Raw genomic sequence first — 43,715 nt, 5'->3', positions numbered from 1 at the left:
CGGCAAAGTCGCCGCAGGCCAAAGCGGACCCGACCGCCAACGCAAGAACATGACCTCCATCGGCCTCACCGACCACCAGATCGACACCATGTTCTGGGACAACCCCCGCGCAGCCATCCAACACACCGTCACCAACCGCTGAATCGAGGCGAGGCCGGATTCCGACGCGCCGACGCGGAGGAATCCGTCCGTCACGAAGAGGAGGGGAGATGCCGCCGATCGACGCCGAGCTCGAGACCGTCCTCGGCGCGGCCCAGCGCGCCGTGGACGCGACCGACACGATCCTCAGGCGGCTTCACCGGGAGCCGCGCGAGGTGTCGGTGAAGTCCGACGGCTCGCTGCTCACCCGCGCCGACCTCGCCGTGGAGGACGCGATCCGCGGCGAGCTGGCCCGCCACGCGCCGGGCACCGAGGTCTTCGGCGAGGAGCGTTCCGGCCCGGAGGGGGTACGCGCGCTGCTCGCCGGCGAGGTCGACGGGTGGCTGGTGGACCCGATCGACCACACCCGGCACTTCGCCCGCGCCGACCCGGAGTTCGGCACACTCCTGGCCTACCTCCGCGAGGGCGAACCGGTCGTCGGTGTCGTCTCCGCGCCGCTCCTGGGCCTCCGTGCCTGGGCGCGGCGCGGGGGTGGTGCCTTCGTCAACGGGCAAGCCGTGCGGGTCAGCGACCGGCACGACCTCGCCTGGGCCGAGGTCGCCTTCGCGGGCTTCGCCGAATGGACCGCGGGCGCTCCCCACCGCAACCTGCAGGCGGTGCTTGCCCGCTCGTCGTACCCCCACGGCACCCGGGGCGGCTTCCTCCAGCATCTGCGCGTCGCCGACGGCAGCGTGGACGTGGCGATCGAACCGTGGGGCGAGGCCTGGGACCTGCTCCCGGGCGCCTTGATCGTGGCCGAGGCGGGCGGACGCGCCACGGCTCTCGACGGCGGCCCGTCGGGGGCCGCCTCCGACGGCGGCTTCGTGGTCAGCAACGGCCCCCTCCACGACGAGGTGCTGGAGCTGCTGTGTGCCGGGGTGCCGGCGGCCGGGGGGAAGCTCCCGGGATGAACGCGCTGACGAGCGGTACCGCGCGCGGGGACCACCGCACGGAGCCGAGGGCTGCCGCGGTACGCCCGGCATCGCGCCGGGACCACCGTACGGAGGTGACGCATGACCGCTGAGCCGTCCGCGTCCCGTACCGCCCCAGGCGACGAGCTCTCGCTGCGCCGCTCCTGGGAGGGTGCCGAGGCGTCCCGGATCGCCCTGGCCCACCTGCGGTCCGGCACGGAACTGACCTTCGGCGAGGTGGAGGCGAGGGTGTCGTCGGCCACGCGCGAGATGCTCGGGCAGGCCGCCGCTCATGGTCTTCGGCGCCCGGTCGTCGTGCGCGAGGCCGACGACGAGATCGCCACGCTGGTCGGCGTCCTGGCGGCGGCACGGGCGGGCGCGGGGCTCTGCCTGGTGCGGGCCGGCACCTGGTCGGCGTCGTCGGAGCGGCTGTGCGCGCGGCTCGTCGCCGCCGGGTTCGACGGCGTCCTGCACGGGGGAACGCTCGCCGCGCGGGGTGAGCCCGCTCCGGACGACACGGCCGGGTGGCGTCTGCTCCTGCACAGCGGGGGGACGACGGGCCGCCCCAAACTGATCGGCCTCGACCTCTCCCCCGCCGCCCTCGCGGGGATGCTCCGCCTGTACCGGCTGGCCGGCTGGCGTGCGGGGCTGAACCAGCTGGTCATGCTGCCCCTGCACCACGCGGCGGGCCTGATCCCCGCCCTGGCCGGACTCCTCGACGGTCACCGCCTCACCGTGACGGGCAGGCCCTTCGACTCCGACGAGGTCCTGGAGGTCATCGGCTCGCAGTCCGTCGAGTGGTTCTGCACCACGCCCACGCACCTGCGCCTGCTGGCGTCGGCCGACCGGTTCGCCTTGGCCGCCCTGGACAGCCTGCACGGCGTCCTGCACACGGCGGCCCCCTGCGACCACGAGACGAAGCGACGGTGGATCGACCGCGTCGGGCGGACCCGGGTGCACGAGTTCTACTCCTCCACCGAACAGGTCGGCCTCACGTTCTGCTCCGGGCGGGAGTGGACGGAGCGTCCCGGCACCGTCGGGAAGGGCTACCTCACCCGTATCAGCGTGCGTGACCGCGAAGGCAGGCCGGTCCCGGCCGGCACCGTGGGCGAGGTGTACATGCGGAGCCTGTCGCACGCGCGCAACACCGCGCCGGGTGTCCGGCGGACGAGCGACGGCTACGGCTCGGTCGGCGACAGGGGGTATCTCGACAGCGCGGGGTACCTGTTCCTCGTGGGGAGGGACGGAGACATGTTCACCGTGGGGGGCGAGAACGTGTATCCCGCCGAGCTGGAGAGCGCGATCCTCGCGTTCCCGGGAGTGCGGGACGTGATGGTGCGGGCGCGTCCTCACTCCGTGCTCGGCAGCATCGCCGAGGCGCTCGTCATCGCGGACGAACCGACGAAGTCCACGGCCTCCGCCATCAAGGCGCACTGCCGCAGGACGCTGCCGCCGGCGTCCCGGCCCCATGTGCTCTCGTTCGTCAGCGCCCTCCCCCGTAACGACATCGGCAAGTTGAAGAGATTGAGTGACGATGACCACTGATGCAATAGCGCCCACCGATCTGGCCGCGTTCGTCGAGTCCCTTCCCGACGTCGCCGCGTGCTCCGTCGCCTTCGCGCAGGACCGCTGGATCGTGGCGATCCGCTCCGGCGGAGCGGTCAGCGCCGTCGAGTACCGGAACCTCACGTGGGAGCACCTCGGCCGGGGGACACCGGCTCCGGTGATCGTCATGGAGGATCCGTCGACCGTCGGCGAGCCGACGATGGAGCTGGTGGAGCGGGCTGCGGCGGAGAGCCGCTCGGTCTACACGGCCGCGCGGGACGACGTCGAGGAGCACGTCTGCCGGATCGTCGCCGCGGCGACCGAGAACGCCGTCGTGGGCGTGGACGACGACCTCTTCGACCTCGGAGCCGACTCGCTGGTCCTGATCGAGGTCTCGACCTCGGTCTTCGAGACGTACGGCGTGCAGCTCGAGATGCAGGAGGTGTTCGAAGCCGGCACCCCGGCGCAGGTGGCGCGGCTGATCAAGGACCGGATGGCGGACTGATGTGGCTCCTGGGAGGCGAGCGTGACTCCGTGGCGGTCGTCGCCGAGGGCGAGGCGATCACCTACGGCGAGCTCGGGCGTCTGGTGGACGACTTCGCCGCGAGGTACCTCGGGCAGGAGGGCGCTCTCGTCGCCGTCATGGCCGAGCAGAACCTCCGCACGATCGTCGCGTACCTCGCCTCGTTCGTCACGCCGACCACGGTCCTCCTGGTCGACCCGCAGAGCGGGCCGGACGCCGTGGACCGCGCCGTCGCGGCCTATGAGCCCCAGCTCGTGGTCGGTCCCCCGTCGCTGAAGCAGGACCTCTACGGCGAGGCCGAGCCGTGCCACTGGGTGCGCCGGGGAGGCGGGGCGTCGGGCACGGCGCACACCAGGCTGGTCCTGCTCACCTCGGGTTCGATGGACGCGCCCAAGGGCGTGGCGCTGGGCGAGCCGGGCCTGCGGGCCAACGCCACCGGCATCATCGACCGGCTCGCACTGGACAGCCGCAGCCGCGCCATCACGAGCCTGCCGCTGCACTACGCCTACGGCCTGTCGGTGCTGCACTCCCATCTGGCGGCCGGCGGCAGCCTCGTGGTGACGAAGGAGCGGCCCACGTCACGGAGGTTCTGGGGCGCCCTGTCGACCGGCGGCGTCACCCATCTCGCCGGCGTCTCCTTCATGTACGAGCTGTTGCAGGATCGATTCACCACCCACTGGCCGGAGTCGCTGCGCCAGCTGACGCACTCCGGCGGGCGGCTGAAGCCCGAGGTCCAGCGCCGCTATCTCGACCTGGCGCTGGAGCACGGGGCGCAGTTCTTCCTCATGTACGGACAGACCGAGCTGATGACACGCGTCTCGGCGTTCGACCTGACCCGCAGGCCGGACAAGGTCGGCTCCGTCGGCGTACCGCTCGACGGGATCGAGGTGGCCTGCGACGAGGGCGAGCTGGTGGTCAGGAGCCCCAGTGTGATGCAGGGGTACGTCGACTCGGCCGTCGCGCTCCGCGGCCTGGAGCGCCGCCCCCCGTCGCGGGGGTTCCACCGGACGGGCGACCTGGCGACCGTGGACGACGACGGGTTCATCTGGATCACGGGCCGCAAGACCCGGATGGTGAAGCAGTTCGGCAAGCGCGTCAGCCTGGACGAGATCGAGACGTACCTCCGGCGCGAGGGGGACGTGGCGGTCATCGGCACGGACGCGGAGATCGTCATCTGCGTGGCCGGCGGCCAGGACGATCCGGACGGCCTCGTCGCGCGGACCGCGCGGGCGGCCGGCCTGCCGGCGGCCTCGATGTCGGTCGAGCCGGTGCCCGGCATCCCGAGGACGAGCCGGGGGAAGGTCGACTACCCCGCCCTGACCTCGCTCGTCGCGGCCCGGCGCGCGAGCGCCGGACGACCGGACCGAGACGCCCGAAAGGACCCGGCGTGAACCTCATCGACGGCAGCCGTCTGCCCGCCACGGTCTCGGAGCGCCTCATCGTGCGGCGGGCGGGCGAGACCCTCCACGACGAGCAGGTGGGCGCGAAGGACGAGACGTTCTCGCTGCTGTGCGTCAGCAAGCCGGTCTTCGCCCTCGCCGCGCTGAACTTCCTGTTCGGCCGTACCGACCTCGCTCTGGACGATCCGGTGCGGCCCCTGCTGCCGGACGCGTTCGGGCCGCGGTTCGACACGGTCCGGATCCGCGACCTGCTGACCCACTCCAGCGGCATCACCCGGGACGCCACGCCGGGCCGGTGGTCCGAGGCGCGCTTCCAGCGGTGGATCGCCGGCTCTCCCGTGGACCCCGCGCGCACGCCCGCGTACTCCGTGATGACGGGCTGGTACGTACTCGCGCTCGCCCTGGAACGCGCCTCGGGCATGGACAGGGCCGCGTTCGCGAAGCGCTACGCCTTCGAGCCCTTCGGCGCCCGCCTGGGCTTCGGCCCCCCGGCACCCGGCGAAGCGCCTCCGCTGCCGATCATGAACGGGGAGACGGGCGACCGCGAGCCCGATCTGTGGTGGGCCGACGCACCCGACGTCATGGCCTGCGCGTGGCCCGGCTCCGGCTTCCGCGGCACGGCGGAGGACCTGATGCGGATCTTCGGGGTCGTCGCCTCCCGCAGGGAACGGGAGTCGCTGCCCGAGCCGCTGCGCCGCGCCGTGGAACACCTGGAGCGGCCGGTCGGCGGGGGCCTGTCGACGGACGGCGAGGGCAAGCACGCCTTCGACTACTCGCACGGGGCACTCGTGGGATGGCGCTGGCTCGGTCAGGAACCGGGGCGGGAGGGCTTCGGCTCCGACTCCGGCACCGGGTCCTTCGTCCTCGCGGACACCCGCCGCGAACTGTCGGTGGTGTACGTCAGCAATCTCGTACGGGAGCCGGTGCAGAGCCTCTTGCGCCGCCGCCGTCTGGTGAGACGCATCTACGACCTTGTCGACGACGAACACTGAGCGGGGCGTTCCGTGCCGGGCCCGGCACGGAACGCGGGAGCGGTCGTGGCGAGCGGCCCACGAGCACACAGCAACGCAGGACACGAGGCGGGGAGACCGGGTGGACAGCAAGCGAACGGGCCTCACATGGGGGCAGGCGGCCATGGTCGAGATGTTCCACCATCGTGGGCTGGACCCCGCCCACTGGCCGTTGAGCATCGTCTTCGACGAGCAGGAGGCGCACACCGACCGCGACGGCGTCCTGGCGGCGCTGCGCGCTCTGGCCGACCGGCACGACGTCCTGACCTCGGTGTTCGAGTCCGCGGACGACACACTCGACCACGCCGACCCCGACACGTTCCCCCGGCAGATCGTGCGCCCGGGGGAAGACGTGCGCCCGCTGACGATCGAGGTCGACTCGACCGACGCTCCGCTCACCAGCGAGGGTGTCCTGGGGCTCACCCAGAGCGAGTTCGTGCGCCGGGGCCAGGCCTTCGTCCCCCTCCTGATCAACCGCGGCGGCCGGTGGCTGGGAGGCGCGGTCGTCTCGCACCTCGCGGTGGACGGCAGCGGGCTGGAACTGCTGCGGGACGAATACCGCGCGTTCCTCACCGGCTCCGCCCCGCGCGGGCGGGCGGCGCGGATCGCCGAGGTGCTCGACGCCGAGCGGTCGCCTGCGTTCGCGCAGGCGGAGAAGGAGAACCTGGCGATCGTGCAGCGCATCCTCGCCGAGGCCCCGGAGGCCAATCTGCGGAAGGACCCGACCGAGGCCGCCACCTTCGGGGTCGTGGAGTCCTCCGGACACGCACGCACGCTCGGGAGGCTCAGGTCCCTGCTGCGCGTCAGCAAGCCCGGCATCTCGCTCATCGTCTACGCGATCCTGCTCGGCGCCGATCTGTCGACACGCCGGGTCGTGATCCGGTCCCAGCACCGCCGGCCGTCGCCCGTGCCGGGCACCGTGAGCGTCGTGGCGAACTCCCCCTTCGCCTTCAGCTCCGTCTCCGTCGACCCGGACCTGAGCTTCCGGGACCTGGTGGCACGGGAGTACGCGGCGGTCGTCGAGGGCTACCGTGCCTCCCTCTTCTCCCCCTACGGATACGAACAGGTCAAGCGCGTCGTCGCGCGGGAACGGGACCTGGAGGAGCTGGACGGCCTGCCGGAGTTCAACTACCTGCTGAAGGGCGGGCCCGCCCGGGTGAGGGACGGTGTGCTCGCGGCGAGTTCGGTGGAGCGCTCGTGGTGCGAGATCGTCGACGGCGTCCAGCCGTACTCGCGCGGCAATCTCAGCATCTTCGAGGAGGCCGACCACGACGTCCTGCAGCTGTTCGGCACCCGGTGGCGGGAGTCGACCGACGCGTTCGAGGTGGTCCGCACCTTCAACCGGTTCTGTGCCGTGGCCGCCACGGACGTCGACCAGCGGGTCGGCGACATCCTCGACCGCGCGAAGGACCTGTACCGCTCCCGTCCGATCGCGGCGGCCCTTCCCTAGCCGCGCGTACCCCCGTCCCCCTACGCGTCCTCCGAAGCGACCCGCGATGCATCGACGTGAACGGCGCCGCGTGGTGTCCCACTCTGCCTGACCTCATTCGCCCCTCAGGGAGGAACCTCCATGCGAAGCAGGTCCCACCTGCTCAACAGCGCGACGGCGGAGCGCTACCACCGTGACGTCGCCCTCGCCACCGACCGCATCGCGCGCAAACTCGCCACCGTGGACAGCCCGTTCACCGGAGTGTCCCCTCGCGATCTCGCGCCCCTGGTCGACGGTGTCGATCTGGACACCCCGCTCGGCGACACGGCGGCGGCCCTCGACGAGCTGGAGCAGGTCTATCTGCGCGACGCGGTCTGGTTCCACCACCCGCGCTATCTGGCGCACCTCAACTGCCCCTTGGTACTGCCGGCCGTGGTCGGCGAGGCCGTGATGGCCGCCGTCAACTCCTCCATGGACACCTGGGACCAGTCGGCCGGCGGCACCCTGATGGAGCGGCGGCTCATCGACTGGACCGCCCGGCGCGTCGGGCTCGGGACCGGCGCCGACGGCATCTTCACCTCGGGCGGTTCGCAGTCCAACCTGCACGCGCTGCTGCTCGCCCGCGAGGAGGCGCTGCGGCTGGCCGCGAAGAGAGCCCACGCGACGGGCGGCGACGGCGACCCCGGCTCCGTCCGCAACGCCGTGCTGCCCACCTTGCGCGTCCTGGCCTCCGAGATCAGCCACTTCTCCATCGACAAGTCCGCGCGGATCCTCGGCCTGGCCCCGGACGCGGTCGTCCCGGTGCCCGTCGACGCCACCACCCGCCGTATGAGCGTGGACGCCCTCTCCAAGGCCCTGGACCGCTGCGCCCGGCGGGGGGAGACGGTGATGGCGGTGGTCGCGACGGCCGGAACCACCGACTTCGGCAGCATCGACCCGCTCCCCCGGATCGCCGAGCTGTGCGAGCGGCACGGCACCTGGATGCACGTGGACGCGGCCTACGGCTGCGGTCTGCTGGTCTCCCCCACCCGCCGTCACCTGCTGAACGGCATCGAGCGGGCCGACTCGGTCACCGTCGACTACCACAAGTCGTTCTTCCAGCCCGTCTCCTCCTCCGCCGTCCTGGTACGCGACCGCGCGGTGCTCAGCCACTCCACCTACTACGCCGACTATCTGAACCCCCGGCGGATGGCCGAGAACGCCATACCCAACCAGGTGGACAAGTCCCTCCAGACCACCCGCCGCTTCGACGCGCTGAAGCTGTGGATGACGCTGCGCGTGATGGGGCCCGACGCGGTCGGCGAGCTCTTCGACGAGGTCGTCGACCGTGCCTTCGAGGGCTGGAAGCTCCTGGAGGCCGACCCCCGCTTCGAGGTCGCCGTCCGTCCCGAGCTGTCCACGCTCGTCTTCCGCCACCGGCCCGCGCCCGGCACCCCGGCCGCCCTCGCGGACGCCGCGACCCTGTACGCCCGCGAGATGCTCGCGGCGAACGGCGAAGCGCTGATCGCCTCCACCGTCGCCGACGGACGGCACTGGCTCAAGTTCACCCTGCTCAACCCCATGACCTCGTCGGAGGACATCTCCGCCGTCCTCGATCTGATCGCCACGTACGCCGAGCGGCACCTGGCCGCGGCCGCCCCCGCGGCGCTCGGCACATGACAGCGCACCCGACGACACCACCGGAGAACGAGACCGTGCCCATGCCGCAAGAGGACGATCACATCCACGACTTCGCCGCCATCGGCATCGGCCCCTTCAACCTGGGTCTCGCCGCGCTGACCGAGCCGGTGTCCGGCACGGTGCCGGGCGCTGACGGGGTCTTCCTCGACGAGCGGGAGCACTTCGACTGGCACCCCGGCATGCTGCTGGAGTACTCCACGCTCCAGGTGCCCTTCCTCGCCGACCTCGTCACCCTCGCCGACCCCACCTCGCCCTACTCCTTCCTCGCCTATCTCAAGGAGTCGGGCCGTCTGTACTCCTTCTACATCCGCGAGAGCTTCTTCCCCCTGCGCAGCGAGTTCCGCGACTACTGCCGCTGGGCGACGCGGAAGCTCGCGCACCGGCTGCGCTTCGGCCACCGTGTCACGCGCGTCGACCACGACGAGTCCGCGGGTGTCTACACGATCCGCGCCGAGACGCCCGACCGGTCCGTGATCCTCCGCGCCCGCAAGCTGGTGCTGGGCACCGGCACGACGCCGTACCTCCCCGAAGCCGTGCACGGCCTGGACGGCAAGCATCATCTGCACACCAACGACTACCTGCTCAGGAAGGCCGAGCTCCAGGAGCGGCGGTCCATCACCATCATCGGGAGCGGGCAGAGCGCGGCGGAGATCTACCAGGACCTTCTGCAGGACATCGACACGCAGGGCTACGAGCTGAACTGGATCACCCGCTCGCCGCGCTACTTCCCCCTCGAATACACCAAGCTGACCCTGGAGATGACCTCGCCGGAGTACGTCGACTACTTCCACGGTCTCCCGCCCGGCACCCGCGACGCGCTGAACGCGTCCCAGAAGAACCTCTACAAGGGCATCGACGCCGACCTCGTCAACGACATCTTCGACCTGCTCTACGCCAAGCGGCGCCGCGGTCCCGTGCCCACCCGGCTGCTCACCAACACGGTGCTGACCGGGGCGGAGCACACCGGCGAGGCCTACACGCTCCGGCTGCGGCAGGAGGAGCAGCAGCGCGACTTCTCCCTGGACACCGAGGCCCTGGTCCTGGCCACCGGGTACCGCTACCGGCAGCCCGGCTTCCTGGAGCCCCTGCGCGAGCGCATCGCCTGGGACGGCAGCGGCCGCTACGACGTCTCCCGCAACTACGCCATCGACAAGGCCCGTTCGGAGATATTCGTCCAGAACGCCGAGCTGCACACCCACGGCTTCGTGACCCCCGACCTGGGCATGGCCGCGTACCGCAACTCGTGCATCATCCGGGAACTGACCGGCCGGGAGGTCTATCCCGTGGAACGCACGATCGCGTTCCAGGAGTTCGGCGTCCCCGCACCGTCCGACACGTGAGCGCGGGCGGGGCCGCCCGCTCCGGCGCGGCCCCCGCGCCCGCCGGACGCCGCCGTCAGCGCAGCAGCGCCCCGCGCAGGGTGATCCCGTGCCGTGTGCGCAGCCGCCGCAGCTCCCACATCGCCACGACGGTGACGGACACCGGGGCCCCGAGGAGGAAGGCCAGCCGGGCCCCGAGCGGCACCGTGGCATAGGCGTCCCGGAAGACGTCGAAGAGCGCGACCTCCCAGACGAGGAGCGTGGCGAGCAGCGGCGGGACCGTCTCGTGCAGGTCCGCGGTCCGGAAGACGTGGACGAGCGACTGGGCGATGCCGTAGAGGGCGAAGGGGGCGAGCCACAGCAGGAAGGCGCCCAGGGCGAAGAGCAGCACCACCCGCCACGCGGACGCGGTCCAGTCGGTGTTCTCGTCCACGTAGCCGAGCCCGGTGATCAGGCGTGGCACGGCGAGTGTGACGAAGAGGGCCCCGAGCGCCCCGGCGGGCTTGGCCGCGCGGCGCAGGAAGAGGCGCCGGTGGGGCGGGCGGGCCGCCGCGATGAAGACGGCGACGGCGACGGGGAAGGTCACCGCCAGCGTGATGAGGGTGGTACGGATCTGTCCGAAGCGGTCGTCCACCACGGCGTCGGCGTCCGGCGCCAGCCGGTAGGACAGCAGCATCCAGGTGATGGCGACCAGTCCGATGACCGTCCGGACGACCTGGACCCGCTTCACCGCCGGATCGTGCACCCGGTCGGGCCGGGACGGCGTGAAGACCGCCTGCGCGACGGCGATCGGGTTGAAGAGGCGCCCGAAGGTCAGCGGGCGCGAAGGGGCGGGCGGGTAGTGCCCCGGTGGCGGTGGCGGCCATCCCGGGACCGGCGGCCGCCCCGCTCCGTACCGGTTCCATGACCCCTGGCCGTTGCCCCCGCCGCCGCTCATCCCCGTGTCCTCCGTGTCGCCGTGCCGCGTCACGAGGAGGATAGGCGGGTCGCGCTCCGCGTGACAGCGGCTCGGCGCCCGGGAGGCGCCGGGTGCGTCAGGCGGGCAGCGTGCGCAGCAACTCCGCCGCCGGGCCGACGGGTTCGGCGCGGGTGCGGACGAGTTCGGTGCGGTGGACGAGCCGGGGCGCGATCAGGGGGACGGCGACGGCGCCCGGGATACCCCCGGCGACGGACGCGGGCAGCAGCGCCAGACCGTGTCCGGCGGCGGCGAGCGCGCCGAGCGTGTGGACGTCGGTCCCCTCGTGGCGTACGGCGGTCCGGAACCCCTGACCGGCGGGCCCGCCGTGCGCGGCCCGCAGCCGGTCCGGCGGGAACCCGGCGTCGGGGGCGTCGATCCAGCGCGCGTCGACGAGGTCGGCGAGGCGCAGTCCGGCACGGCGGGCCAGCGGGTGCCCGGTGGGCAGGAGGACGGCCACCGGCTCCTCGCGCACGCGCACGGCGGTGAGCGGGGTGGTGTCGGGCAGCCTCAAGGGGTCGCTGGGGGCGGCGAGTCCGTCGACCAGGCCGATGTCGGCCTCGCCGGTGGCGACGGCCGCGGGCACGGCGTCGCGGGGCAGGGTCCGCACGGTGACGCCCGTGGCGGGCAGGGCGGCGAGGGCACGCGGGTGCGCGGCGAGCGGGGAGACGGCGACGGTCAGCGCCTCACCGGGGCGCCCGCTGAGGCGCGTGACGTCGGCGCGGGCCGCGTCGAGCCGCAGCAGCAGCGGCCCGGCGTGTTCGAGGAGACGTTCGCCGGCCGGGGTCGGGACGACGGGGCGGCGGCCGAGGAGGGGGAGGCCGAGGTCGTGCTCCAGGGCGGCGATGTGCTGGGAGACGGCGGACTGGGTGTAGCCCAGCTCGCGCGCGGCCCCGGAGAAGGAGGCGAGCCGGGCGACGGTGACGTACGTACGCAGGAGGTGCGGGTCCATGGCCATCAGTGTTCACGATGGAGTGTGCACGGATCATCGTTGGACGTGAACGGCCCGGGGCGACCAGCATGGCCGGCATGACGAGAACCCCTCGGATCGCCCTGGTCGGCGACCGCTCACCGCAGGTGATGTCCCACGCCCGCGTACCGGCGCTGCTCGACGCGCTGGCCGAGCGCGACGGTCTGCTCCTCGACGCGTACTGGATCCCCACGGCGGACGCGGTGGCCCCGGACGCGGTACGGGGCTTCGACGCGGTGTGGGTGCTGCCGGGCAGTCCGTACACGAGCGAGGCGGGCGCGCTGGCGGCGATCCGCACCGCCCGGGAGGACGGCGTCCCGTTCCTCGGGACGTGCGGCGGCTTCCAGCACGCGCTCCTGGAATACGCCCGCGGCGTCTGCGGGCTGACGCGTCTCGCGCACGCCGAGAACGACCCGGAGGCGGACGCCGACGACCTGCTGATCGCCCCGATGGCATGCTCGCTCGTGGGACACGAGGGGCTGGTGCGGGTGACGCCGGGGTCACTTGCGGAGTCGGTGCTCGGCGCCGAGCGGACGACGGAGCGGTACCACTGCTCCTACGGTCCGGACGGCCGGCATCTGGGAACCCTGCGCGCGCACGGGCTGCGGTTCACGGGCGAGGACGAGCGGGGCGGGGTACGGATCGCCGAGCTGCCCGGCCATCCCTTCTTCATGGCGACGCTCTTCCAGCCGGAGCTGGCGGGGGACGGGACGCGCCCGCACCCGATCGTCCGCGCGCTGGCGCGGGCGGCGACGGAGCACCGGGCGGGCTGAGCACGGTGACGCGCGGCGGCCGGTCTCAGCCCATCCGCACGACGAGGTGCGCGCGGTCGCGCCCCCGGGCCACGAGACGGGCGTTGGACTCGTCGGACTCCCTCACCCACCGTTCGGCCTCGGCCGGTTCCTTGCCGAAGCGGACGTGGCGCCGGACGAGCCGGGGCACGCGCCGCCGGTCGTCCAGATCGAGGTACCACGCCTCGTCGAGGAGCGGCAGGACTGCGGCCCACGGGCCCTCGTCATGGAGCAGGTAGTTCCCCTCCGTCACGACGAGCGGTACGTCCGGGGCGACCGGTACCGACCCGGCGACGGGCTCGTCCAGGGCGCGGTCGAAGGCGGGGGCGTAGACGACGGTGCCGGGTTCGGGGGCGCGCAGGCGGGCCAGCAGAGCGGTGTACCCGGCGGCGTCGAACGTGTCCGGCGCCCCCTTGCGCCCCGCCCGGCCGAGCCGGTCCAGCTCACCCCGCGCCAGGTGGAAGCCGTCCATGGGCACGAGCACCGCGCGCCCGTCGAGCCGGTCGACGAGCCGGGCGGCGAGGGTGGACTTCCCGGCTCCGGGCGCCCCGGCGAGACCCAGGATGCGCCGCCGCCCGGGGACGGCGAGGAGCCGTGCGCGAGCGGTGAGGCCGGCGAGCTGCTGGTCGTCCATGCGGGGCATTCTCGCACCACGTGGCGAGGAGGCGGTCATACGTATAACGTTGCCCTCATGTCCTCCATCGCACTCGTCACCCTCGTCGTCCGCGACTACGACGAGGCCCTCGCGTTCTACATCGACGCCCTCGGCTTCGACCTGGTCGAGGACACCGGCCGGGGCGACGGCAGCCGCTGGGTCGTCGTGCGCCCGGCGGGGAGCCCCGCCGGCACGGGCCTGCTGCTCGCGCGCGCGGCCGACGGCGACCAGGAGTCCCGCGTGGGCGCCCAGACCGGCGGGCGGGTGGGCTTCTTCCTGCACACCGACGACTTCGCGCGCGACCACGCCCGGATGACGGCGGCCGGGGTGCGCTTCCTGGAGGAGCCGCGCCACGAGCCGTACGGCTCCGTCGCGGTCTTCGAGGACCTGTACGGCAACCGCTGGGACCTGCTCCAGCCCGCCGCCTGAGCGGGACGCCCAAGGCCGGCGGCTCAGCCGAGGTCGAGCTCGGCACGCACCGTCTTGCCCACCGGCACGCGATCCAGGATCTCCCAGCGCGAGGCCAGCGCCTCCACGATCAGCAGTCCCCGCCCACCGTCGGCGAGCGGCACCACCGCCCCGGTCTCCGGCTCCCCGGGCGCCGTAGGCCGGCACTCGGTGCGCGGGTCCGCGACGTCGACGCGGAGCAGCAGCCTTGGCGTGTACGAGAGCGTCAGCTCGAAGTCCCGCCCGGGCACCCGCCCGTGGGTGACGGCGTTCGCCGCGAGCTCGGCGACGAGGAGGGCCGCGGTGTCGGAGGTGTCCGTGCCGTGCGGGACGCCCCACCGGTCGAGCTGGTGCAGGGCGAGCCGCCGGGCGAGCCGGGCGCCGCGCGGCGTGGAGCTGAAGCGCTGGGTGAACACACGTACGGTGACGGGCTCTTGCCGGGTCAGGGGGGAGGTCATGGGGCCAGAGTGGCCAGGCCAGGAGCGCTCCACCAGGTCGACGGCTCGTACGCTGAGTGAGCGTACGGGTTCGGAGGGTGGACAGTACCGGTCACGGCCCGTGAGCATGGTCCCGTCGGGTGAGGGGCACGGGAGGTGTACGGGATGACGGACGGGTACCCGAGTGGTGGAGAGCCCGAGGCGTCGGACAGCTTGAAGGCGTTCGGGGAGGTGGTCAAGACCTTCCGCAGGCGGGCGCGGCTCACGCAGGAGGAGTTCGCGCCGCGCGTCGGGTATTCGGTGCCGACGGTCGCCTCGATCGAGCAGGGCCGCCGCTTCCCCCCGGCCGACTTCGTGGAGCGGGCGGAGGACGTGCTGGACGCGTTCGGGGTCCTGCGGGCGGCGGCGAAGCACCTGTCAAGGCAACCGGGTCTTGCCAGTTGGTTCCGGCAGTGGGCGAAGCTGGAGGCGGAGGCCCTCAGCCTCTACACGTACGAGAACCGGCTGGTACCGGGGCTCCTCCAGACGAAGGCGTACGCGCACGAGCTGTTCGCCGGCCAACGCCCGCCGCTCGGGAACGAACAGATCGAGGCCCAGCTGGTCGCCCGGCTCGAACGGAAGCGGTTACTGACCGAGCGGCCGAACACGGCCTACAGCTTCATCATCGAACAGCACGTCCTCGAACGCCCCACAGGGGGCGTCGAGGTGTCGCGGGAGCAGCTCGACCACCTCATCTCCCTCGCCGAGTGCCGGAACATCGAGGTGCAGGTCTTGCCGAGGTCGCTCGGCCATCACGCGGGTCTTGGAGGCCCCATGCAGCTCCTGGAGACGCCGGACAACCGGTGGTTCGGCTACTGCGAGGGACAGGAGAGCGGCCAGTTCATCTCCGACCGCAAGGTGGTCAGCATCCTCCAGATGCGGTATGCCAGGATGCGGTCACAGGCTCTTACCCTGGAAGACTCCCGGAGCCTGTTGCGGCGGATGCGAGGAGCCTGATGAGCAGCACAGAACTGGCCTGGTTCAAGAGCAGTTACAGCAGCAGTGGCAGCGGCGACTGTGTCGAAGTCGCGCTCTCCTGGCGCAAGTCCAGCTACAGCAGCGGTGGCGACGACGACTGCGTCGAGGTCGCCTCCTGCCCCACCACCGTCCACGTCCGCGACTCCAAGAACCCCCAGGGCCCCCAGCTCGCCCTGGCCCCCACCGCATGGGCCGCGTTCCTCCCGCACGCGGCCCACGCCTGAGTCACCCCGGCGGGGCGGGGTGAGCGGTAGGACGCTCAGTGCCCGCCCCGCCGCCCCCAGCTCTGCGCCTCGCGTATGTCGGTCACTCCGGCCGGGGTCACACCGTCCGACGGCGTGCTGTGCGGTTCCAGGTGCTTGAGCTGCGCCCGCCACGGGCCGTCCGCCATCTCCAGCTGGACGACGAGCGGGCCCTCGGGGAGCGGCACGGTATCCCGCCTCTTGCCGATCTCGTTGACGACGTTCTCGTCCGACGGGAGGGCTGTGGGGTCGTCGTGGTGCGCGAGTTCGTAGAGGTTGACGATGAGGTTGTCGTCACCGCGGTAGTGGAGGACGAGATCGGCGGTCCCTCCGGTGTGGAGGAGGACGTCGGGTCCTCTCGACTCCAGCTGCCGCTCCGTCAGGAGCGCCGCGGCGGCGAGCGGAAGCACCCGCAGCTCCCAGGGCCCGTCGGCCTTCAGCTGCAACCGCAGTCGCCCGCTCTTGGGGACGTGGGCGAGCACGCGGCCCCGGTAGTCGTCCTCGGTGCTGTTGACGAGGGTGTCACCCTCCTTGTTGAACCGGGTGAGGGGCCACAGGCCGGTGTATCCGTCACCCCGGACGGCGAGATCGACGATGACCGGCCCGGGCGGCAGCCCGTCCACCGTGATCACGTCGTTGTCCCGCCCGGTCTGCGTGTACGGCGCGAAGACGGCCCCGTAGGTCCAGGGGGCGGGCCCCGGAGCAGCGCCCGGAGCGGGAGCAGGTGGCTGGAAGGGCACCGGCGGCGGCGCAGGAGGCTGGTACGCGACCGGAGCCGGAGCCGGCGGGTGGAACGGCGTGGGAGCCGGAACCGGTGGCTGGTACGCGACGGGCGGCGGGGCAACCGGTGGCTGGTACGCGACCGGAGCCGGAGTCGGCGGGTGGAACGCCGTGGGAGCCGGAGTCGGAGCCGGCGGCAGGAACGGCACCGGCGCCGGGACAGGGGGCGCCTCCGCCACGTCCACGCCGTGGTCCGTCGCCAGGCCGGCGAGGCCGTTCACGTACCCCTGCCCCACCGCCCGGAACTTCCATCCGCCCGCCCGCCGGTACAGCTCGGCCAGCACCATCGCCGTCTCCCCGCCGGCGTCGCTGACGTCGTACCGCGCCACCGGCGTACCGTCCGGCGCGAACGCCTCCACGGACAGGCCGTCCACGTCCCGCAGGGAGCCGCGCTCGGTCGACGCGACGACGAGGACGCGGACGATCCCCTCCTCCACGACGGGCAGGGCGGCCTCCAGCCACCCGGTACCGTTCTCGTCCCCGAGCAGCCGTACGGCGCCCGAGGGATGGAGCGGTGCTCCGTGGAACACGACGTCCCCGTCCCCCCGGACGCGTCCCCGCTCCGTCAGCAGAAGTGCCGTGACGTCCACCCCGTCCCGTACGGCGATGCGCAGTGGCACCGTCGGCACGAAGGCGTTGGCCCCTTTGATCATTTCCCCTCCCCAGGGTCGATCACCGATCGATCCTCCGGATCCTCACTCCTGGCACACCGGTCGGGCAAGCGGGCGCGGCCGGTCACCGCAGGCGATCCGGAATCGTCACCGCATGACCGAACTGCCTTGTCCACGGGGGAGAACGCCATGGAAGCCGAGCTGGTGGCTCTGGCCTCTTCGGGGGCCACGACGCTGGTCGCGCTCAGGGTCACGGACGGATGGGAGCGGGCGCGCGAGCGGTTCGGCACCCCGCTCCGGAGCGTCGCGGCCCACGGGTACTGCGGCGCCCACGAGGCGGGCTACCTGGAGGGGTACTACCTGATGCCGAACGCCTACCGGACCCGCAACGCGGTGATCGGGGTGAGCAACGCCCCGGGCGCGGCCGTCGTCCCGGACATGTTCTCTCCGCCCGACGTCGTCGAAGGCGGTGCCCTGCCGGGCGGGCCGGCCGGCTGAACGGCTCGCCCGCCCGGGCCGGACCGGCCCGGGCGGTTACGAAGGCCCGCGCGCGGGGGACGCCCGCGCGAGGAGTGCCCTCAGCCCTCGTCCGACTGCGGCGTCAGACGCAGGGAGATCGAGTTGATGCAGTAGCGCTGGTCCGTGGGGGTGGCGTAGCCCTCGCCCTCGAAGACGTGGCCCAGGTGCGAGCCGCAGCGGGAGCAGCGCACCTCGGTGCGGAGCATCCCGTGCGAGCGGTCCTCGATCAGCTCGACGGCGTCGGAGTCCTTCGGGTCGTAGAAGGACGGCCAGCCGCAGTGCGACTCGAACTTCTCCGTGGAGGTGAACAGCTCCGCTCCGCACGCCCGGCAGGAGTAGACGCCCTTGGTCGTGGTGTCGGTGTACTCACCCCGGAAGGCCGGCTCGGTGCCGGCCTGGCGGAGTACCTGGTACTCCGCCGGGGTCAGCTCCGCCCGCCACTGCTCGTCCGGCTTCTCGACGTCGTACGACATCAGCTCACTCCCTCTGCTACTTCGCCAGGTGGGCGAGGATCAGCGGGCCCAGGTCCGTGACGTCGCCCGCGCCCATGGTCAGAACGAGATCGCCGGGCTTGGCCATTCCCGCGATCACCGTGGGGACGGCGTCCTTGTCGTGGACGGCCGTCACGTCGGCGCCCGCCGTGCGGGCGGCGGTGATGATCAGGTCGCTGGTGACGCCGGGGAGGGGGTCCTCGCGGGCCGGGTAGATGTCGAGCACGACCGAGGCGTCGGCGAGGGCGAGGGCGTCGCCCATCTCCTTGCCCAGCTCCTGGGTGCGGGAGAAGAGGTGCGGCTGGAAGACGACCAGCAGGCGCGCGCCCCCGGCGGCGCCGCGCATGGCCTCCAGGTCGGCGGTCATCTCGGTGGGGTGGTGCGCGTACGAGTCGATGACCTGCACGCCGGCCGCCTCGCCCTTGAGCTGGAGGCGGCGGCCGACGCCGGTGTACGCGGTGAGGGCCTGGGCCAGCTCGGCGGGGTCGATGCCGACGCGGGCGCCGGCGGCGAGGGCCGCGGCGGCGTTGTGGGCGTAGTGGCGGCCGGGGACCGAGACGGTGAAGGTGTGCTCGGCTCCGTCGAGGACGACGACGACCTCGCTGGTCATGCCGTTCGGGGTGATCGAGCGGATCCACACGTCGGAGGTCTCGGACTCGCCGACGGTGACGACGTCCAGGCCCTCGCGGTCCGCGACCCGGGCCGCCAGTTCGCGGGCGCCGGAGTGCTCGCCGACGACCAGGGTGCCGCCGGGGCGGATCTTGGCGGTGAACGCTTCGAAGGACTCGTAGATCTCGTCCATGGAGGCGTAGTTCGCGTGGTGGTCCAGTTCGACGTTGAGGACGATCGCGACCTCGGGGTCGTACTTCTGGAAGCTGCGGTCGCTCTCGTCGGCCTCGGCGACGAAGACCTGCCCGGCGCCGTGGCGCGCGTTGGTGCCGGGGCCGGCGAGGTCGCCCCCGATGGCGTACGAGGGGTCGAGGCCCAGGTCGGTCAGGGCGACGGCCAGCATCGAGGTGGTCGTGGTCTTGCCGTGCGTGCCGGCGACCGCGATCGCGCGCAGGCCGTCCATGAGGGAGGCGAGGGCGTCGGAGCGGTGGACGACGGGGATGCCGAGTTCGGCGGCGCGGACCAGCTCGGGGTTGTCGGCGCGGATGGCGCTGGAGACGACGACGGCGGAGGCGTCGTCGGCGAGGTGGGCGGCGGCGTGGCCGATGTGGACGGTGACGCCGAGGGCTCGCAGCGCCTCGGCGGTCGCGGACTCCTTGGCGTCGCTGCCGGCGACCTTCGCGCCGCGCTGGGCGAGGATCTTCGCGATGCCCGACATTCCGGCACCGCCGATGCCGATGAAGTGCGGCCGTTCCATGGTGGCTGGGACGGCGGCGGCGGCAGGGATGGCGGATGCCATGCGGATCTCTCCCCGGAGTGCGGCGTACAGGAGGTCCCCAGCCTAGTGGCTCGCGGCGCACACCCCGGGCGCCGCACACCGCGGGCCCCGCGCGCCGGGCGGGAACGGAGCGGAGCGGCCCGTTCGGCGCGGGCCGCGGCCCGTCCGGCGGGGTCCTGACCCCGGCCGGCCCGCCACCGGAGGGCCCGGCGAGAGCGGGACGGCCCGGCGCGCGGGGCCCGGACGGTCCGCGGGCGGGCCGCCCGGACCACGGCCGGCCCTCGGCCCCGGCTCCCGCCGGCCGTCACCCCGCCTCCGGCTCCTCGCTGTGCGCGAAGAGCTTCAGGACCGGCACGCCGACCTTGTGGCGGGCTCGTGAGGCCCAGTCCCGGTGGAAGAACTCCTCCACGTAGTGCGGGGCGGTCAGCACGATCACCTCGTCGGCGTCGGCCTCCTCGACCACGGACTTCATCATGGTCAGCGGATGGTCCTCGACCACCTGGCCGACCGCCTCGCAGCCGGCGGCGCGGAGCGCCTGGAGGGAGTACTCCAGGGCGACCTCCGCGGGGCGTCGCGCCTCCTTGCCCTCCGGTTCGTCGCCCTCGCGGGCGGCCTCCTTCAGTTCGCCCATCGCGACGTCGTCGATGGCGCGCAGCAGGACATCGGCCTGGTCACCGCGCGGCTGCATCAGCACGATGAAGGAAACCCCCTCGTCGCCGTGCAGGGTGGTGACGAACTCCACGTCGACCGACGTCAGGGGCTTCTCGATCATCAAAACGCTTGTGAACACCTCAGGAGCCCTTCTGCGGAAACCATCCTTCCCCGTGCCCACACGGGGTCTGCGAGAGTAAGTGTGCCCAGCGGCGGCTAACCGGAACGGCAAATTCCGCTTCATGTCAGATCCGACGGTAGCGGGTGAAGAGGAACCCGGCCTCCTCCAGTACCGACGCCACGGCGAAGCGCTTCGGAACGGCCACCGGCGGGCCGCCGGCGATCCGCTGGGCGTCCCCCGCCGTCATCGTCGGCGAGACCGTCAGACACAGTTCGTCGAGCGCGTCCGCCGCCACGAACTGGCCGAGCAGCCGGGGGCCGCCCTCGGTCAGCTGCCGCCGCAGACCGCGCTCCGCGAGCGCCGCGACCGCCCGGGCCGGGTCCACGCCCGGACCGTCGCCCGCGACCACCACCTCCGCGCCCGCCTTCCCGGCCTCGTTCACCCGCTCGGGGTCCGCCGCCGCTCCGGTCAGGACCAGCGTCGGCACCAGCGGCCGGGTGAAGAGCGGAAGCGAGAAGTCCAGGTCCAGCGAGGCGCTGACCACCGCGATCACCGGGGCGGGCCCCTGCCCGGCGGCGGCCCGGCGGGCGGCGAAGGCCTCCCGCGCCCGGGCCGGGCGGTACCCCTCCAGACGTACTGTCTCCGCCCCCACGACGATCACGTCGGCGAGGGCCCGGAGCGTGCCGAAGATCCGCATGTCGGTGTCGGAGGAGAGGGGCTGGGAGCGGCCGTCGTGCTGCCCCGCGCCGTCGAGGGAGGAGACCATGTTGGCGCGCAGCCACGCGCCGTCACCCTCCGGGTACGGGTAGGCGTCGGCCAGCTCGTCGAGGGACCACTCCCGGTCCCCGGCCGCCGCATCGGCTGCTGTCATGTCCGTCACAGGGAACAGGCGTCGCATCCCCGCAGTCTGACACGGCGCTTAGAGTGGGGAACTGTGTCGACCCGTGCCATTACCGAAGCGGCTTCCACGGAAGCGGCCCCCCTCTCGCTCTGCGCCCGAGAGCCGCGTGTCCCCGCCGACCGGCTCGTGGCGGAGATGGTGCCGCCGCCGCGGTTCGACTCCGTGCGCTTCGACACGTACATACCGGACCCGAACCAGCCGAGCCAGACCGAGGCGGTCCGGGTCCTGAGCGGCTTCGCCGAGGGGCTCGGCGGTGCCCACGCCTCCGGCGCCGGCAAGCGGCCGGCCCTCAGCCGCTGGTTCGCCAGGAAGCCCGCCGCTCCGGCCGGGCCGCGCGGGGTCTATCTCGACGGCGGGTACGGCGTCGGCAAGACCCACCTGCTCGCCTCCCTCTGGCACGCCACCCCCGCCGAGCCCGGGCTCAAGGCGTTCGGCACCTTCGTCGAGCTGACCAACCTCGTCGGCGCGCTCGGCTTCCAGCAGACCGTGACGACCCTGAGCGGGCACCGGCTGCTGTGCATCGACGAATTCGAACTCGACGACCCGGGCGACACCGTGCTCGTCTCCTCCCTGCTCAGCAGGCTCGTCGAGGCGGGTGTGGCGCTGGCCGCCACCTCCAACACCCTGCCGGGCAAGCTCGGCGAGGGCCGGTTCGCCGCGGCCGACTTCCTGCGCGAGATCCAGGGGCTCTCCGCCCACTTCAGGCCGCTGCGGATCGACGGCGAGGACTACCGCCACCGCGGACTGCCGGAGGCGCCGGCCCCGTTCTCCGACGAGCAGGTCGCCCGAGCGGCGTACGCGACGCCGGGCGCCTCGCTCGACGACTTCCCCCATCTGCTCGACCACCTGGCCAAGGTGCACCCCAGCCGCTACGGCGCCCTCACGGACGACGTGACCGCGGTCTGCCTGACCGACGTGCGGCCGGTCCCGGACCAGTCGACCGCGCTCCGGCTCGTCGTCCTGGCCGACCGGCTGTACGACCGCGAGGTCCCGGTGCTCGCCTCCGGGCTCCCCTTCGACCGGCTGTTCAGTGACGAGATGTTGAAGGGCGGGTACCGGAAGAAGTACTTCCGGGCGATCTCCCGGCTCACCGCCCTGGCGCGGGACGCGAAGGGCTTGGTGGGGCAGTAGGTTGGGGGCCATACCCGATCGAAAGGGATTCATCATGGCCGCTACCCGCACCGCTCACGCCGTCTGGGAGGGTGACCTCCTCAAGGGCTCGGGCGTCGTCTCGCTCGACTCCTCCGGCATCGGCTCGTACCCCGTGTCCTGGCCGGCCCGCACCGAGGAGCCGAACGGCAAGACCAGCCCGGAAGAGCTGATCGCCGCCGCGCACTCCTCCTGCTTCAACATGGCGTTCTCCAACATCCTGGCCAAGGCGGGCAACGCGCCCACCCGCCTGGAGACCAAGGCCGACGTCACCTTCGTGCCCGGCCAGGGCATCACGGGCAGCCACCTCACCGTCCGCGGCGAGGTTCCCGGCCTGGACGCGGACGAGTTCCGGTCCCTGGCCGAGGACGCCAAGAAGAACTGCCCGGTGAGCCAGGCGCTCGCGGGGACGACGATCACGCTGACCGCCGAACTCGCCTGACCCTCCCGCCACATGAGGCCGTGTCGGCCCGCATGGTTCACGTGTCACCACAGCGCGTGATACACACATGCGGGTCGCACGTCACCATCTGTCCTGTCCGCCAACAGGAAGTTGCCGCCTCATGTCCGCAACACGACGTCAGATCCTGTCCCGTACCGGGGCGTCCGTCGCGGGGATCGCCTTCACCGGCGCCCTCTCCGAGCTCTTCGCCGGGAGCGCGGCCGCGAGCAGCGGTGGCGGGTACGGCCCGCTCGTCGCCGACCCGGCCGGACTGCTCGACCTTCCCGAGGGCTTCCGCTACAAGGTCCTCTCCCGGGAGGGCGACCCGCTCCGCTCGGGCGAGGGCCCGGTCCCGAGCAACCACGACGGCATGGGCGCCTTCGCCGGCCGCCGCGGACGCGTGCACCTGGTCCGCAACCACGAGAACCGGGCGACCGGCCGCATCGGCGTCCCCACCGTCCCGGGCCTGACCTACGACCCCGCCGCCAAGGGCGGCTGCACGGCGCTGGAACTGGACGCCCGGAACGACGTCCTCGGCGAGCGCGTCGCGATCGCCGGCACCGCCGTCAACTGCGCGGGAGGCCCGACTCCTTGGGGCACCTGGCTCACCTGCGAGGAGACCGAGGACAAGGCCGGCACCGCCGGCTACACCAAGGACCACGGATACATCTTCGAGGTCGACGGCGCCGACCCGCACCGGACGGGAGCCGTCCCGCTCACCGCGATGGGGCGCTTCCAGCACGAGGCGATCGCCGTCGATCCGCGCAGCGGCATCGTGTACGAGACCGAGGACGCCTTCCAGCACCCCTTCGGCCTCTTCTACCGCTTCCTGCCCCACAAGCCGCTGGGCGGCACCGGTTCGCTGCGCGCCGGCGGCACGCTCCAGGCGATGCGGGTGCCCGGCGTCCCCGACCTCTCGGTGATCCAGGAGACGGGCGCGTGCTTCGACGGCGTCGAGTGGGTGCCCGTACCGGACCCGCAGGCGGCGGAGACCCCGATCCGCCTCCAGGACTTCGGCGCGAAGGGCATCACGCACGCGCAGAAGCTGGAGGGGTGCTACTGGGGCGGGCGGGCGGTCTACTTCGTCTCCAGCTTCGCCCGCGCCACCGACGGCTCGGGGGCCACCCACTTCGGCCAGGTGTGGAAGTACGAGCCGCACCGCCGCCGGCTCACCCTCGTGGTCGTCTTCGGCCCGAGCACCGACATCCGGCTGCCGGGCGAGTCACCGGACAACATCTGCCTGGCACCGGGCGGCGGCCTGATGGTCTGCGAGGACGGCGACGGCGCGCAGCACGTGTACGGCCTCACCCGGAAGGGCGAGGTCTACGCGATGGCGCGCGGAGCCCGGAACATCGGCACGCCCGAGGCCCCGGAGTGGGGCGAGTTCGCGGGCGTCACGTTCTCTCCGGACGGCCGGACGATGTACGTCAACTGCTACACCCCCGGGACGACGTTCGCGGTGCGCGGCCCGTGGCGCTGAGGCCCTGAGGGGACGCGCCGCCCGGAGGCCGGCGCTCGCGGGGCGGTCGGTTCCGCCGGATGATCGGGGGAAGGCGGAGGCGAGGGGCGGACGGGAAGGGGCGCGGGTGCCGAAGAAGGCGAAGGCCACGGAGAAGACCGGGACGCCGACGCACGCGGCGTCGAGGAAGGGCACGCGGAGGACGGGGACGTCGGGCGGCCCGGCTCCGGCTCCCGCGCGCGCGGCGCGCCTGCGGGACCTGTTGCGGGTGCCCGTCGGCGAGCCGGTGGACCTCTCGGCGTACGACACCTCGCGCCATCCGTCGGCCGGGCCCGCGGACAAGGCGGCCGGCTCGCGGGCCACCGCCCTGATGGCGCCCGAGCTGGCCGAGCTCCAGGAACGCCTGTACGCGGCGAGCACGGCCGGCGACCGCCGCCGGCTGCTGCTCGTCCTGCAGGGCATGGACACCAGCGGGAAGGGCGGCACGATCAAGCACGTGATCGGCGGCTTCAACCCTTCCGGCTGCCGCGTCCGGGCCTTCAAGGCGCCCACCGCGGAGGAGCGCAGCCATCCCTTCCTCTGGCGGATCGAACGCGCGCTGCCGCTGCCGGGCGAGATCGGGATCTTCGACCGTTCGCACTACGAGGACGTGCTCGTCGCGCGGGTCCGCGAGCTGGCCCCCCGCCGGGAGCTGAGCCACCGCTACGGCCGGATCAACCGCTTCGAGCGGTCCCTCACCGACGACGGGGTCACGGTGGTCAAGGTCTTCCTCCACCTCTCGTACGAGGAGCAGCGCGAGCGTCTCCTGCAGCGGCTCGACAAGCCGGAGAAGCACTGGAAGTTCGACCCGGGCGACATCGACGCGCGGGAGCGGTGGCCCGCGTACCGGCGGGCGTACGAGATCGCCCTCGAACGCTGCTCGACGGACGAGGCGCCGTGGTACGTGGTGCCGGCGGACCGCAAGTGGTACCGCAACTGGGCCGTCGGCACGCTGCTCCTGGAACACCTGCGGGCGCTGGACCCGCGGTATCCGGAGGGCGACTTCGACGTCGCCGAGTGCCGGAGACGATTGCTCGCTGATTAATCAGCTAATTTCCGTGAGTGACCATTTCTGCACGAAGAATGTCGGCGCTTGTTCTCTTGGGCACCGTTCTTGTCGGCTGCGGTGGGGGGAGCGCCGACACCTCCACCGCCGCGCGCCCGGCCGGCGTGCCCACCGCCCCCGCGGCGAGCGCCCCCGCGAGCGACAGCGACGGCCCGAGCGGCAGCCCGGTCCCCCGCCGGAGCGGCGGCCCCGCCGACGCGCGGAGCGACGGTCCGAGCCCCGGGGCCGCGCCGGGCCCCGCGCGCGGGCGCAAGGAGCCCCCGACCATGGCGCCGGGCCCCGGCGGCCTGACGCCGGTGTACACGCGCCGGACCGGGGAGGGCGCGGAGAAGGTCGTCGCGCTCACCTTCGACGCCGACATGACGGCGGACCAGGGCCCGCGCGCGGCGGCCGGGGAACGGTTCGACAACCCGCAGCTGATCGAGACTCTGCGCCGGCTGCGCGTCGACTCCACGGTCTTCATGACGGGCCGCTGGGCCGAGGAGTACCCGGACCAGGCCCGCTCCATCGGCAACGACCCGCGTTTCGAGATCGCCAACCACTCCTACAGCCACTACTCCTTCGCCTCCCCCTGCTACGGCCTGCCGAGGGTCGGGGTAGAGGACATGACCGCCGACGTCCGGCGGGCCTTCGACGCCTTTCGCGCGGCGGGGGCGCGCAATGTCGTGCCGTACTTCCGCTTCCCCGGCGGCTGCTACGACGACGACGCGCTGCGCGCCCTCGCGCCCGCGAAGGTGACGGCGGTGCAGTGGGACGTGGTCAGCGGCGACGCCTTCGCCAAGGACGGCGACGCCGTGGCCCGGCAGGTCCTCGACGGCGTGAAGCCGGGCTCGCTCGTGGTCCTGCACTGCACGCGCAGCGCGGCCCCCGTCACGGAACAGGCGATCCGCCGGATCGTCCCGGAACTCCGCGCCAGGGGCTACCGCTTCGTGAAGGTCTCGGAGCTGATGGGCGGCTAGCGCCCCGTCAGGGGCGGGTGAGCAGCGTGAGCATGATCGAACCGTCCGCGGTCGCCTTGCGCCACGGGTACTCGCAGACCATCCGCTCCACCTCGACCGGCTGCTCGGCGACGGTGCGCTCCGGGAAGGGCTTGCACTTCCCGAGGTTGGCGTACTTGGGGCAGTCGCCGTCCGGCTTGCGGAACTGGTGGGCCTGCCAGGCCAGCGTCCCCGCCAGCTTCTCGTCGGGGTGGGTCGGCAGGTACTGGTTGCCGAAGAAGGACCCGATCATGCCGCCGGCGAGCGCCATCGCCAGCAGCACGCCGACCGCGGTGAACCGCCGCGCCTCGGGCCGCGCCGCCTCGGGTCCCTCGGCCTCCCGCAGCCGCTGCACCAGGGGCACGAGCCGCTGTGCGGCGAGGACGCAGGCGAGGACGGTGAGGGCGGTCAGCGTGACCTGGATCTGCATGATCGTGCGCGGGAAGAGCTGCACCTGCTGGTCGGCCTCCATGTGGCCGGCCAGCCAGAAGCGGACGAGCCACGCGCTGCCGAAGCAGGCGAGCGGGGCGACGACCACGGCCTTGCGAAGGCCGAGCGCCACGGCGAAGCCCAGGCCGATCAGCACGATCACGGCGTACATGTGCAGACCCGAGAACTCTCCGAAGCCCGGGTACTCCCCCGGCTCGTCCCAGGCGCGGCTGCTCAGCGGCGTGGTACCGATGTACGCCGGTTCGGTGAGCGTGTAGCCCGAGCACCACTGGTCCCGGGTGCTCGTCGCCCCGAGCAGGACGCGCAGGTAGACGCCCGCGACCAGCAGGAAGCCGATCAGGGAGCTGCCGAGGAGGAGGAGACCGCTCAGCCGGCCGGTGCGCCACGGGAAGAAGAAGAGGACGGCGACGAGCACACCCGGCAGCGACCACAGGTGCCAGCCCGAGTAGACGAGGAAGAGGAGGCCGAAGAGCAGGCCGAGGAAACCGCCGCGCAGGGCCGTGCCGCGGGTGGTGAAGTGCGGCGAGGCGCGCAGCCACAGCAGCAGCTTCGCGATCAGCGGCAGGATCAGGACGAGGACGAGCGGGCTGTACGGCTTGTGCGGGAGCGTCTGCTGCAGGGCGGGCAGCAGCCCCAGGGCGAGGGCGGGCAGCGGCCCCACGCACATCCGCCAGAGCAGGTAGGCCGCGGGCCCGGTGACGGCCACGAGGGCGATGAACACCCACTTGAAGGCCAGCGCGGGTTCACCGTCGAAGAGCCCGGCCTTGGCCAGATAGCCGATGGTGTAGGGAACGGCGGGCGGATAGAAAGCGTCCATCGCGCCGGTGTGCAGCACCTCCTCGGCCCATCCGAGGATGCGGTTGTTGTCCCCGTACGGACCGTTCAGCGGCCAGGGCGTCCCCCGCAGGGCGAAGACCTGCGCGGCGCCGATGAACCCGGTGCCCAGTCCGGCGACGGCCGCGGCGGCGAGCCGCACGGTCACGGCCCGCACCCGCGCGCTGCCGCGCACGGTCGCCCAGCCCACCACGGCGACGATCACGAGGATCACGAGAGCGAGCCGGAACTGGAGGTTCGACAGCCCGCTGACCTGCCCGACCCGGGTGACGGGGCTGTTGCCGACCGTCAGTCCCCAGTACGCGAACCCGAGCGCCGTGAGCAGCCCGACCGCGATCTCCCCGGCCGCCGGACCCCAGCGGCGGGCCCGCAGCCCCGCGAGTTCCTGGGGGGTGCGCCGGGACGGCGCACGCCTCTCGGCCGGAGCCGGCGCGGCCGTCTCCAGGGGCAGGTCTGTCTTCAACTGTGTCTCCAGAGTGCGCGGCCGGGCATGGTGCGCCCGGCCGCCATGAACGGGTTCGGCGTGTCAGGGGAGCGGGCGCCGAGGGCGCCGCGTGGTCGGGGGGCCCGGCCGTGGCCGGGACGCGGTGCGTGGCTCCGCGTCAGCCGTTCCGCTGGCGGGGGACGCGGACGGCCCGGCCCAGCTTGTTCTTGACACGGGCCAGCGTGGAGGGCGGCTGAGGCACGGGGCGGATCTGCACGGCGAGCTGCCCTTCGCGTGGCCCGACGCTCACCGTGTGCGCCCTGCCCTCGGCGGCGGGCAGGGCGACCGTCCGCCGGTCGGCCTGCCGGGGCACGTCGGGTCCGAGGGCGCCGCCCAGTCCCCCACGAGCCGAGAGCCCGTGGGCCGTGCAGCGCAGGGAGACCTCCCAGACGCCGTGGTCGAGCGGGCCGCCGTCGGCGGCCTCGGCGACGTCGATCGCCACCCGGAAGCCGGCGAGGCCGTAGTCGTACGTCTCCTTGCCCCGGCTCACGGTCAGGTGCGGGGACTCCTCCCGGCGTGCCGGGACCACGATCTCGCGGCGGGTGCCGGAGTGGCGCAGGACCACCTCGGTCTCCAGGGCGTCGGTGTCCACCTGGTCGAGGTAGGCGTATCCGGCCAGTTCGACGACGGTGCCATGCCAGGTGAGCTCGTCCACCCGGCGCCGCGGGCTGGCGCCCAGGGCCACGTCGGTGATGTCGCACAGCTCCTCGTAGGCGGCGGAGGAGGCCGGCGGGAAGGGTGCCGCCGCGTACAGCCTGCCGTCGCGGAGGACCGCCTTGCCCGGTCGGCCGGCCAGATCCCAGGCGACGACCTCGGCGAGTTCGTCCAGGAGTCCTTCGCGCAGACAGTGCACGCGCAGCCGCTCGGCGACGTCGAGCCGGCCGAGGACCCCCGGTGTGACCCAGGCGTGGGCGTGCGGAGCGGCGAGGTCGGCCAGCTCCTTGCGGCCCGCCTCGTCGGCGTCGAGGTAGCGGCGGTCGAAGCGGCGCAGCAGCTCGACCTTGACGTGCCTGGTCACCAGGCGGTCCCGCAGCGGTCCGGGCTCGGTGAGGCCGGTGACGATGTCGACCAGCTCGGCCGCCTGGCTGAGCATGGTCGGGTAGTCGAGCCCGCCGTGGGTGATGTTGCCGTTGTCGGCGCGCCTGACCAGGTAGTAGCAGTCGTAGTCGGCGAGGATCGATATCACCGTGCTGTGCAGGTACGCGCGGGCGACGAAGTGCTGGTCCTCGCTGATCCGCATGTGCTCGGGGAACCGCAGGCCGTGGCGCTCGATCATCTCTCGCCGGAACAGCTTGAACGGCATGAGCGTGTAGTAGACGGTCGCCGGGTCCGCCTTGTCCACGTTCTTGGCGAAGACCTCGCGGACCTCCTTGCGGATGACCCGGCCCACGCCGACGAGCTTCGCCAGGACCGTGTCGGCGTCGTTCCTCTCGGCCATGGCCACCAGGCGTTCGAGGGCCTGTGGCCCCAGGCAGTCGTCGCCGTCGAGGAAGAAGACGTAACGGCCGGTCGCGTGGTCGAGGCCGACGTTGCGCGGACGGCTCGGGCCGCCGGACGGCTCCTGGTGGATGACGGTCGTCCGCCCGGGGTGTCCGGCCGCCCACGCGTCCAGGGCCTCGCCGCTTCCGTCCGTACTGCCGTCGTCCACCGCCACCACCTCGATGGCGTCCAGGCCGATGCTCTGCCGGGCCACCGACGCGAGCGTCCGCTCCAGGTACGGCATCGCGTTGTGCACGGGAATGACCACGGAGACGGTCGGCGTCGGCGAAACGTTCATCGAGCGGTTGCTCCCGTGCGGAAAGTGTGAAGGCCGAGGACACAGTAAGGCACCTCGGCCCGACGGCGTCAGGGGTGCGGAGGGACTGATCGCGAGGGCTGCGGGACGACGTGTCAGCCGGAGCAGGCCGTGCGCTCCGCCTCGCGCCACTCGCAGACCGGGCAGAGGGTGATGCCCTTGGCCGACTCGGGGTGTTCGGTCGGCTTCCCGCACAGGACGCAGTCGGCGCGGGGCTCCCCGGCCGCCGAAGGCACCGGCGGCCGGGCGGTGGTGGGCGTCTTCTCCGCCTGGTCCTCGTCCATGGATCCGAGGGTACTCACTCGCGCCATGCCGTGGCCCGGCATGACAGGGTCACCGTCGCCGCCATGAGGGCCAGGGCCCCGGCGAGGGGGAGCCAGGGCAGGTGGACGGTCGCCGTGTGGGAGCCGGTGACCAGCGACGTGACGGCGCGTTCGGCCGGGGAGCCGCGGGTCAGCAGGGCGAGCAGCGAACCGAGGACCAGGGTCGCCAGGGAGAGCCCGCGGGCGTGCAGGAACGGGCGGGAGGACAGGGTGCCGACGGCCGCGCCGGTCAGGACGCAGACGGACGCTCCGAGGAGACCGGCGGCGCCGGCCTCGAGGGGGCCGGCCCCGCGGAGGTCGCTCACCGCCGTCACGGCGAGGGCCGTGACCGTGCCGACGAGCCCCGCGCATCCGGTGGCGGCCAGGACCGCCGCGGCGTGGGTCCGCCGCCGGCCCGCCGCGGCCGCCACCACGGTGCGCGCGGCGGACGGTTCCTGGTGCAGGCAGATCCGTACGGCCCAGCCGGTCACGGGGAGCAGCCCGGCCACCGCGTAACCGAGGGCGCCGAGCACCGGCTCCCCGGGCCGGACGCCCACGACGAGGAAGGCGCAGTACAGCAGGAAGGGCGCGAGCCAGCGCTGGGAGCGCACGAGGAGCGCGGTGTGGTAGCGCAGCAGGGCGGTCATACCCGTGCGCCCTCGGTGCCGACGTCGTGGACGTGCCAGGCGGGGTGGGCGGTCAGCAGCGTGCGGAGCACGGCGTCGGAGTGGGCCGCGTCGACGGTGAGTGCCGTGGTCCCGCCGGGGCCCACGGCGGAGGCGGGGCTGCCCGGGAGCCCTTCGGGGAGCGCTCCCGTGCCGGAGACCACGATGCGCACCCGGGCGCCGGGGAGTGCCCGGAAGGCCCCGGCGTCGGCCCGGAGGGCTGGGCCCAGGGTGTCCGGTGCCTCGGCGTCCGGCGCCCGGAGGGCGGGGGACACGGCGGCCGGGGCCGGCACCCGGCGCACCGTGCCCGCGTCCACGGTGTGGACCGCGTCCGGCTCCCCGGCGAGCCGCCGCGGGTCGTGGTCGACGAAGACCACCGCCGCGCCGGCCGCGACCCGTTCGCGGACCGCGCGGTCGAGCTCCTCGCGGGCCGCCGTGTCGAGGCCGGTCCACGCCTCGTCCAGGACCAGCAGGGCGGGGTCCGCGAGGAGGGCCTGCGCGACGGCGACCTTCTGGCTGCTGCCCTTGGACAGTTCGGCGAGCGGGGTGTCGGCGAAGGCGCCCGCGCCGAACCGGTCCAGCCACTCCCCCGACCTCGCCGCCGCCTCCGCCCGGCCGAGCCCCTGGACGCGGCCGAGGTGGCGCAGATAGCCGCGCGCGGTGAACGGCAGGGCGGCCGGGAAGCGTTCGGGTACGTACGCCGTGCGCGCCGGCCTCCCCGTGATCCGGCCCTCCGAGGGGGCGTCGATGCCGGCGACCAGCCGCAGCAGGGTCGACTTGCCGGTGCCGTTGCCTCCGGTGATCCGGACGAGGGTGCCGGGGGGCAGCGTGAGGTCCGCCCCGCGCAGGACCCACGGCCCGCGCAGGCCGTAGCGGCGGCCCACCCGCTCCAGTCGCGGCGTCGGCGTGGTCAGTTGGCCGACGCCTTGTGCGGGGTCTGCTCGCTCGGCCGGACGATGACGAACCCCTCGCCCTCCAGCTTGAGCTGGACCGCCTCGCCCGAGCCGCCCCGCATCATCGAGCCGAAGGACTGCGAGCGGTGCAGCGACGTCTGCAGGCGCTCGCTCCAGCCGACGACGGCGTCGGTGTCGACGTGGACCGGCGCCTGCGGGGTGACGGGGATGACGATCGGGGTGCCCTCGCAGACCAGGGCGATCTTCCCGTGCCCCGAGAAGACGCTGTTGAAGAGTCCCCCGCCGGTCATGCCGGCGCCCTTCACCGTCCTGATCTCGTACGAGAGGGTCGCATCGAAGCAGAGGACGTTCCGGCCGTTCACGGTGAGCGAGTCGTGCTGCTCGATCTCGACGATGAAGCAGTTCTGCGCCTGGTGCGCGAACCACGCCTCGCCCCGGCCGCGGACGGCCATCAGCGCCAGGCCCTCGCCCGTGACGGCGCGCTTGAGCATGCCTCCTATGCCCTGCCCCTTGCGCTCGAACCGGAGGTCGCCCCGGAAGGCGATCATCGAGCCCTGGCGCGCGTGCATCTCGCCGTCGACGGTGTACTTGACGGCCTTGGCGTTCTGGAGGGTCATCCCCGGATACGCGGCGGCCTCGGCAAGGTGCTCGCCGGAGAACAGATCGCTCTTCATGAGGTGCATCCTGACCCGGAAGGTGTCGCTCCTACAAGAATCGCCCGTCGCCCGCGGTGGCAGACTTGCCGGGTGAGCAGCAACGAGACCGATTCCCGTGACGACAAGCCCCAGTTCGTCCTGCCCCTCGTCGTGCGGATCGAGCGGGCCGGACCCCCCGCCCGTACCGACGCCTTGCAGACGGCCGCCCGCGCCGTCCTTGCGATCCTCGCCGACGAGCGCTCGCACGGCGACGGGGAGTGGGCGGAAGTCATGGACGACTGGCAGGACGCCCGGATCCGCAAGGTCGTGCGCCGGGCGCGCGGCGCGGAGTGGCGCAAGGCCGCCGCCCTCCCCGGCATCACCGTGCACGGGGAGGAGGCGGAGGTACGGGTGTTCCCGCCGGTCCCGCTGGACGGCTGGCCCAGGGAACTGGCCAAGCTCCAGGTCTCGGGCACCGACCTGGAGGATCCCGCCGAGCCGGGCGCCGCGCCGGAGGGGGCCGCGCGGCTGTGGCTCAACCCCGAGCTGGAGATGTCGGCGGGCAAGGCGATGGCACAGGCCGGCCACGGGGCGCAGCTGCTCTGGTGGGAGATGCCGGAGCCGGACCGCAAGGCCTGGCGCGAGGCCGGTTTCCCGCTGGCGGTGCGGACGGCCGACCCGGCACGCTGGGCCGCGCTGACGGCGAGCGGGCTGCCGGTGGTGCGGGACGCCGGTTTCACGGAGATCGCCCCCGGTTCCTGCACGGTGGTCTCGGACTTCCCGGTTCCCGGTCCGCCGGTGGGCTGAGCCGGCCGGGAGGTCCCGGATCCGGTGTGCCCGTCACTGAACGCTCGCGTCGCCCCGTGCGTATCTCCTCATATCGCCAAGGAGGTTGAACCGCTGCCCGGATGGCGGTTCAGTCTGCGGTACACCGAACGTACGGGAGACACCTTGTCGCTACGCGTCAACGGGACGGCACTCATCATCGCGGCGCTGGTCGCCACGGTCGGCGCGCTCGCCTTCCCCGTCTGGTCCTATGCCGACCGCTCCGGCACCGGGGAGGCGAATCTCAACGCCTCGTCCGTGGCCACCCAATGGGGTCCGCTCTCGGCCACCGACCGGGACTTCCTGGTGAAGGTGCGGCTGGCCGGGCTCTGGGAGCTCCCGGCCGGCCAGCAGGCCATCGAGCGCGCGCCCAGCCGGGCGATCGTGGAGTGCGGCGACCATCTGGTCGTCGGCCACACGGACCTGGACCGGCGGGCCAGGACCGTGGCGGCGAAGCTGGGCGTGGAGCTGCCCAACCAGCCCACCGAGCAGCAGCAGGCGTGGCTGCGGGAGCTGACGGCGGCGCGCGGCGAGGAGTACGAGCGGAAGTTCGCGAACCTGCTGCGCAACGCCCACGGCAAGGTCTTCGCGCTGGTCGCCGAGGTCCGGCACACCACCCGCAACACACTGATCCGCCAGTTGGCGAGCGACGCGAACCAGACCGTGCTCGACCACATCACCATGCTGGAGGCCACCGGGATGGTGGACTTCGACGCGCTGGCGAACGAGGCCGCGGGGCGCAAGACGTCGAGCCCGACCGGGCCGCCGGTGGTGCCGTCGCCCGCCGTCCCCACGCCCGTCCTGCCCTCGGGCACGGACCAGTCCTTCACCTCCCGCCCGGTGCCGGAGGCGGGGATCGTGACACCGCACTCGTAGCCGGGCCGCGCGCCGGACCGGTCCCAGGGCCGGACCGCGCGTCCGGCTCCCTCTCGGCCCGGCGGGGAAGGGACCTCGTCCGGCGCCGGGACGACGCCCGTGCGACCGCCGCTTCGCGGGAAGCGGCGGTCCCGTCGTATCCGGTGACCCGTCCGGTCGCCGGGCCGACCGGCGGGCGCTGCCCCGGCGCGCCCTCTCGTACGCGCTGCCCTGGCGGCCCTTCAGGCCACCGCCCCCGGCTTCACGGGCAAGCCGCTCCGCGGCCGGTGAGAGCTGCGGGGACGGCCCGCCGGTCCCGGAACCTCAAATCAACCTCTGAACGTCCCTCCGGCTGGATTCGAACGGATCCGGCGGGGCCATCACACCGGGGACTGAAGGAGGGGGACATGACGGAACTCGGTATCGGCATCGGCTGGCGCCCGGAGATCGCGGACGCGGTGGAGGGGCTGCCCGGCGTCGACTGGGTGGAGGTCGTCGCGGAGAACCTCTGCGCCGGCCACCTCCCCGACTCCCTGACGCGGCTGCGCTCGCGCGGGGTCACGGTCGTCCCGCACGGCGTGTCCCTGGGGCTCGGCGGCGCGGACCGGCCGGACGCGGGGCGGCTCGCGGAGCTGGCGGCGAAGGCGACGGCGCTGGGGGCGCCGCTGGTGACGGAGCACATCGCCTTCGTGCGGGCCGGGGGCCCGCTGACCGCGTCGCCGGTCCTGGAGGCGGGGCACCTGCTGCCGGTGCCCCGCACCTGGGACGCGCTCGACGTGCTCTGCGAGAACGTCCGGATCGCGCAGGACGCGCTGCCGGTTCCCCTGGCCCTGGAGAACATCGCGGCGCTGGTGGCGTGGCCGGGCGAGGAACTGACGGAAGGGCAGTTCCTGGCGGAGCTCGTGGAGCGTACGGGGGTACGGCTCCTGATCGACGTGGCCAACCTCCACACCAACCACGTCAACCGTGGCGAGGACCCGGCGAAGGCCCTCTCCGAACTCCCGGTCGAGGCGATCGCGTACGTCCACGTCGCGGGCGGTCTGGAGCGCGACGGCGTCTGGCACGACACCCACGCCCACCCGGTGACGGCTCCGGTCCTCGCGGTCCTGGCCGACCTGGCCTCCCGGGTCGCCCCGCCGGGCGTCCTGCTGGAACGGGACGACCACTTCCCGCCGCCGGGGGAACTGGCGGCGGAGCTGTCCTCGATCCGCGAGACGGTGGCGGCGGGCCGTCACCGGCGGGCGCGCCGGGAGGCGCGTGCCGAGGGCACGCTGCTCATCGGCGCGGGTGCCCGCGTCTCCGGCGGCCCGATGCCGATCCCGCCGGCTCCGCCGCAGGCCCCCACGGCGGCGGAGGCGACGATCCCGGGCCGGGTGTCGGGTCCCGGGCCGGGCGTCGGGGCGGCCCCCGCCAGGCCCCAGACCCGGCGCGGCGCCGACCCGGGCTTCGCCCTGGGCTCCGGCGTGGTCACGGGCCGCACCGGTGCCGACGCCGACGCCCGCACTCGCTCCGGCACGGCCGCCACCACGCCCGCCCCCGCCACCGGCGACCCCTCGCCGCGTCACGCCGCCGACCACCCGGACCACGCCCCCGCCCGGGAGCGCGTCGCCCTCGCCCAGGCCGCGCTGCTCTCCGCGCTGGTCGCCGGGACCCCCGCGCCCGAGGGCTTCGACGCGCGAAGGCTCGGGGTGCAGAGCCGGGCGCTCGCGGCCAAGCGCGCCGACGTGATCGCCAAGGTCGCCCCCGAGCTTCCGGAGATACTCGCCGCCGGCTACCGGCCCGCGTTCCTCGCCTACGCCAAGTCCCGTCCCATGAGCGGTGGTTACCGACGCGACGCGCTCGACTTCGTCGAGCACCTGCTCGTCGCCGGACACCCCGAAGACCCCGATGCCCGACACCGGCTCACCCAGTGGTGGCAGGACCGTTCCGGTTCCCGCCCGCCGGGCCGGGTCACCCGCCTGGCCCGGGCCGCCCGCGCCGCGCTCGTACGAAGGTGAGAGACCGATGACCACACTCGCCGTCCTGTACTACCTGGCCGCCGCCGCGGCCGTGGTCGTCCTGATCGTCAGGACCGCCCGCACCCGCTCCGGCATCGGCGGACCCGTCCACGACCGCCACGAGGCCGCCTTCCTCAACGGCGGCCCGGCCAGGGTCGTCGACGCCGCGATCGCCGCCCTCCAGGCGGACGGCCGGATCGCGGTCGGCGGCCCGGGGATCGTCTCCGTCCTGCGCCCCACCGCCCACGACCACGTCGAGCGCGCCCTGCTCCACGAGCACGCGGGGGCCCCGCACGGCGCGCTGCACCATCTGCGGCTGGTCACGATGCGCCACCCGGCCGTGCAGGAGATCGGCGACGGCCTGGCGGCACGCGGGCTGATCGTGACGCCCCCCGTCCGCCGCTCCGCGATCCGCTGGAGCGTCTCCGTGGGCATCGGCTGCCTCGCGATGGTGCCCCTCACGCTCATCCTCACCGTCTTCCAGATGGCCGGCCCCGACGACAGCGGCCTGTCCGTCCCCTTCTTCCTCATCGTCCTGCCGGCCCTGATCGGGGCCGGTGTCACGGCCGCCGTCTGCGGAGCGATCGCCGCACGCCGGATCACCCCGGCGGGCCTCGGCGCCGTCGCCGCGTACGGCCGGGACCACGGCCATCTCGCCGACGCCGGCCATCTGGTCGCCCTCTTCGGGCTGCGCGCCCTGCCGGACCCGATGCTGCGGGAGCAGTTGCTGACGGCGGCCCGGATCCGCGTCCCCCGCCCGTCGGGCGGCGGTGCCCGCCGGGCCCACCGGAGCCACTCGTCCTCGACCGACTCCTACGCGGCCCTGGTCACCGTGTGGTGCGCGGCCGGTGCGGGCGGCGAGAGCGGCGGAGGCGGCTGCGGCGCGGGCGGGGGCGGCGGGGCCGGCTGCTCCGGCGGCTCGTGCTCCGGCGGAGGAGGGGGCGGCGGAGGCAGCTGTTCGGGATCGAGCGGGAGTTCCTGCTCCAGTTCGAGCTCCGGCGGCAGTTCGTGCTCCAGCAGCAGCGGTTCGAGCTGCGGCGGCGGCTCCAGCGGCTGACCCGCCCTGCCGCCGACGCGTCCCCCCGCTCGGGGGGGGGGGGCGCGTCGGGGGCATTCGCCCCGACACCACGCGACGGTCCTTTACTTCCCGCTTCCGCCCGCCAACGATCCCTTTGTTCCCGCTTGCCTGCGCGCGTACGAAGGGTAGGGCCGATGAGAACGCTCGCGCTGTACGGAGCCCTCGGCTCGATGGTCCTCACGTCCTTGGCCGTGGCCCCCGCCGGAGCCCTGGACACACCGCCCGCCGAGACCCGGGGCCTCCTCGCCGCCGCCGGCCGGGCCGCCACCGAGGGCATCCAGTGGGGCGTGTGCCCGGCGGCCGAGAAGCTCCCCTCGTCCGTCCAGTGCGGCACGGTCCGGGTCCCCCTCGACTACGCGGACCCCGGCAGCACCCGGATCGGGCTCACCGTCAGCCGGGTCAAGGCCTCCGGTCCGGCCTCCGCACGCCAGGGCGCGCTGGTGTACAACCCCGGCGGCCCCGGCGCCTCCTCGACGTCGTTCCCGCTGGTCGCGAAGGCGCCGGCGTGGAAGCGGATCTCCGCCGCGTACGACCTGATCGGCTACGCCCCGCGCGGGGTGACGGGCAGCTCCGCACCGGTGTCCTGCCAGGATCCCGCCGACCGCGCCAAGGGCCCCACCCTGGCGCCGTCGGAGCCGTCCGAGGTCTTCAAGCGGGAACGCGTCGCACGGGCGAAGACCTACGCCCAGGGCTGCGCGCAGCGCACCGGAGCGGGCCTGCGGCACTACCACTCGCTCAACAACGCCCGCGATCTGGACGTGCTGCGGGCCGCGCTCGGCGAGGCGGAGCTGACGTACATGGGCGCCTCGTACGGCACGTACTTCGGCGCGCTGTACGCGACGCTCTTCCCGCAGCGGGTGCGCCGGATGGTCTTCGACGCGCCGGTCCACCCCGATCCCCGGCACGTCTGGTACGTCAACAACCTCGACCAGTCGCTCGCCTTCGAGCGCCGGTGGGCGGACTTCCGCACCTGGGTGGCCAAGCACCACGCGGTGTACGGCCTGGGGTCCACGGCGGACGAGGTGGGCGAGAGCTACGAGAAGGTCCGCGTGGAACTCGCGGCGCGGCCGGCGGGCGGGAAGGTGGGCCCGGGGCAGTTGCACGCGGCCATGATCCAGGCCGGTTACCACGACGGGTTCTGGCCCTCGCGGGCCGCCGCGCTCTCCCGCTATCTGAAGGGCGACCCGAAGCCGCTGATCGAGCAGGCCGTTCCCCAGGGGGCGGCGGCGGACAAGGGCGGCCCGGACCCGGGCAACGGGACGGCCGTCTACACGGCGGTGGAGTGCAACGACGCCCCCTGGCCGGAGGATTTCGCCGTGTGGGACCGGGACAACACCCGGCTGGCGAAGATCGCGCCGTTCGAGACCTGGGACAACGTCTGGATGAACCTGCCCTGCGCCTACTGGAAGGAGCCGCGCCAGAAGCCGCTGGACGTGCGGACCGGGGAGGGGGCGCTGCCGCCGGTGCTCATCCTGGCCGCCGAGCGGGACGCGGCCACGCCGTACGAGGGGGCCCTCGAGCTGCAGCGCAGGCTGCGCGGATCGGCGCTGGTCACCGAGCGGGACGCGGGGACGCACGGGATCGGCGGCGGGCCGAACGCCTGCGTGAACCGCCATCTGGAGACGTACCTGCTCACCGGGGAGGTCCCCGGAAAGACGCCGGTGCGGCGCGCGTCATGCGCGCCGCACCCGGAGCCGGACCCGGTGTCGCTGGAGCGGCGCACGGAACTCCGTCCGCCGTCTGATCTTCCGGGTCGAGGGGCGACGGCCCGGCTGGGCGCCGGGTCGTCACCAGGTCGGTAGTCCGGCCGTCAGGCCAGACCCGTCACCAGCTCGGCGACGCTCTTGCGCCGGCCGGTGTAGAAGGGGACCTCCTCGCGGACGTGCATCCGCGCCTCGGAGGCCCGCAGGTGGCGCATGAGGTCGACGATCCGGTACAGCTCGTCGGCCTCGAAGGCGAGCAGCCATTCGTAGTCGCCGAGCGAGAAGGAGGCGACCGTGTTGGCGCGGACGTCGGGGAAGCCGCGGGCCATCTTGCCGTGGTCCGCGAGCATCCGGCGGCGGTCCTCGTCCGGCAGCAGGTACCAGTCGTAGGAGCGCACGAAGGGGTAGACGCTCACGTAGTCGCGGGGCGTCTCGTCGGCCAGGAAGGCCGGGATGTGCGACTTGTTGAACTCGGCCGGGCGGTGCAGGGCCATGTTGGACCAGACCGGCTCCAGGGCACGGCCGAGCTTGGTGCGGCGGAAGAGGTTGTACGCCTCCTGGAGCTCGTCGCTCGTCTCGGCGTGCCACCAGATCATCAGGTCGGCGTCGGCCCGCAGACCGGAGAGGTCGTACGTGCCGCGGACGGTGATGTCCTTGGCGGCGAGCTGGTCGAAGAGCTCCTGGACCTCGTCGGCGTAGCCGGCGCGGTTCTCGGGCAGGACGTCGCGCAGCTTGAACACGGACCACAGGGTGTAGCGGATGACCTCGTTGAGGTCCTTCGCCTTCTTACCGGCGTTCGGGATCTTTTCGGGCGCACTCATACGCCTATTCTCGCCCGTCACGGACAGTGCCCCGCACCAGGGTCGGTGGTTTCCGACGTGGCGATGATCTCCCCGGCCGTCCTTCCCGCCGTCACCGCCGCCCCTCCCCCGCCGCCGGTCCGGCGATCCCGTCCAGGATCTCGTCGGCCGCGCGGTGGGCGGAGGCGATGCAGGCGGGGATGCCGACGCCGTCGTACGCGGCCCCGGCGAGGCGGAGGCCGGGCAGTTCGGCGACGGCCCGACGGGCGCGGGCGACCCGGGCGAGGTGGCCGACCGGGTACTGCGGCAGGCCGTCGATCCAGCGGGTGACGGCGGTGGCGACGGGCCGGGCGGCCAGACCGGTGGCGGCGGCCAGGTCCTTCGCGGAGGCCGCGACGAGGTCGGCGTCCTCGCGGTGGACCTGCTCCTCCTCGCCGTAGCGGCCGACGGAGGTGCGCAGGACGAAGAGGTCGGGTGCGGCGTCCGCGACCCACTGCCACTTCTGGCTGGAGAAGGTGGACGCCTTGATGGTGTGTCCGTCGACGGGCGGCACGAGGAAGCCGGAGCCGGGCAGGCGCAGGATGTCCGTCCGCCGGAAGGCGAAGGTGACGAGCGCCATCGAGGCGTATTCGACGGTGTCGAGCTGCGCGGCCGCGGCCGGCGCCTCCTCGGCGAGGAGCGCGGCGGCGGCCCAGGTGGGCGTGGCGAGGACGACGGCGTCGGCGTGGTGCACCCGGTCGCCCGCGACGATCCGCCAGCGTGTGTCCCGGTCCGTGCCGGCGGTGGCGGCCGACAGCCGGGCGGCGGCCGAGGCGGAGGCCACGGCGGCTCCGGCCACGGCGGCCGAGGCCAGGCCCGCGGTGGCGGAGGTCAGCCCCGCGGTGGCGGCGGCGTCCACGCGGCCGCTGGGCACGTCGGTGTCGCTCCCCCCGTTCGCACCACCGTCCCCCGCCGCCACGCGGCGCAGTTCCGTCACGGGGGCGTGCGTCAGGATCTCGCCGCCGGCCGCGCGGATCGCGTCCGCCACCGCTGCGGGCAGGGTGCCGATGCCGCCCTCGATGCCCATGAAGGCGGAGCCGCCGAGGCCGGTGGCCGCGCCGGCCGCGTCGGAGGGGGTCGCGGCCCCCGCCCGCTGCACGGCGCGGACGGCCTCGGTGAGCGTGGGGTGGGCGCGGGCGGCGTCGAAGAGCTTCGGTACGGCGGCCCGGAGGGAGATGCGGTAGGCGTCTCCGGCGTAGACGCCGCCGAGCAGGGGCTCGACGAGCCGGTCGACGACCTCGTGGCCCATCCGTTCGGCGACGTACGCGCCGATGGCGATGTCGTCGCCGATGTCGGTCGGCGGCAGTTCGAGGTCCCGGCCGACGCGGCGCACGCCCTGGTCGGAGAGGAGCCCCGCGAGCGCTCCGCCGTCGCCCGGTACGCCCATCACGTGCCCCTTGGGCATGGGGATCAGCGCGCCGCGTGACCACACGGACGCGGTGGTGGTGGCCGGTGCCCGGAGCCGGTCGGCGAGGCCGACGGCGCCCGCGAGGGCGACCGCCTCGGGGCGCCGGGCGAGCAACGACTCGGCGCCGAGGTCGACGGGGGCGCCGGCGATCTCCCCGGCGAGCAGCTTGCCGCCGAGGCGGTCGCCGCCTTCGAGGAGGGTGACCCGCACGCCCGCCGTGGCCAGCCGGTGCGCTGCGGCGAGCCCGGCGATGCCGCCCCCGACGACGACGACGTGCCCCAGCGACCTGCCCGTGGTGTCCGCGTTCATGGGTCCACTCTCTCAAATCGCCCCGCCCGAGCCGTTCCGAGGCCGGAACGTGATCACTTCGCTACCGGACGAGGGCAACCCCTCGCCCCCTCTCGTACGTCGAACCGGCGACACTCACCACCACCCTTGGGGGGGAATCGGATGCGTGGAGCACGCATGGCGGCCGTGGCGTTCCTTGCGGCCTCACTGGCACTGACCGGCTGCGCGGCGTCGGACGGCGCCGGCGACAAGGCGAGCCTGAGCGACGCCAAGGGGGCCGAGGGTGCCCGGGGCGCCGGCGGCGCGGCCGACAGCGCGGAAGCGTCGGGGCAGGAGCAGCAGGGTCAGGGAGCCGCGGCCCGCAAGCCCGCCGCGCCCCGGCAGCACGTCATCCGTACCGCCGAGCTGTCCGTGGAGGTCGCGGACGCGACGAAGGCGCTGGCCACGGCCCGGCGGGTCACGCGGGACGCGGGCGGCCATGTCGCGAACGAGTCGACCGAGCGGACCGACGACGCGCACACGACCTCGCGGGTCGTGCTGCGGGTGCCGCAGGAGCGTTACGAGGCGGTCCTGAGCGAGCTGGCGGGCACCGGCAGGCTCCTGTCGCGCACCGCGGAGGCGAAGGACGTCACCGATCAGGTGGTGGACGTCGAGAGCCGGATCGCCACCCAGCGCGCGAGCGTGCAGCGGGTGCGCGCGCTGATGGACCGGGCGGCGACGCTCGGCGAAGTGGTCAGCCTGGAAGGGGAGCTGAACCGCCGTCAGGCCGATCTGGAGGCGCTGCTGGCCCAGCAGGCGTCGTTGAAGGACCGTACGACGATGGCGACGGTGACCCTGGTGCTCAGCGAGAAGGAGTCGGCGCGGGCGACGGAGGACGAGGACCGTCCGGGCTTCCTCGACGCGCTCGCCGGCGGCTGGAACGCGCTGGTGACGGCGCTCGCCTGGATCCTGGTCGTGCTGGCGGCCCTGGCCCCGTGGATGCTGGTGGGCGCTGTGCTGTACGTGGTGTGGCGCCGGCTGATCAAGCCGCGGCTGCCCCGCCGTCCGGCACCGCAGCTGCCCCCGCGCCCCTTCCCGATGCCGGGATCCGACCTGCCCACGGCGCCTCCGGCGCAGCGGCAGGACTGAACGGCCCCCTCGACGTAGCGTGTTCGTATGAGTGAACGACTGGTGGTCATCGGTGGTGACGCGGCGGGCATGTCCGCCGCGTCGCAGGCACGCCGGCTGCGGGAGCCCTCGCAGCTGGAGATCGTCGCCTTCGAAAGGGGCCGCTTCGCCTCGTTCTCGGCCTGCGGCATCCCGTACTGGGTCGGGGGCGACGTCGACGAGCGCGACGACCTGATCGCCCGCACCCCCGAGGAGCACCGGGCGCGGGACATCGATCTGCGGATGCGGACCGAGGTGACCGAACTGGACCTGGCCGGGCAGCGCGTGCGCACCCAGGACCTGGAGTCGGGCGGCGAGGCGTGGACGGGCTTCGACAAGCTGGTGATCGCGACCGGCGCCCGCCCCGTCCGGCCGGCGCTGCCGGGCATCGGCGCGCCGGGGGTGCACGGCGTGCAGACCCTTGACGACGGCCAGGCGCTGCTCGACTCCCTGGAGGGGACGCGCGGCCGGCGGGCGGTCGTCGTGGGCGCGGGCTACATCGGGGTGGAGATGGCCGAGGCGCTGCTGAAGCGGGGCTACGAAGTGACGGTCCTCCACCGCGGCGAGCAGCCGATGTCGACGCTGGACCCGGACATGGGCCGGCTGGTGCACCGGGCGATGGACGGTCTGGGCATCACGACGGTCGGTTCGGCGGCGGTGACGGAGGTCCTCACGGGCGAGGACGGCCGCGTCCGCGCGGTGGCCACGGAGGACGCCGAGTATCCGGCCGACGTGGTGGTCCTCGGCATGGGCGTGGAGCCGGAGACGACACTCGCCCAAGCGGCCGGCCTGCCGACGGGCTCGTACGGCGGGCTCCTCACCGATCTCGCGATGCGGGTGCGGGGCCACGAGAACGTGTGGGCGGGCGGCGACTGCGTCGAGGTGCTCGATCTGGTGTCGGGGCGTGAGCGGCACATCGCCCTGGGGACCCACGCCAACAAGCACGGTCAGATCATCGGATCGAACGTGGGCGGCGACTACGCCACCTTCCCGGGCGTGGTCGGGACGGCGGTGTCGAAGGTGTGCGAGCTGGAGATCGCGCGGACGGGGCTGCGGGAGAAGGACGCCCGGGCGGTCGGCCTGCGATACGTGACGGTGACGGTGGAGTCGACCAGCCGCGCGGGCTACTACCCGGGGGCGGCGCCGATGACGGTGAAGATGCTGGCCGAGCGGCGGACGGGCCGGCTCCTCGGGGTGCAGATCGTGGGCCGCGAGGGCGCGGGCAAGCGGGTGGACATCGCGGCGGTGGCGCTGAGCGCGCGGATGACGGTGGAGCGGATGACGTCCCTGGACCTCGGCTACGCCCCGCCCTTCTCCCCGGTGTGGGACCCGGTCCTGGTGGCGGCACGGAAGGCGCTGGCGGCCGTCCGGGCGGCCGGTTAGGGCGTGTTTCGAAAGTGGCGCCGTCCGCCCGGAGGGCGGGCCCCGCGGCGTC

General features: G+C 73.4%; 42 protein-coding genes. 25 read left to right on the top strand and 17 right to left on the bottom strand.

Going from position 1 to position 43,715, the window contains the following annotated elements:
• Positions 1-209 precede the first annotated feature (209 nt).
• The 8 genes from AB0K65_RS28855 to AB0K65_RS28820 all read left to right on the top strand — a co-directional run bounded on the left by AB0K65_RS28855 (position 210) and on the right by AB0K65_RS28820 (position 9,976).
• Positions 210-1,049 carry an inositol monophosphatase gene (locus AB0K65_RS28855; protein ID WP_365721592.1) on the top strand — a complete coding sequence of 280 codons (840 nt, stop codon included), beginning with the start codon at positions 210-212 and terminating at the stop codon, positions 1,047-1,049.
• 102 nt (positions 1,050-1,151) lie between these two features.
• On the top strand, positions 1,152-2,594 hold the full coding sequence (locus AB0K65_RS28850; protein ID WP_365721590.1) for an AMP-binding protein: 1,443 nt from the start codon (positions 1,152-1,154) through the stop codon (positions 2,592-2,594).
• Positions 2,584-3,099 (top strand): acyl carrier protein, encoded by a 516-nt coding sequence (locus AB0K65_RS28845; RefSeq protein WP_365721588.1) that lies wholly within the window; start codon positions 2,584-2,586, stop codon positions 3,097-3,099. Before AB0K65_RS28850 ends, AB0K65_RS28845 begins: the two co-directional genes overlap by 11 nt.
• Positions 3,099-4,508, top strand: coding sequence for an AMP-binding protein (locus AB0K65_RS28840; RefSeq protein WP_365721586.1), 1,410 nt, complete (start codon positions 3,099-3,101; stop codon positions 4,506-4,508). Before AB0K65_RS28845 ends, AB0K65_RS28840 begins: the two co-directional genes overlap by 1 nt.
• Positions 4,505-5,509: a serine hydrolase domain-containing protein gene (locus tag AB0K65_RS28835; RefSeq protein ID WP_365721584.1), complete on the top strand. Its 1,005-nt coding sequence runs from the start codon at positions 4,505-4,507 to the stop codon at positions 5,507-5,509. The genes AB0K65_RS28840 and AB0K65_RS28835 overlap by 4 nt, the downstream gene beginning before the upstream one ends.
• A gap of 100 nt (positions 5,510-5,609) precedes the next feature.
• Positions 5,610-6,977, top strand: coding sequence for a hypothetical protein (locus AB0K65_RS28830; RefSeq protein ID WP_365721582.1), 1,368 nt, complete (start codon positions 5,610-5,612; stop codon positions 6,975-6,977).
• A gap of 120 nt (positions 6,978-7,097) precedes the next feature.
• The gene (locus AB0K65_RS28825) at positions 7,098-8,615 is read left to right on the top strand and encodes an aspartate aminotransferase family protein (protein WP_365721580.1); all 1,518 of its coding nucleotides are present in this window, start codon (positions 7,098-7,100) and stop codon (positions 8,613-8,615) included.
• Positions 8,616-8,656: 41 nt separating this feature from the next.
• Complete coding sequence (locus tag AB0K65_RS28820; protein WP_365721596.1) at positions 8,657-9,976, top strand: lysine N(6)-hydroxylase/L-ornithine N(5)-oxygenase family protein; 1,320 nt, start codon at positions 8,657-8,659, stop codon at positions 9,974-9,976.
• A gap of 55 nt (positions 9,977-10,031) precedes the next feature.
• Here AB0K65_RS28820 and AB0K65_RS28815 read toward each other — a convergent pair whose 3' ends face one another.
• Together AB0K65_RS28815 and AB0K65_RS28810 are read right to left on the bottom strand one after the other, a co-directional pair.
• A complete protein-coding gene (locus tag AB0K65_RS28815; RefSeq protein ID WP_365721578.1) occupies positions 10,032-10,892 on the bottom strand; it encodes a hypothetical protein in 861 nt (286 codons plus the stop codon).
• 97 nt (positions 10,893-10,989) lie between these two features.
• Positions 10,990-11,862, bottom strand: a complete 873-nt coding sequence (locus AB0K65_RS28810) for a LysR family transcriptional regulator (RefSeq protein WP_365721576.1) — start codon at positions 11,860-11,862, stop codon at positions 10,990-10,992.
• A 77-nt stretch (positions 11,863-11,939) separates the two neighbouring features.
• Between AB0K65_RS28810 and AB0K65_RS28805 the strand changes: the two genes are divergently transcribed.
• Positions 11,940-12,653 carry a hypothetical protein gene (locus tag AB0K65_RS28805; protein WP_365721574.1) on the top strand — a complete coding sequence of 238 codons (714 nt, stop codon included), beginning with the start codon at positions 11,940-11,942 and terminating at the stop codon, positions 12,651-12,653.
• Positions 12,654-12,678: 25 nt separating this feature from the next.
• On the opposite strand, the gene AB0K65_RS28800 is transcribed toward AB0K65_RS28805, so the two are convergent.
• Entirely contained in the window at positions 12,679-13,314 is a 636-nt protein-coding gene (locus AB0K65_RS28800) for a nucleoside/nucleotide kinase family protein (RefSeq protein WP_365721572.1), read from the bottom strand.
• A 48-nt stretch (positions 13,315-13,362) separates the two neighbouring features.
• Here AB0K65_RS28800 and AB0K65_RS28795 point away from each other — a divergent pair, with 48 nt between their 5' ends.
• Positions 13,363-13,755, top strand: a complete 393-nt coding sequence (locus AB0K65_RS28795) for a VOC family protein (RefSeq protein ID WP_365721570.1) — start codon at positions 13,363-13,365, stop codon at positions 13,753-13,755.
• Positions 13,756-13,778: 23 nt separating this feature from the next.
• Here the strand turns inward: AB0K65_RS28795 and AB0K65_RS28790 are convergent, their stop codons facing one another.
• Complete coding sequence (locus AB0K65_RS28790; protein WP_365721568.1) at positions 13,779-14,231, bottom strand: ATP-binding protein; 453 nt, start codon at positions 14,229-14,231, stop codon at positions 13,779-13,781.
• A 144-nt stretch (positions 14,232-14,375) separates the two neighbouring features.
• Here AB0K65_RS28790 and AB0K65_RS28785 point away from each other — a divergent pair, with 144 nt between their 5' ends.
• Together AB0K65_RS28785 and AB0K65_RS28780 are read left to right on the top strand one after the other, a co-directional pair.
• Complete coding sequence (locus tag AB0K65_RS28785) at positions 14,376-15,206, top strand: helix-turn-helix transcriptional regulator (RefSeq protein ID WP_365721566.1); 831 nt, start codon at positions 14,376-14,378, stop codon at positions 15,204-15,206.
• Positions 15,206-15,451, top strand: a complete 246-nt coding sequence (locus AB0K65_RS28780; RefSeq protein WP_365721564.1) for a DUF397 domain-containing protein — start codon at positions 15,206-15,208, stop codon at positions 15,449-15,451. The genes AB0K65_RS28785 and AB0K65_RS28780 overlap by 1 nt, the downstream gene beginning before the upstream one ends.
• A 35-nt stretch (positions 15,452-15,486) precedes the next feature.
• Here the strand turns inward: AB0K65_RS28780 and AB0K65_RS28775 are convergent, their stop codons facing one another.
• Complete coding sequence (locus AB0K65_RS28775) at positions 15,487-16,902, bottom strand: TerD family protein (RefSeq protein WP_365721562.1); 1,416 nt, start codon at positions 16,900-16,902, stop codon at positions 15,487-15,489.
• A 147-nt stretch (positions 16,903-17,049) separates the two neighbouring features.
• Here AB0K65_RS28775 and AB0K65_RS28770 point away from each other — a divergent pair, with 147 nt between their 5' ends.
• The gene (locus AB0K65_RS28770) at positions 17,050-17,358 is read left to right on the top strand and encodes a hypothetical protein (RefSeq protein WP_365721560.1); all 309 of its coding nucleotides are present in this window, start codon (positions 17,050-17,052) and stop codon (positions 17,356-17,358) included.
• A gap of 80 nt (positions 17,359-17,438) precedes the next feature.
• Here the strand turns inward: AB0K65_RS28770 and msrB are convergent, their stop codons facing one another.
• The 4 genes from msrB to AB0K65_RS28750 all read right to left on the bottom strand — a co-directional run bounded on the left by msrB (position 17,439) and on the right by AB0K65_RS28750 (position 20,927).
• Complete coding sequence (msrB, locus tag AB0K65_RS28765; RefSeq protein ID WP_365721558.1) at positions 17,439-17,852, bottom strand: peptide-methionine (R)-S-oxide reductase MsrB; 414 nt, start codon at positions 17,850-17,852, stop codon at positions 17,439-17,441.
• A 16-nt stretch (positions 17,853-17,868) separates the two neighbouring features.
• Positions 17,869-19,278, bottom strand: a complete 1,410-nt coding sequence (gene murC, locus AB0K65_RS28760) for a UDP-N-acetylmuramate--L-alanine ligase (protein ID WP_365721556.1) — start codon at positions 19,276-19,278, stop codon at positions 17,869-17,871.
• Between the two features lie 283 nt (positions 19,279-19,561).
• Positions 19,562-20,047: an indole-3-glycerol phosphate synthase gene (locus AB0K65_RS28755; protein ID WP_365721554.1), complete on the bottom strand. Its 486-nt coding sequence runs from the start codon at positions 20,045-20,047 to the stop codon at positions 19,562-19,564.
• A 106-nt stretch (positions 20,048-20,153) separates the two neighbouring features.
• Positions 20,154-20,927, bottom strand: coding sequence for a pyrimidine reductase family protein (locus AB0K65_RS28750; RefSeq protein WP_365721552.1), 774 nt, complete (start codon positions 20,925-20,927; stop codon positions 20,154-20,156).
• A gap of 36 nt (positions 20,928-20,963) precedes the next feature.
• On the opposite strand from AB0K65_RS28750, the gene zapE reads away from it, so the two are divergent.
• From zapE to AB0K65_RS28725, 5 genes are all read left to right on the top strand, one after another.
• Positions 20,964-22,061 carry a cell division protein ZapE gene (gene zapE, locus AB0K65_RS28745; protein WP_365721550.1) on the top strand — a complete coding sequence of 366 codons (1,098 nt, stop codon included), beginning with the start codon at positions 20,964-20,966 and terminating at the stop codon, positions 22,059-22,061.
• A 34-nt stretch (positions 22,062-22,095) separates the two neighbouring features.
• Entirely contained in the window at positions 22,096-22,521 is a 426-nt protein-coding gene (locus AB0K65_RS28740) for an OsmC family protein (RefSeq protein ID WP_365721548.1), read from the top strand.
• Positions 22,522-22,642: 121 nt separating this feature from the next.
• Positions 22,643-24,001: an alkaline phosphatase PhoX gene (locus tag AB0K65_RS28735; RefSeq protein WP_365721546.1), complete on the top strand. Its 1,359-nt coding sequence runs from the start codon at positions 22,643-22,645 to the stop codon at positions 23,999-24,001.
• A gap of 229 nt (positions 24,002-24,230) precedes the next feature.
• Positions 24,231-25,064: a PPK2 family polyphosphate kinase gene (locus AB0K65_RS28730; RefSeq protein ID WP_365721594.1), complete on the top strand. Its 834-nt coding sequence runs from the start codon at positions 24,231-24,233 to the stop codon at positions 25,062-25,064.
• A 38-nt stretch (positions 25,065-25,102) separates the two neighbouring features.
• On the top strand, positions 25,103-26,044 hold the full coding sequence (locus AB0K65_RS28725; protein WP_365721544.1) for a polysaccharide deacetylase family protein: 942 nt from the start codon (positions 25,103-25,105) through the stop codon (positions 26,042-26,044).
• Between the two features lie 7 nt (positions 26,045-26,051).
• Here the strand turns inward: AB0K65_RS28725 and AB0K65_RS28720 are convergent, their stop codons facing one another.
• From AB0K65_RS28720 to AB0K65_RS28695, 6 genes are all read right to left on the bottom strand, one after another.
• The gene (locus AB0K65_RS28720) at positions 26,052-27,809 is read right to left on the bottom strand and encodes a hypothetical protein (RefSeq protein ID WP_365721542.1); all 1,758 of its coding nucleotides are present in this window, start codon (positions 27,807-27,809) and stop codon (positions 26,052-26,054) included.
• A gap of 139 nt (positions 27,810-27,948) precedes the next feature.
• A complete protein-coding gene (locus AB0K65_RS28715; RefSeq protein WP_365721540.1) occupies positions 27,949-29,607 on the bottom strand; it encodes a glycosyltransferase family A protein in 1,659 nt (552 codons plus the stop codon).
• Between the two features lie 113 nt (positions 29,608-29,720).
• On the bottom strand, positions 29,721-29,909 hold the full coding sequence (locus tag AB0K65_RS28710) for a hypothetical protein (protein ID WP_365721538.1): 189 nt from the start codon (positions 29,907-29,909) through the stop codon (positions 29,721-29,723).
• A 14-nt stretch (positions 29,910-29,923) separates the two neighbouring features.
• Positions 29,924-30,574, bottom strand: a complete 651-nt coding sequence (locus AB0K65_RS28705) for an ABC transporter (RefSeq protein WP_365721536.1) — start codon at positions 30,572-30,574, stop codon at positions 29,924-29,926.
• A complete protein-coding gene (locus AB0K65_RS28700; protein WP_365721534.1) occupies positions 30,571-31,476 on the bottom strand; it encodes an ATP-binding cassette domain-containing protein in 906 nt (301 codons plus the stop codon). Before AB0K65_RS28700 ends, AB0K65_RS28705 begins: the two co-directional genes overlap by 4 nt.
• A gap of 26 nt (positions 31,477-31,502) precedes the next feature.
• Positions 31,503-32,180, bottom strand: coding sequence for an AIM24 family protein (locus tag AB0K65_RS28695; RefSeq protein WP_365721532.1), 678 nt, complete (start codon positions 32,178-32,180; stop codon positions 31,503-31,505).
• Between the two features lie 72 nt (positions 32,181-32,252).
• Here AB0K65_RS28695 and AB0K65_RS28690 point away from each other — a divergent pair, with 72 nt between their 5' ends.
• The 5 genes from AB0K65_RS28690 (at position 32,253) to AB0K65_RS28670 (ending at position 38,698) form a co-directional block, all read left to right on the top strand.
• Positions 32,253-32,948, top strand: coding sequence for a peptidyl-tRNA hydrolase (locus AB0K65_RS28690; RefSeq protein ID WP_365721530.1), 696 nt, complete (start codon positions 32,253-32,255; stop codon positions 32,946-32,948).
• 144 nt (positions 32,949-33,092) lie between these two features.
• Entirely contained in the window at positions 33,093-33,842 is a 750-nt protein-coding gene (locus AB0K65_RS28685; protein ID WP_365721528.1) for a DUF4142 domain-containing protein, read from the top strand.
• Positions 33,843-34,228: 386 nt separating this feature from the next.
• Positions 34,229-35,818 carry a DUF692 domain-containing protein gene (locus AB0K65_RS28680; protein WP_365721526.1) on the top strand — a complete coding sequence of 530 codons (1,590 nt, stop codon included), beginning with the start codon at positions 34,229-34,231 and terminating at the stop codon, positions 35,816-35,818.
• Positions 35,819-35,825: 7 nt separating this feature from the next.
• Positions 35,826-36,875: a TIGR04222 domain-containing membrane protein gene (locus tag AB0K65_RS28675; protein ID WP_365721525.1), complete on the top strand. Its 1,050-nt coding sequence runs from the start codon at positions 35,826-35,828 to the stop codon at positions 36,873-36,875.
• A 155-nt stretch (positions 36,876-37,030) separates the two neighbouring features.
• Positions 37,031-38,698 carry an alpha/beta hydrolase gene (locus tag AB0K65_RS28670; RefSeq protein ID WP_365721524.1) on the top strand — a complete coding sequence of 556 codons (1,668 nt, stop codon included), beginning with the start codon at positions 37,031-37,033 and terminating at the stop codon, positions 38,696-38,698.
• Between the two features lie 8 nt (positions 38,699-38,706).
• Here AB0K65_RS28670 and hemQ read toward each other — a convergent pair whose 3' ends face one another.
• Both hemQ and hemG read right to left on the bottom strand, forming a co-directional pair.
• On the bottom strand, positions 38,707-39,420 hold the full coding sequence (hemQ, locus tag AB0K65_RS28665; protein WP_365721523.1) for a hydrogen peroxide-dependent heme synthase: 714 nt from the start codon (positions 39,418-39,420) through the stop codon (positions 38,707-38,709).
• A gap of 91 nt (positions 39,421-39,511) precedes the next feature.
• Entirely contained in the window at positions 39,512-41,155 is a 1,644-nt protein-coding gene (gene hemG / locus AB0K65_RS28660) for a protoporphyrinogen oxidase (protein ID WP_365721522.1), read from the bottom strand.
• A 141-nt stretch (positions 41,156-41,296) separates the two neighbouring features.
• Between hemG and AB0K65_RS28655 the strand changes: the two genes are divergently transcribed.
• Together AB0K65_RS28655 and AB0K65_RS28650 are read left to right on the top strand one after the other, a co-directional pair.
• Positions 41,297-42,262, top strand: coding sequence for a DUF4349 domain-containing protein (locus AB0K65_RS28655; protein ID WP_365721520.1), 966 nt, complete (start codon positions 41,297-41,299; stop codon positions 42,260-42,262).
• 27 nt (positions 42,263-42,289) lie between these two features.
• Complete coding sequence (locus AB0K65_RS28650; protein WP_365721518.1) at positions 42,290-43,663, top strand: FAD-dependent oxidoreductase; 1,374 nt, start codon at positions 42,290-42,292, stop codon at positions 43,661-43,663.
• The last annotated feature ends 52 nt before the right edge of the window (positions 43,664-43,715 follow it).

It is taken from the genome of Streptomyces sp. NPDC053755, from assembly GCF_040677675.1.
Lineage (GTDB): Bacteria > Actinomycetota > Actinomycetes > Streptomycetales > Streptomycetaceae > Streptomyces.
This window is presented reverse-complemented; position numbering and strand designations above follow the sequence as displayed.

Bases quoted from the DNA above. Each gene is read 5' to 3' on its own strand.
- AB0K65_RS28710 (WP_365721538.1), bottom strand. From the start codon at position 29,909: ATGGACGAGGACCAGGCGGAGAAGACGCCCACCACCGCCCGGCCGCCG.
- AB0K65_RS28695 (WP_365721532.1), bottom strand. From the start codon at position 32,180: ATGAAGAGCGATCTGTTCTCCGGCGAGCACCTTGCCGAGGCCGCCGCG.
- AB0K65_RS28780 (WP_365721564.1), top strand. From the start codon at position 15,206: ATGAGCAGCACAGAACTGGCCTGGTTCAAGAGCAGTTACAGCAGCAGT.
- AB0K65_RS28705 (WP_365721536.1), bottom strand. From the start codon at position 30,574: ATGACCGCCCTGCTGCGCTACCACACCGCGCTCCTCGTGCGCTCCCAG.
- AB0K65_RS28675 (WP_365721525.1), top strand. From the start codon at position 35,826: ATGACCACACTCGCCGTCCTGTACTACCTGGCCGCCGCCGCGGCCGTG.
- AB0K65_RS28725 (WP_365721544.1), top strand. From the start codon at position 25,103: ATGTCGGCGCTTGTTCTCTTGGGCACCGTTCTTGTCGGCTGCGGTGGG.
- AB0K65_RS28845 (WP_365721588.1), top strand. From the start codon at position 2,584: ATGACCACTGATGCAATAGCGCCCACCGATCTGGCCGCGTTCGTCGAG.
- AB0K65_RS28680 (WP_365721526.1), top strand. From the start codon at position 34,229: ATGACGGAACTCGGTATCGGCATCGGCTGGCGCCCGGAGATCGCGGAC.
- AB0K65_RS28670 (WP_365721524.1), top strand. From the start codon at position 37,031: ATGAGAACGCTCGCGCTGTACGGAGCCCTCGGCTCGATGGTCCTCACG.
- AB0K65_RS28770 (WP_365721560.1), top strand. From the start codon at position 17,050: ATGGAAGCCGAGCTGGTGGCTCTGGCCTCTTCGGGGGCCACGACGCTG.
- msrB (WP_365721558.1), bottom strand. From the start codon at position 17,852: ATGTCGTACGACGTCGAGAAGCCGGACGAGCAGTGGCGGGCGGAGCTG.
- AB0K65_RS28715 (WP_365721540.1), bottom strand. From the start codon at position 29,607: ATGAACGTTTCGCCGACGCCGACCGTCTCCGTGGTCATTCCCGTGCAC.
- AB0K65_RS28820 (WP_365721596.1), top strand. From the start codon at position 8,657: ATGCCGCAAGAGGACGATCACATCCACGACTTCGCCGCCATCGGCATC.
- AB0K65_RS28750 (WP_365721552.1), bottom strand. From the start codon at position 20,927: ATGCGACGCCTGTTCCCTGTGACGGACATGACAGCAGCCGATGCGGCG.
- AB0K65_RS28805 (WP_365721574.1), top strand. From the start codon at position 11,940: ATGACGAGAACCCCTCGGATCGCCCTGGTCGGCGACCGCTCACCGCAG.
- AB0K65_RS28855 (WP_365721592.1), top strand. From the start codon at position 210: ATGCCGCCGATCGACGCCGAGCTCGAGACCGTCCTCGGCGCGGCCCAG.
- AB0K65_RS28840 (WP_365721586.1), top strand. From the start codon at position 3,099: ATGTGGCTCCTGGGAGGCGAGCGTGACTCCGTGGCGGTCGTCGCCGAG.
- AB0K65_RS28655 (WP_365721520.1), top strand. From the start codon at position 41,297: ATGCGTGGAGCACGCATGGCGGCCGTGGCGTTCCTTGCGGCCTCACTG.
- AB0K65_RS28810 (WP_365721576.1), bottom strand. From the start codon at position 11,862: ATGGACCCGCACCTCCTGCGTACGTACGTCACCGTCGCCCGGCTCGCC.
- AB0K65_RS28740 (WP_365721548.1), top strand. From the start codon at position 22,096: ATGGCCGCTACCCGCACCGCTCACGCCGTCTGGGAGGGTGACCTCCTC.
- AB0K65_RS28850 (WP_365721590.1), top strand. From the start codon at position 1,152: ATGACCGCTGAGCCGTCCGCGTCCCGTACCGCCCCAGGCGACGAGCTC.
- AB0K65_RS28790 (WP_365721568.1), bottom strand. From the start codon at position 14,231: ATGACCTCCCCCCTGACCCGGCAAGAGCCCGTCACCGTACGTGTGTTC.
- AB0K65_RS28795 (WP_365721570.1), top strand. From the start codon at position 13,363: ATGTCCTCCATCGCACTCGTCACCCTCGTCGTCCGCGACTACGACGAG.
- AB0K65_RS28800 (WP_365721572.1), bottom strand. From the start codon at position 13,314: ATGCCCCGCATGGACGACCAGCAGCTCGCCGGCCTCACCGCTCGCGCA.
- murC (WP_365721556.1), bottom strand. From the start codon at position 19,278: ATGGCATCCGCCATCCCTGCCGCCGCCGCCGTCCCAGCCACCATGGAA.
- AB0K65_RS28825 (WP_365721580.1), top strand. From the start codon at position 7,098: ATGCGAAGCAGGTCCCACCTGCTCAACAGCGCGACGGCGGAGCGCTAC.
- AB0K65_RS28785 (WP_365721566.1), top strand. From the start codon at position 14,376: ATGACGGACGGGTACCCGAGTGGTGGAGAGCCCGAGGCGTCGGACAGC.
- AB0K65_RS28775 (WP_365721562.1), bottom strand. From the start codon at position 16,902: ATGATCAAAGGGGCCAACGCCTTCGTGCCGACGGTGCCACTGCGCATC.
- AB0K65_RS28735 (WP_365721546.1), top strand. From the start codon at position 22,643: ATGTCCGCAACACGACGTCAGATCCTGTCCCGTACCGGGGCGTCCGTC.
- AB0K65_RS28815 (WP_365721578.1), bottom strand. From the start codon at position 10,892: ATGAGCGGCGGCGGGGGCAACGGCCAGGGGTCATGGAACCGGTACGGA.
- hemG (WP_365721522.1), bottom strand. From the start codon at position 41,155: ATGAACGCGGACACCACGGGCAGGTCGCTGGGGCACGTCGTCGTCGTC.
- AB0K65_RS28650 (WP_365721518.1), top strand. From the start codon at position 42,290: ATGAGTGAACGACTGGTGGTCATCGGTGGTGACGCGGCGGGCATGTCC.
- hemQ (WP_365721523.1), bottom strand. From the start codon at position 39,420: ATGAGTGCGCCCGAAAAGATCCCGAACGCCGGTAAGAAGGCGAAGGAC.